Annotated in this window: 39 protein-coding genes; 22 read left to right on the forward strand and 17 right to left on the reverse strand. The window is 70.0% G+C overall.

What is annotated here, in order from left to right; all coding sequences use genetic code 11:
* Positions 1-208 precede the first annotated feature (208 nt).
* Genes AB0N02_RS44310 through AB0N02_RS44325 form a run of 4 tightly spaced genes read right to left on the reverse strand, consistent with a single transcriptional unit; the run spans position 209 to position 1,502 of the window.
* Positions 209-568: a hypothetical protein gene (locus AB0N02_RS44310; RefSeq protein WP_363960613.1), complete on the reverse strand. Its 360-nt coding sequence runs from the start codon at positions 566-568 to the stop codon at positions 209-211.
* Positions 565-885, reverse strand: coding sequence for a hypothetical protein (locus tag AB0N02_RS44315; protein ID WP_363960615.1), 321 nt, complete (start codon positions 883-885; stop codon positions 565-567). The genes AB0N02_RS44310 and AB0N02_RS44315 overlap by 4 nt, the downstream gene beginning before the upstream one ends.
* Positions 886-894: 9 nt before the next feature.
* On the reverse strand, positions 895-1,296 hold the full coding sequence (locus AB0N02_RS44320) for a hypothetical protein (protein WP_363960617.1): 402 nt from the start codon (positions 1,294-1,296) through the stop codon (positions 895-897).
* On the reverse strand, positions 1,293-1,502 hold the full coding sequence (locus AB0N02_RS44325) for a hypothetical protein (RefSeq protein WP_363960619.1): 210 nt from the start codon (positions 1,500-1,502) through the stop codon (positions 1,293-1,295). Before AB0N02_RS44325 ends, AB0N02_RS44320 begins: the two co-directional genes overlap by 4 nt.
* 292 nt (positions 1,503-1,794) lie before the next feature.
* Between AB0N02_RS44325 and AB0N02_RS44330 the strand changes: the two genes are divergently transcribed.
* On the forward strand, positions 1,795-2,400 hold the full coding sequence (locus AB0N02_RS44330) for a hypothetical protein (RefSeq protein ID WP_363960621.1): 606 nt from the start codon (positions 1,795-1,797) through the stop codon (positions 2,398-2,400).
* A 295-nt stretch (positions 2,401-2,695) separates the two neighbouring features.
* Here the strand turns inward: AB0N02_RS44330 and AB0N02_RS44335 are convergent, their stop codons facing one another.
* From AB0N02_RS44335 to AB0N02_RS44350, 4 genes are all read right to left on the reverse strand, one after another.
* On the reverse strand, positions 2,696-3,025 hold the full coding sequence (locus tag AB0N02_RS44335; protein ID WP_363960623.1) for a helix-turn-helix transcriptional regulator: 330 nt from the start codon (positions 3,023-3,025) through the stop codon (positions 2,696-2,698).
* Entirely contained in the window at positions 3,022-3,408 is a 387-nt protein-coding gene (locus tag AB0N02_RS44340) for a type II toxin-antitoxin system RelE/ParE family toxin (protein WP_363960625.1), read from the reverse strand. Before AB0N02_RS44340 ends, AB0N02_RS44335 begins: the two co-directional genes overlap by 4 nt.
* 484 nt (positions 3,409-3,892) lie before the next feature.
* On the reverse strand, positions 3,893-4,213 hold the full coding sequence (locus tag AB0N02_RS44345) for a GYD domain-containing protein (RefSeq protein WP_363960627.1): 321 nt from the start codon (positions 4,211-4,213) through the stop codon (positions 3,893-3,895).
* Between the two features lie 190 nt (positions 4,214-4,403).
* The gene (locus AB0N02_RS44350; protein WP_363960629.1) at positions 4,404-4,685 is read right to left on the reverse strand and encodes a DUF6461 domain-containing protein; all 282 of its coding nucleotides are present in this window, start codon (positions 4,683-4,685) and stop codon (positions 4,404-4,406) included.
* Positions 4,686-5,149: 464 nt separating this feature from the next.
* Between AB0N02_RS44350 and AB0N02_RS44355 the strand changes: the two genes are divergently transcribed.
* From AB0N02_RS44355 to AB0N02_RS44375, 5 genes are all read left to right on the forward strand, one after another.
* Positions 5,150-7,024, forward strand: coding sequence for an MGMT family protein (locus AB0N02_RS44355; RefSeq protein ID WP_363960631.1), 1,875 nt, complete (start codon positions 5,150-5,152; stop codon positions 7,022-7,024).
* Positions 7,025-7,262: 238 nt separating this feature from the next.
* Positions 7,263-8,123, forward strand: a complete 861-nt coding sequence (locus AB0N02_RS44360) for a 3-methyladenine DNA glycosylase (protein WP_363960633.1) — start codon at positions 7,263-7,265, stop codon at positions 8,121-8,123.
* Between the two features lie 82 nt (positions 8,124-8,205).
* Positions 8,206-8,790 carry a hypothetical protein gene (locus AB0N02_RS44365; RefSeq protein WP_363960635.1) on the forward strand — a complete coding sequence of 195 codons (585 nt, stop codon included), beginning with the start codon at positions 8,206-8,208 and terminating at the stop codon, positions 8,788-8,790.
* Between the two features lie 429 nt (positions 8,791-9,219).
* Positions 9,220-9,717 carry a hypothetical protein gene (locus AB0N02_RS44370; protein WP_363960637.1) on the forward strand — a complete coding sequence of 166 codons (498 nt, stop codon included), beginning with the start codon at positions 9,220-9,222 and terminating at the stop codon, positions 9,715-9,717.
* A gap of 525 nt (positions 9,718-10,242) precedes the next feature.
* Complete coding sequence (locus AB0N02_RS44375; RefSeq protein WP_363960639.1) at positions 10,243-11,136, forward strand: slipin family protein; 894 nt, start codon at positions 10,243-10,245, stop codon at positions 11,134-11,136.
* Between the two features lie 128 nt (positions 11,137-11,264).
* Here the strand turns inward: AB0N02_RS44375 and AB0N02_RS44380 are convergent, their stop codons facing one another.
* Positions 11,265-12,770 carry an alpha/beta hydrolase gene (locus AB0N02_RS44380; protein WP_363960641.1) on the reverse strand — a complete coding sequence of 502 codons (1,506 nt, stop codon included), beginning with the start codon at positions 12,768-12,770 and terminating at the stop codon, positions 11,265-11,267.
* A 285-nt stretch (positions 12,771-13,055) separates the two neighbouring features.
* Here AB0N02_RS44380 and vph point away from each other — a divergent pair, with 285 nt between their 5' ends.
* Positions 13,056-14,009, forward strand: a complete 954-nt coding sequence (vph, locus tag AB0N02_RS44385; protein WP_363960643.1) for a viomycin phosphotransferase — start codon at positions 13,056-13,058, stop codon at positions 14,007-14,009.
* Between the two features lie 243 nt (positions 14,010-14,252).
* Here vph and AB0N02_RS44390 read toward each other — a convergent pair whose 3' ends face one another.
* The gene (locus tag AB0N02_RS44390) at positions 14,253-15,194 is read right to left on the reverse strand and encodes an RNA ligase family protein (protein WP_363960645.1); all 942 of its coding nucleotides are present in this window, start codon (positions 15,192-15,194) and stop codon (positions 14,253-14,255) included.
* Positions 15,195-15,321: 127 nt separating this feature from the next.
* Positions 15,322-16,953, reverse strand: coding sequence for a M4 family metallopeptidase (locus AB0N02_RS44395; protein ID WP_363960647.1), 1,632 nt, complete (start codon positions 16,951-16,953; stop codon positions 15,322-15,324).
* A gap of 606 nt (positions 16,954-17,559) precedes the next feature.
* On the opposite strand from AB0N02_RS44395, the gene AB0N02_RS44400 reads away from it, so the two are divergent.
* The 9 genes from AB0N02_RS44400 to fxsT all read left to right on the forward strand — a co-directional run bounded on the left by AB0N02_RS44400 (position 17,560) and on the right by fxsT (position 32,384).
* Positions 17,560-18,462: a hypothetical protein gene (locus AB0N02_RS44400; protein WP_363960649.1), complete on the forward strand. Its 903-nt coding sequence runs from the start codon at positions 17,560-17,562 to the stop codon at positions 18,460-18,462.
* A 292-nt stretch (positions 18,463-18,754) separates the two neighbouring features.
* Positions 18,755-19,381: a DUF1269 domain-containing protein gene (locus tag AB0N02_RS44405; RefSeq protein WP_363960651.1), complete on the forward strand. Its 627-nt coding sequence runs from the start codon at positions 18,755-18,757 to the stop codon at positions 19,379-19,381.
* 110 nt (positions 19,382-19,491) lie between these two features.
* On the forward strand, positions 19,492-20,019 hold the full coding sequence (locus AB0N02_RS44410) for a DinB family protein (RefSeq protein ID WP_363960653.1): 528 nt from the start codon (positions 19,492-19,494) through the stop codon (positions 20,017-20,019).
* A 742-nt stretch (positions 20,020-20,761) separates the two neighbouring features.
* The gene (locus tag AB0N02_RS44415; protein WP_363960655.1) at positions 20,762-22,423 is read left to right on the forward strand and encodes a TROVE domain-containing protein; all 1,662 of its coding nucleotides are present in this window, start codon (positions 20,762-20,764) and stop codon (positions 22,421-22,423) included.
* A 218-nt stretch (positions 22,424-22,641) separates the two neighbouring features.
* The gene (locus AB0N02_RS44420) at positions 22,642-23,262 is read left to right on the forward strand and encodes a hypothetical protein (RefSeq protein ID WP_363960657.1); all 621 of its coding nucleotides are present in this window, start codon (positions 22,642-22,644) and stop codon (positions 23,260-23,262) included.
* Positions 23,263-23,527: 265 nt separating this feature from the next.
* The gene (locus tag AB0N02_RS44425) at positions 23,528-24,529 is read left to right on the forward strand and encodes a DUF4231 domain-containing protein (protein WP_363960659.1); all 1,002 of its coding nucleotides are present in this window, start codon (positions 23,528-23,530) and stop codon (positions 24,527-24,529) included.
* Positions 24,530-24,888: 359 nt separating this feature from the next.
* Entirely contained in the window at positions 24,889-27,186 is a 2,298-nt protein-coding gene (locus tag AB0N02_RS44430; protein WP_363960661.1) for an FxsB family cyclophane-forming radical SAM/SPASM peptide maturase, read from the forward strand.
* A gap of 87 nt (positions 27,187-27,273) precedes the next feature.
* On the forward strand, positions 27,274-28,488 hold the full coding sequence (locus tag AB0N02_RS44435; protein WP_363960663.1) for a TIR-like protein FxsC: 1,215 nt from the start codon (positions 27,274-27,276) through the stop codon (positions 28,486-28,488).
* Positions 28,489-28,493: 5 nt separating this feature from the next.
* Complete coding sequence (fxsT, locus tag AB0N02_RS44440) at positions 28,494-32,384, forward strand: FxSxx-COOH system tetratricopeptide repeat protein (protein ID WP_363960665.1); 3,891 nt, start codon at positions 28,494-28,496, stop codon at positions 32,382-32,384.
* Between the two features lie 2 nt (positions 32,385-32,386).
* On the opposite strand, the gene AB0N02_RS44445 is transcribed toward fxsT, so the two are convergent.
* Complete coding sequence (locus AB0N02_RS44445; protein WP_363960667.1) at positions 32,387-33,253, reverse strand: alpha/beta hydrolase; 867 nt, start codon at positions 33,251-33,253, stop codon at positions 32,387-32,389.
* Between the two features lie 233 nt (positions 33,254-33,486).
* Between AB0N02_RS44445 and AB0N02_RS44450 the strand changes: the two genes are divergently transcribed.
* The 3 genes from AB0N02_RS44450 to recQ all read left to right on the forward strand — a co-directional run bounded on the left by AB0N02_RS44450 (position 33,487) and on the right by recQ (position 37,882).
* The gene (locus tag AB0N02_RS44450) at positions 33,487-34,449 is read left to right on the forward strand and encodes an RNA polymerase subunit sigma-70 (protein ID WP_363960669.1); all 963 of its coding nucleotides are present in this window, start codon (positions 33,487-33,489) and stop codon (positions 34,447-34,449) included.
* Between the two features lie 123 nt (positions 34,450-34,572).
* Positions 34,573-35,679 (forward strand): serine hydrolase domain-containing protein, encoded by a 1,107-nt coding sequence (locus AB0N02_RS44455; RefSeq protein ID WP_363960671.1) that lies wholly within the window; start codon positions 34,573-34,575, stop codon positions 35,677-35,679.
* A 130-nt stretch (positions 35,680-35,809) separates the two neighbouring features.
* Positions 35,810-37,882, forward strand: coding sequence for a DNA helicase RecQ (gene recQ / locus AB0N02_RS44460; protein ID WP_363960673.1), 2,073 nt, complete (start codon positions 35,810-35,812; stop codon positions 37,880-37,882).
* A gap of 53 nt (positions 37,883-37,935) precedes the next feature.
* Here the strand turns inward: recQ and AB0N02_RS44465 are convergent, their stop codons facing one another.
* Positions 37,936-38,682 (reverse strand): hypothetical protein, encoded by a 747-nt coding sequence (locus AB0N02_RS44465; protein ID WP_363960675.1) that lies wholly within the window; start codon positions 38,680-38,682, stop codon positions 37,936-37,938.
* 316 nt (positions 38,683-38,998) lie between these two features.
* Here AB0N02_RS44465 and AB0N02_RS44470 point away from each other — a divergent pair, with 316 nt between their 5' ends.
* Positions 38,999-40,249 carry a hypothetical protein gene (locus tag AB0N02_RS44470; RefSeq protein ID WP_363960677.1) on the forward strand — a complete coding sequence of 417 codons (1,251 nt, stop codon included), beginning with the start codon at positions 38,999-39,001 and terminating at the stop codon, positions 40,247-40,249.
* A gap of 125 nt (positions 40,250-40,374) precedes the next feature.
* On the opposite strand, the gene AB0N02_RS44475 is transcribed toward AB0N02_RS44470, so the two are convergent.
* From AB0N02_RS44475 to AB0N02_RS44490, 4 genes are all read right to left on the reverse strand, one after another.
* Entirely contained in the window at positions 40,375-41,283 is a 909-nt protein-coding gene (locus AB0N02_RS44475) for an NAD(+)/NADH kinase (protein WP_363960679.1), read from the reverse strand.
* Between the two features lie 45 nt (positions 41,284-41,328).
* Positions 41,329-41,754, reverse strand: a complete 426-nt coding sequence (locus tag AB0N02_RS44480) for a hypothetical protein (RefSeq protein WP_363960681.1) — start codon at positions 41,752-41,754, stop codon at positions 41,329-41,331.
* A gap of 98 nt (positions 41,755-41,852) precedes the next feature.
* Positions 41,853-42,515, reverse strand: coding sequence for a response regulator transcription factor (locus AB0N02_RS44485; RefSeq protein ID WP_363960683.1), 663 nt, complete (start codon positions 42,513-42,515; stop codon positions 41,853-41,855).
* On the reverse strand, positions 42,502-44,271 hold the full coding sequence (locus AB0N02_RS44490) for a histidine kinase (protein WP_363960685.1): 1,770 nt from the start codon (positions 44,269-44,271) through the stop codon (positions 42,502-42,504). The genes AB0N02_RS44485 and AB0N02_RS44490 overlap by 14 nt, the downstream gene beginning before the upstream one ends.
* Positions 44,272-44,996: 725 nt before the next feature.
* On the opposite strand from AB0N02_RS44490, the gene AB0N02_RS44495 reads away from it, so the two are divergent.
* Entirely contained in the window at positions 44,997-46,382 is a 1,386-nt protein-coding gene (locus AB0N02_RS44495; RefSeq protein WP_363960687.1) for a family 2B encapsulin nanocompartment shell protein, read from the forward strand.
* 274 nt (positions 46,383-46,656) lie between these two features.
* Positions 46,657-47,718 (forward strand): family 2 encapsulin nanocompartment cargo protein polyprenyl transferase, encoded by a 1,062-nt coding sequence (locus tag AB0N02_RS44500; protein WP_363960689.1) that lies wholly within the window; start codon positions 46,657-46,659, stop codon positions 47,716-47,718.
* The last annotated feature ends 196 nt before the right edge of the window (positions 47,719-47,914 follow it).

Consider the following 47,914-nt stretch of genomic DNA (forward strand, 5'->3'; position numbering starts at 1 on the left):
AGTTCCAGCGGGTACTTCCGCTTCCCCATGATCGAGACCTTTCCCATGATCCGTGGACCATGATCCAAAGCCTCCGGAAAAACGGGGGAAGCTCATTGCGGTACGGGTCGGGTTGCCATCGAATGACACATGGCGATGTGCTCACGGGGTTCTCTGATCAGGTGCGGCGGCACGGGCATGGGGAAGGGCCGCACCGCCGCACCGGCTTTCACGGAGTGAGCCGACCCACCCGACGCGGTCGCATCACCACCAGGGCATCGCTGAGCACGATCGTGGCGATGGAGCCGCCCGCCGCGAACTCGCAGTACAACGCGATGGGGTAGATGGGAGGCCGCCACCAGCGCTGACCGCCCGGCAGTGGTTCCAGATCGGCCACGCGCGCCCACAGCAGATCCGACGACGGCTGTGGTTCCTTCCAGTGTTCCCCTTGGAGTGGGATGAACTGGAAAACGCTGTAGCGAGCTCGCACGAACAGCAGGCCGTAGCCGTTGCCCAACTCCGCCGCAGGCCGTACGACCGCCTCCAGCAGTTCGGAGGAAGTCTCTGCTCCCTGTGCTGTCTCGCTCATGTTCGGGACCGTTGCGGAGGCACCGCAGGTGAATGCCGGGCACGCAGCCGCATGTAGCGCTGGGCGATGCGGTGCGCGGCCCGGTCGGGTTCGCTGGCGCGGTGTGAGGCGTAGCGCGGCTGCTTGAGAGTGGCGTCCCAGTCGTCGCACCACCAGAACCGGTCCCCGTTCGACCAGATCACCAGGCCGTACCACAGCGACACCAGGGCTAACCCGTAACCGGTGGTGACGTGGGAGGCGATCCCGTGATGCGCCAAGGCCCGGTGCAGCCGGTGGGCCGCCTGTTCCGCCCGCGTGCCGTACGGCATGGAGGACACGACTTCCCCTCACGCCGTCGCCGTCGTACCGGCGGCCACGATCAGATCCACGACCTGTCCGGGCTGCTCACGGTCGACCGACAGGGACTCGGAGACGTCGGGCAGGGAGATCACGTAGCAGTCGGCGCCCGGTCCCATGGTCACGGTGACGCCCCGCCGCCCCTCGCCGGTCACGACCAGCACGGGAGGGCAGTGGGTCAGCCACGACCGAAGCGGGGGACCGCCCGGGTGCCGGACGGTGTCCACGCGATTGGCGAACAGTCCCAGGCTGATCGTGTGGTCGCGACGGGCACGAATACCCTGCTTCCGGAGAAGCCGTTGCACGACGATCAGGGCCTTGCCCTGGGCGTCCATGACTGCCTCATCGCCGGAAGGGGACGGGCGTCCCTTGGAGCCGCGCATGGCGCTCATGACTCCAACTCCTCTTGGGCGCGGAGCCGCTGGGCGAGGACGGGAACGGTGTCGGCGTCGACCGTCTGGCAGAGGCCACGTTCCACCTCTTTGTCCGTGAGGTGCCGTCCGTTCCGGGTGGCCCACAGCCGCCCCTCGGAACTCCGCCAGATGCACCAGCCGGGGAACGCCGCCTGGAGGTCTTCCAGAATCACGGGAGTTGACATGGGGTAAGCGTCATTCTCTGAGAGTGACGAACCCAACTCATTCCAGAGACGTCCAGGACGTTTCAAAGTTAGAGTCGAAAACGTCCCTGACGTCCTCGCTTCCCCGAGGTGAATAGTGGCTAATGTCGCCTTACGCCGCGCAATGCTGGACGCAAAAGTAAACGATCAGCGCCTCGCTGACCATTGCGGGGTGGACGTCAAGACCGTGGCACGCTGGTTGCAGGATGAGGCGCGAATCCCGCATATGCGGCACCAGTGGGCCGTCGCTGAGGTTCTAGGAGTTGATTCGGCAGTGCTGTGGCCAGAGGCGATTCGCAACACCGTGAAGACCGGTCCCGACCGGGAGGTCTTGACCGTCTACCCCTACCGGTCGGCCTGCCCCAAGTCCGTCTGGCGTGGCCTGATCACCTCGGCCCGCAACGAGATCGTGTTCGCCGGATACACCAATTACTTCCTGTGGCTGGAACACCCAAACCTCGCCAAGGTCCTCAAGCGCAAGGCCGAGCAGGGCTGCAAGATCCGCTTTCTGATCGGCGACCCGGACAGCGACGTGACCCGGCACCGCGAGGAGGTGGAGAACGTCCCGCTGACGGTCTCCACCCGCATCCGGATCACGCTGTCGGAGATCGAGCAGGTTCGCGGGGTGCCGGGCATCGAGGCCCGGTACGGCGACGAGCACATCGCGATGAGCGTTTTCCGGTTCGACTCCGAGATGCTGGTGACGCCGCACCTGGCCAAGCTGGTCGGGCACGACTCGCCGATGCTGCACCTGCGCCGCTACCAGGACGACGGCCTGTTCGACCGCTTCGCCTACCACGCCTCCGAGCTGTGGAGCAACGGCCGCAACGTCTGGGCCGAGGAACCGAAAGAGCGCGCCGAGAGCGCCAGTTCTGGGTGACCAACTAAGTGACAACCGCCCCGGACGACGCCGGACGACGGTGGACTGTCCTGGACAGTACGCCCAGGTCAGAGGCGGTATAGGCCCTGATCGGGGACCCGCTCGGATCGCCTTACAAGCGAGATGTCACTGGTTCGAACCCAGTAGTGCCCACACGTCACGAAGCCCCATCCGAAGATTTCGGATGGGGCTTCGTGCCATCAACGCGCTGCTGGGCTCCACCGCAGCCGAGGCGGAAGGCCGAGCGCCTCCATGCAGTCGTGGAAGAGGCCGTTTCAGACGGACACGGCTGGTCTCAGGCGACCTTGACGGAGTGCGGGCCGACGCTGATCGTCACATCGACGTGCCCGCCCAGCGCAGCAGCATAGGCGCGGAGGGTTTCCAGCTCCATGGCGTCGAGATCGCCGTTCTCGATCTGGGAGACCCGTGACTGGGAGATGCCGAGTGCGGCGGCTACATCGGCCTGGGTCTTACCCAGTGACTTGCGCAGCTCTTTCAAGTGATACCCGGCCACGTACGCGTCCAGTTCGGCTTCGGCGGCGGCCTGTCGCTCGGGAGCGGCCAACTCGGGATGAAGCCGGTGGGCATCGGCCTTGATCTCCTGCCAGCGGCGAGCAGGGCTCATCGCCTGTCCTCCTTCGTTTTCTCGGCCGTCTTCTCCGCGCGGTATTCCGTGTAGCGGGACTTGGCCAGCGGGATCGCCTCGTCGTACCAGCGCGACCACTTGCCTGCCTTGTCTCCCGCCACGAGGAAGATCGCTTCTCTGTCGGGGTCGAAGATGAAGATGATTCTAATCTCTGACCGTCCTCGCGAGCCTGGGCGGAGCTCTTTGAGGTTGTTCAGGTCGTCGTCCTCCAGCGTGTCCACCAAGGGGCGGCCGAGAGCAGGGCCGACTTCGGCGAGCCGATCGATGGCCTTCTCGACGAGGACCGCCGAGTCTGGGTCACTCGCGCAGAGTTTGAGGAACCAGGAGTCCACGGGCTCCAGTAGAACGATCTCCCAAGCCATCTTCGAAATATAACCTCTGGCTCATATTTTGTCCGAAGGATCGACCGGAGGGTTCGAATGAGCTGGACGATCCTGTGAAGAGGGCTGGTCCTGGGTGACTAACTGAGTGACAACGACCACGGACGGGACTGGACACCGGTGGTTCGCCATGGACCGTACGCCCAGATCAGAACAGGCGTCCGTCTTGGTCAGGGCCTCGTTCGGATTGCCTTACAAGTGAGATGGCACCGGTTCGAACCCAGTGGCCCACCCGGTTCAAGGCGCTCTTCCGGCCTGGCTTGAGGGCTGCTGACCCCTGTTCGGGGGCGAGGCGGGAGCGGAGAGCGTTCCCGGTACGGCTTCGGCAAGCCGTACGGCGGAGGCGCCGACGATCGCCCACCCGTCCCGGAGCTCGTGGCCGAGCCGCTTCTCTGCGGTGACCTCCGGGACGGAGCCTTCGATGAGCCGTCCTTGTGCCTGTGGTGTAGCCGGGCCGTGGTGGCTGTCATGTGCCAGGGGCCCGGTACTCCACCTCCTGCCTCGTGGCCTCGTCGACCTCCTCCGGCGTCAGAAGGACGACCGTCTTCGTCCCCGCTCCACCGGCTGCCGACACCCTGAGACCCACGGCGGCCGAGGCCACATTGCTCGGCAGGTCGGCAATGATGTAGAGGTCGGTCTCGCCGAACGCGTAATACATCTGCTCGACCCGGCCGCCCACGCTCTCCACCATGCGCTCCACCACCTGGCGGCGTGTGGTGCCTCCGTCTCGAAGCACTCCCTTGAGGCCGTCCACGGTGTAATTCACCTTAATGAGGTATTTGGACATGACCAAGCTCCTCTCCCGTGCCGCCACCTCACGCCGGGGCGGCCACTGGGGTCACGGAGTCGAAGTTCTCGGCTTCGGGCGACGGTAATCCCACCCGCTGTACTGATTTCCCCTCGGAGGGTCAACGGATGACCCGCTTCCGCCCCGCCGGCCTGATCACCGCCGTTCTGCAGGGGAGACCGGTCATCGCTCACGGACTGCGGTTCGATCCGGTCCAGAGCTGGATCAGCACGGTCCAGCCGTTCGCCTCCAGCGCGCCCACATGGCTGGTGCGCATGTTGTCCGAGTCGATGTACTCCGTTGTTCGTTCCTGGTGCCCTTCGAAGGTCACCTCTTCAATCCCGGTGCTGTCCGCGCCGAGACGCGTCAACGCTTCGCGGGGTATGAGAGACCGGGCGAAGGTGACGCAGGAAACGTCGTAGAACGGGCCGTGCTTCGCAAGCCAGTTGAATTCCTTGTGCGAGGAGGTCACTGTAGCTCCCTTGATCGGCTATAGGTGATGATGGCGGTCGTCACCGACGGGGCGGCGTTGCTCACCGTGTCCCGGGAGACATGTGCGTGAATGACCAACCGAATGACAACCCCGTTTTCCCCGGAACGAGACCTCCCCGCGGAATTGACGGGTCTTCGGAACCGGACCTTGAGTAAGTTCACTCGGCAACTCATCCGGCACATCGGTTCGGGCCGCGAGCTACGCCTGACCATATAAAGGGACAATCTTCGTGAACCATCAAAGCTTGATCGGAAGTGTCGGAGGTCGGACACCGCAATCATCCTGACAACCGGATCTTCGGCCGGAGCCGGGTGTAGATAGAAGAGGTACCCGAGTCTGATCCGCCGCCTTCCAGGACGTCTCGAAGGCACGGCAAACAGCTGAGACGTAGGAGCCCCCCTTTGTCCTTCGCCGAGCACCTCCCGTCGACTTTCCGGGCGACCTTGGAAACCCTCAGGGAGGCTGATCGCCCGCTGCAGCCCGACGAGGTACGCGCGGCCGTCTCCCGGAGAGTCGCCATCGCTCCGGAACAGCAGAGCCCCAACGCTCATGGTCAGACCCGCTGGTGGGAGCAGGTGGTGCTCCGCACGGGTGAGGCGGCGTCGCTCGGCTGGGTTACCAAGAGGAACGGCTGGTCGATCACTCCCGCCGGGCTTCGGGCCCTGGAGGACTTCCCAGGGGACGAACTCGGCCGCGAGCTGGAACGACAGTACCGCGCCCGGCGGGTTCCCTCCTCGGAGCGGAAGTACACCGACCCCCGATGGAACCTGGTCCTGAAGGCACTGCGACTGCTGAAGCCCGGCACCTGGACGACCTATGGCGATGTGGCCAAGCTGGCCGGCATGTCGGCGCAGTCGATCGGCGCGTTCATGGCCGATGCGCCCGAGGCTGTCAACGCCCACCGGGTTCTCCAGGCCGACGGACGCATCTCCACGGGATTCCGTTGGCTGGACCCCGAACGGGGCGATGAGCCGCAGGCCGTCCTGGAAGAGGAAGGGGTGACCTTCGACCAGAGAGGCCGGGCGAACCTGGCACAGCGCATGACGGCTGATGATCTCCGTAAGGCACTCGGTGACATGGGGTCGGCTCCCGAAACGGCCGGCGAGCAGGCGGCCAGGGCCGACGACACCCCTGCGGCGTTCGAGCAGTTCCAGCAGAACCTCGGCTACGCGCGCCAGCTCGTACACGGGGGCCGGAATCTGGAACGGCTCGGGGTGGGGGCCTTCGACGTCAGCGATCTCTACCGGGCGGCCTGGACCCAGTCCGTCGCCGCCCTGGACCACTGGGTCACCCGGGAGATCGTCGACCGGGCGGTGGCCCTCGCGTTGCGGCCGGGTGTCGCACGCCCCCCGAAGTTCAGCAGGCTCTCGATCCCCGTCGAGCTCTTCGAGAAGGTCCACCATCACGACGAACCCCTCGGTGAGACATTCCGCGCTCATCTGGAGCAGGTCTTCGCGTTCATGACCTTCCAGAACCCGGACAAGATAAAGGAGGGGTTCGCCCACGTCAGCACAGTCAACCTCTGGGTGAGGGTCGCGGAGATCCTCACCGAGCAGGACCCGTCGTCGCCGGTCTCCTCCGACGGCGTCAGGAGCAAGCTGCGGGAGATCGCCTGGCGCCGGAACAACATCGCGCACACCGCCGACCACGACCCGGACCAGCCCGGGCGCAAAGCGGCGATCAGCGCGCGGGAGGCGGAGGAGACCATCTCATGGCTGGAGTCGATCGCCATCGCCATACAGCTGGCTCTCGGTGACCCTCTGCCGGCGGTCGACTACGACACCGCTCCGGCGGACGCGGGCGATCTCGAAGCCGTGCCCGTGACGAATCCGGAACGCCGGACGGGGGTCTCGCGAGGACAGAGCAAATGGGACGAGGAAAGTCTCCTGCGAGCGATCGAACAGTACTGCCCCCCGGAAGTGGCCCGTACTCTGCTGGCCGTCTACCGGCACGCCGAGCGCCATCCGTCGTTCCGGGGCTATGCCTTCGGTGAGGCCGAGTATCCCTCCGCCACGGCCTGGTTCGCTCTCGGCTCCGACGAGGCGGCCGTCTGGGGCATCTACACGGGAGTGAACAAGTCGGTCCTGTCGGTCAACTTCGAATGGATGCGTAACCGTGGGGCGTCTCCCGAGAAGCTTTTGCGTCTTGTCGACGCTCTCGCCGTCCTTCCGGGGTGGGCTCACGTGCGTGGGCAGCTCCTGGCCGCGAACTACGCCAAGCGGCCGTCACTCACTCCGCTCGCGCTCGCGCGACGTGAAGCGTCGGAGACCGTGATCTCCGCTCTCAACGAACTCCTGGCTGTCGAGGACGAAGCCTGAGACGGGGGCGGCCTGTCGGGAATCTGTCCGTGGTCTTCCGGTACCGGTGCGAGACGCCGTGCGCCGTACGGCCCGGCCCGGCTAAGCCGCTCTGCCTCGCCCGCGCCCGACTCTTCGCCCCGATGGGCACGCTGCCTCCGCGATGGCGTCCGTCGCGGAGGCGGCGCCCTTTCCGGCGCGGACCGTCCGGGCTGTCCGCCCAGGCCGGATACCACCGGTTTGCGCGTACGATTCCACGGTGGAGGTTCTGGAGCCGGAGGTGTGGCGGGCCCGGGCGGAGGCCCATCGGCGGCGAGTCGAGGTGTGGACGGTGCCGCACCTGGCGCGCAGGGCGCGAGGCGAGAGCCACCCCGTCGAGGACTTCCTGTTCACCTACTACGGGCATCGGCCGGCGCGGCTGCGGCAGTGGCATCCGGGCGCGGGGGTGGTTCTGAGGGGGGCGCGTGACTTCGGCCGCGACTACCTCGACACCCCGGAGGGAGCCACGCTCGACACCTCGGCGCTGATGGACAGGCGAGGGCCCACCGTCGAGTGGATCGCGCGGCTGCTGACCGCCACCGCGGCACGACCGGCATATCTGGGCTGTTTCGGGCTGCACGAGTGGGCGATGGTCTACAAGACCGCGGAGGTACGGCACGGCACCTGGCCGATGCGGCTCAGTGACGAGGAGATCGCGGAGGTCGTGGAGCAGCGGGGCGTGCGGTGCGGCCACTTTGACGCGTTCCGCTTCTTCACCCCTGAGGCGCGGCCGCTCAACGTGCTGCAGCCGACGCGGCAGCGGCAACACGAGCTGGAGCAGCCGGGCTGCCTGCACGCCAACATGGACCTGTACAAGTGGGCCTACAAGCTGTCGCCGCTGGTGAGCGGTGAGCTGGTCACCGACTGCTTCACGCTGGCCGGTGACATCCGCGCCGTGGACATGCGGGCCAGTCCGTACGACCTGAGCTCGCTCGGCTATCGGGCGATCCGGATCGAGACGGCCGAGGGGCGGGCCGAATACGCGGCCGAGCAGCGGGGGTTCGCCGAGCGGGCGCGACGCCAGCGGCAGCGCCTGATCGACGCCTGCGAACGGCTGCTCGCCGGCGCTCACCGCTCCTGATCCACTGATCCACAGCGGCAGGCATCGACGGCAAAAGGGATTGATCGTCAAGTGCCGGAGGGGTTCCGGCTAGCCTCCCGTGGTGAGCTTCGGCAACTTCGCCCGTAAGGTGCGTGACCCCGCGCTGCCCTATCGGCACCGGGTATCGGCACTCCGCTCCTACGTCCAGCTGTACCGTCCCCTTGGGTTCCTGGAGACGTTGAGTTTTCTCGAACTGAAGGCAGGGAGATTCCAGCGCGACGAGACGGCGTTGCTCCGCGCGCTCGAGGTGATCGAGGAAAGCAGAGCCGCCAGGGAAGCCGCGGTCCTGGCTTACGCGACGATACGCCGGGAGGCCAAACGGCAAGGCCGGAGAATCCCGCGTCGAGAGGATTTCAACCCGAACGCGCAGGATTACGGATACTGGTTCGGCGCTCCCGGAGAGGCCGCGCGGCACGCGTTGCGGTTCTGGCTCCAGCGGCGGTTACCTGGCCTGCGGCCCCTGACGGACCCGGTTCTTCTGGAGCTCAGCCAGTGTGTCAGCCTGTGCCTGGAGTCCGATGGCGAGCTGAGAACGGTTGAGAGGGACACCCTGGCCGCTCGGATGAACGGGCTTGAGCGGTCCGTGCAGTCGTGGGACTTACTGAAAATCGTCCGGCTTATCGGGGTCGCGATCGGTTCGGGGTGAGAAAAGCCATACCCGGACCGAAAGGGGGGTTCCGCTGTTTCCGGTGACTCGAAGTGTGAGCCTTTTGCTCTACAGGTGGGATGTCGCCGATTCGAGCCCGATGTGCTTCCACAGCCGGCTCCCGTGGCCCCGCGGATCGGGATCGCTTTTCAGGCCTGTTGTGAAGACCGGAGGCCGCTCTTCGGAAAAGAGGCGGGAGCGGATCGTGAAAAGCCTCCCCGCGCCCTGCCGATACGGTGCCCGCACGATGATGCCGGTACCTGCACCGGGACCGCCTGTGCCCGGAACGGCTTCCACGGACGTCTCACCCCGAGTATGATCCGCAGCCATGCCCGCCGCGGACATATCCCCGCCAAGGGCGAGACCGAATTCGGCTGCCCCCCACGCCGTGTTGAGAACGTACTGGCGTCAGTCTCGTGAGGAGCCTCGATGATCACCATCGAGCAGGCACAAGCACATCTCCCTGTCGGCACCCGGGTACGACACTGGGCCAACGGCAGGCTCGGCGCGGTCACCACGGGCCGGATCGGCGCCGACGGTGCCGACAGTGCCGACAGCACCGAGAAGCCCTACGACGCCAACCGGGACGGCGTGTGCTGCTCGATCCACGTGCAGTGGGACGAAGGCCGCGCCGAATGGGTCGGCACCGGGTGGCTGGAGAAGGTCACCGACGGTGAGCCCGACAAGGAGGCGGAGGCCGTCAACGCGGCGATGCGAGAGGGGGAACCGGCCCGGGGACCCGAGGAGCAGGACAGGGACGCGGCCAAGATGGCGCTGTGGATGGCCTATGTCGGCGACCGCGAGGACCTGCAGCGCTACCTGGCGAGGTGCACCCCGGAGAACCTGGAGAAGCTCGCGGCGGGAGGACGGCTCCTCACCGAGGAGGCGTGCGCGACCCAGCACGATCCGGCGCCGCTTGACGCCTGATCCGGGCGAACGCCGTCCCGTGGCCGGCTGTGTGTCGGCCTTCGGCCGGGCCGCCTCGATTCCGCCGGCCGGGCCGCCCCCGATGTTCCCGCTGATCGACTTGCGGGGAAAGGCGTCAGTTCACCGGTGGCGGTCGGCGGAGCGCCTCCGGTCTCGTGATCGCGGGTTGGGCGTCAGCCACCGGTGTCGTCGCCGGTGTCACTCGGGCTACGCGTGGGGCGGTCCATCTATCCCAAAAGGCATATATCGGGCATTTTTGGTCGCGCTACGATAGAACTGTTCGAATAGGCGTCATGAAGTCGCGCCCGGCGGGCAGGTACCTCCGGAAGGTGTGCCGTGTCCGGTGAGAGCGAGCGGACGGCGCCGGCCGTCGGTGGCCAGGTCTGTGACAGGCCGGGTACCGCGGTGGTTGTTCCTGTCGCCCTGTGCGCGGTGGGCTCGCCCGCCACGAGCGGGACCGGCGCACGGGCCACCGATCCAGGGGCCTTCGGAGCGGCGGGGCCGAGGGGAGACGGGGGGCGCAAAATGATCAATGTTTTCATCTCCGTGTTGGTCGCGATCCTGGTGCTGGGCATGATGTGGCTGGGAGTCGGAGTTCGGATCGTCAAGCAGTTCGAGCGGGGCGTCGTCTTCCGGTTCGGGCAGGTCAGGCCCGAGGTCCGTGGTCCGGGGCTCGCCCTGATCGTGCCGATCGCCGACCGTCTGCAGAAGGTCAACATGCAGATCGTCACCATGCCGGTGCCCGTTCAGGACGCCATCACCCGTGACAACGTGACGGTCCGCGTGGACGCCGTCATCTACTTCCGGGTCGTCGACCCGGTACGGGTGATCGTCAACGTTCAGGACTACGAGTCCGCCATTCGCCAGGTGGCGCTGGCCTCGCTGCGTTCGATCATCGGCAAGAGCGATCTGGACGACCTGCTGTCCAACCGGGAGCGGCTCAACCAGGGGCTGGAGCTGATGATCGACAGTCCGGCCGTGGGCTGGGGCGTGCACATCGACCGCGTCGAGATCAAGGACGTGGTCCTTCCCGACACGATGAAGCGGTCCATGTCGCGGCAGGCCGAGGCGGAACGCGAACGACGCTCCCGCGTCATCACCGCCGAGGGGGAACTGCAGGCCTCGCAGAAGCTGGCCCAGGCCGCGACGACGATGGCCGTACAGCCCGCCGCGCTGCAACTGCGCCTGCTCCAGACCGTCGTCGAGGTCGCCGCCGAGAAGAACTCCACCCTCGTGCTGCCCTTCCCCGTCGAACTGCTCCGCTTCCTGGAACGCCTGACACCCCCCGAGACCGACCGGTCCGCCGACCAGGCCGCTCCGGCCCTTCCCGGTGGCGTGCCGACATCGGCCGGTCAGCTTCCCCAGGACACCCGCATCCCCGACCAGATCGCACCCAACGGCGCGGAAGCCGGCCGGTAGGTCGTTCCCCCGCCGCCCGGGAGGGGCGGCGCCGGGATGCCGGAACGGGGGAGACGCCGAGGGGCGCCGAGGGGCGCCGGGGAACAGCGGGGACAGCGGGGACAGCGGGGAGATCGGGGGCCAGGTGGTCAGGCGGCCGGGCAGGAGACTCCCCGGGCGGGGACCCTGCCGTCGAACAGGTAGCCCTCGACGGCGCCGGTGACGCACGTGCCGCCGGTCGGGTAGGCGCCGTGCAGGTCGCCCTCGTAGGTGACCAGTACGCCGTTGGTGAGCTGCCCGCTCAGGCTCGCCGCGCCACTGAGCGGCGCGGCCGGGTCCTTCGCGGAGCCGATCACCACGATCGGGGCGGCGCCGGTGTGCCCGACCGTACGGCCCTCGGGGTCGACGGGCACCGGCCAGTGCGCGCAGACGGGGACCAGGTAGGCGGTCGACGGGGTGAACAGGCCGAACAGCGGGGAGATCCGGGTCAGCTCGGCCTGGAGCCGGACCAGGTCCCGCCGGGCGGGCCGCTCCCGGTCGCGACAGTAGACCGCGCTGCTGTACATGGACGGGGCGAGGCCCGCGTAGGGAAGGTAGGTGCCGTTCTGGCGCCCGTTGAGCGCGTCGGCCATCTCCAGCAGGGGGGCGCCGTCGCCCTTGACCGCCTTGGCGACCCTGAGCTCCAGCTCTTCCCAGTACGGCTGGGCGGTAGCGCCCAGCAGAGCGGTGATCGCCAGGTCGGCGGTCAGCCGCCGGTCGCCGACCGTGAGCGGCCCGCGCCTGAGGCGCTCCACCAGCCCCTCGACGGCCCGGTTGGCCGCCTTGACGTCCTTGCCCAGGTCACAACCGTTCTTGACGCACCCCTCCAGGAACCTCTCGTAGGAGAGCTGGAAGGCGGTGGTGAGCCGTTTCTCCAGCTCCATGATCGACTGCCGTGGGTCGAGCCCGGCGTCCAGCACCATCCGGCCGACCCGCCGGGGGTACAGCGTGGCGTAGACGCCGCCGAGGACGCTGCCCAGGGACATCCCGTAGTAGTCGAGCCTGCCCTCGCCCAGCGCCGCGCGCAGCAGGTCCATGTCCCTGGCCACGTCGCCCATGCCCGCGTGCGGCAGGATCCGGCCCGACTCCTTCTGACAGTCGCGGACGAAGGCCGTGATCCCCCGCAGGTACGCCTTGCGGCCGACCGGGTCGTCGATGCCGGGGCCGAGGGTGAACAGGCGGTCGAGCGCGGCGTCCGAGCCGCAGGTCACCCGGGAGGTACCGCCCGAGCCGCGCGGGTCGAAGGAGACCAGGTCGTAACGGCTGCGCAGGGCCGCGTACCTCTCGTGGCCCGTGGCCAGGGCGACGACGCCGTTACCGCCGCCGCCGAAGTTCATCACCAGCGAGCCCAGCCGGTCGCCGGTGGCCTTCGCCCTGATCACCGCGACGTCGACTGTTCCGGCGCCGGGTCTGTCGTGGTCGAGCGGCACGGTCAGCGTGCCGCACTCCAGACCCGGGGCGGGGACCGGCAGCCCGGAGCACGCCCGCCAGGAGATCGAGGGCGGGGCGGCGGCCGTGGCGGCGTTCGAGGCGGTGGCGGGGACGACGGTGGCGGACAGGAGTGTCAGCGCCGCCGCCACCGGCGGCACCCAGGATCCGGGAAATTGGAGAGTCACAGTGATCGCCTTTCGGGGCGGGAGATCCTTACGGCGACCCTCCCAGCGACGCTCCCACGATTCCTCCTCAGCCAGGACGAACCGGTCTCCCGCGCTGTCCTCCTCCTGGCCGACGCCCAAAAGACCGCAGATTCCGCGAGATCAATACCAAAGGCGATCGGGACCCCGCCAAAGGTTCATCATTGCGGGAGACCGCCGGAAAACATCTGCGCCGCACGCTTCCCCTCTGGCAGCCTCGGGGGAGGTTCCGGGGCGAATGCCGAAGAGATGGAAGGCCGGCGTCTCATGGAGATTCTGCGGGCGAACCGCGTTCTGCTGAATCGGCTGCTGCCGGGTGTCGCACTGGAGGATCTCACCGTTCACCGGGGACAGTTCCACCAGGTGGTGGTCGGTCCGGACCGTGTCGTGCGCCTGCCCCGTACCGCGGCCGCGGCCGTCCGGCTGCCCCGGCGCGCGGCTGTGCTGCGCGTCCTCGCCGAACTCGATCTCGGCTTCGGCACGCCCCGGCCGCTGCTCGAAGGCGGCATGCCAGGTGCGGAGGAGCAGCCGTTCCTCGTTCTCAGCCGTGTTCCCGGCGCGCCGCTGGGGGCCGGTGCGCTCAAGGATCCCGATGTGGCCGCGGCCGTGGCGGCGCAGTACGTCACGCTGCTCACGGCACTGGCCGGGGCCGTCTCCGACGAGAGGGCACGGGCCGTCCTGACGACACCGCGCGACCGTTGGCGGCGGTTCGCCGCGGACGTCCGAGCCGAGTTGTTCGGGCTCATGTCCGATCACGGGCGGCAACGGGCCGAGCGGGAACTCGCGGCTCTCGACGACCTTCCCCACCTTGCCGAGGCCGTGGTGCACGGGGATCTCGGCGCCGAGAACGTCCTGTGGGAGGACGAGGACGGGCTGCCACGACTCGGCGGGGTGGTCGACTGGGACGAGGTCGCGATCGGTGATCCAGCCGAGGACCTGGCGGCCGTCGGCGCCGGTCACGGCGAGGACCTCCTGGGCCGGATACTCGCGCTCGGCGGCTGGTCGGACAAGGAGACGGTCGCCCGTGTCGCCGCGATTCGCGGAACCTTCGCCCTGCAACAGGCTCTGTCGGCGTACCGTGACGACGACGAGGAAGAACTGGCGGACGGCCTGTCCGGCTACCGGATTGCGGGCCAGTTCGAGAAATTCCTGGCGCATCCTCCGGGAGGACGGCACAGAAATTCTTCCGATGAAAACGAAACAAAGGAATCGAGCCATTGATTTCGTGTACAAGGGTGGATCAGGTCTCCCGGGAGTGGGAAATATTTCTTTCGCGCCTCCGGGTGAGAATCGGCACAGTTGTTTTGGCCTGCTTTTCGAAAGTGTCGTCCCACCCGTCACCCGGAGCGCTGAAGCCGTACGCCTGGAAGACCTCCCGGCCGGGGGCGGCGATCTCGTTCGCGGGGAGAACCCGCCCGTTCATCTCTTCACCGCTCAGAACCGCTCGAACGGTTTCCTCACCGTTCAGCCCGCCGCCTCGTCCGCCGCGCTCCTGCGGATGGACGCCTGGAGTTCGGCCTCCTCGTCGCCGCCGAGGGCCGTCATGGCCGCGGGAAAGGCCTCGCACAGATCCACCATGACGTCGAGGACCACCTCGTCCAGGAGTTCGCCGAGGACCGACGGTCCCGTTTTGGAGCGCGCGCCGGCCAGCCGTGGCCCGTTGACCATGCTCCGGGCGATCCGCTCCAGTTCCTCCGGGGTAAGGATCACCCGCGGGTCCCAGGGGCGGCTCTGGTCGAAGCGCTGCTCGTCGAACTCCTCGATCTTCAGCTTGAGGGTCGGCCGGCGTTCGGGGGCCAGAGGGGTGTCGGGCCGCAGGACGATCCCCTCGGCCGTGTTGTCCGGCACGTCGGGCAGCCCGAGCGTCCTCGGAACGCGGGTGGGGAAGCGGCGCGGCAGGGCGTCGAGATCCGGCCGGGTTCCTCTGGCGAGCAGCGGCACGACGTCGAGGCCGGCTTCGGCGGCGATCGAGGCGACGTCCGCGTAGGGCAGGAAGACGCCGGAGTCGTCCGGGGCCTCGTGACGCAGCACGTCGAAAAGGGCGAAGCGGATGTCCGGGCTGTACCAGATGCCGGTTTGTACCGGGGTGGCACTCGGCATCGGCGGGACATCGGGGTGTGGGTAGTGGCCGCCGTACAACTCGCCGTAGACACGTACGGCCGCGCCGCCCCGGGACAGGGCGGCCTTCGCGGCCCTGGCGAGGCCGTCGCGCAGAAGCTGCCAGCCGAAGAACGGCTCGTCGTCACGTAGCCACGTCTTGCGCTTGCCCACGGACAGCTTCCGGCCGTCGTAGGCGATCACCATCTGGGCCCCGTGGACTTTCTCGGTCGCCGTCCAGGGGCCGCCGACGACCGTCTCACCGGACCGCTCGGCCGCTGGGATCTTGGGATAGGGCAGGTGCCGCATCGGAGCAGTATGGCCGAGACGCGATCGGCGAGGCATGCCATTATCCCCCCTGATATCGGGTTATCAAGGGGGATAATGGGGCGGCCCCGGTCCCGAACCGGTTCGGGAGGACCGTGATCCTGTTTCCTCAGGGAACCCTTGGGGAGCTCGATACGCAGGTCGGCTCGCCGGGCCGTGCGGGGACGTTGATGGCGTTCCACGCGGCCCTGACCGTTTGGTACAAGGCGCAACTGGTCGGGGAGAGGACTTTGGCGGCCTGGAGGGTGGCCAAGCGTTCCTTGGCGTACGTCCAGGGAGCGGTCTTGAGCAGGAGCGCGCCGTAATAGACCTCCGCGGCCCTGCGGATGCCGACGCCGGTCAGGGACGAGGGACCGGAGCAGACGGGACTGGCGGGCCCGCCCGTCGGGTTGGTTCCCTCGGCGAGCAGGTAGAACCAGTGGTTGTGCGGCCCGCCGCTGGGGGGCGAGGCGGTGTAGCAGTTCGGTTCGCCCAGCAGGGCGGGGTTGTACATGTTGCGGACCGGACCGCTGCCCGCGACGTCCACCTCCTCGCCGATCAGGTAGTCCGGTTCGTCCAGGGCCGGCGGGTGGTTGACGTAGTGCTCGGCCAGCGTGCCGAAGATGTCACCGCCCGACTCACTGAGGGCGATGGCCTCCGGGGCGTTCCCGCCGTTGGAGCCGGAGTACTCGAAGACGGCGTGGCCGTACTCGTGCCCGACCAGGTCGAGCGAGGTGAGCTGCTTGGTGTTGGCCTGGTTGTGGCCGAAGACGACGGCCGTGCCGTTCCAGTAGGCGTTGATGGAGTTCAGGCCGACGCTCGCCGGATAGGAGCGTCCGCTTCCGTCGTGGCCGTTGCGCCCCAGCCAGTTACGCAGCATGTCCCACTGCTTCTGTGCGGCGAACAGGACGTCGACGCAGGCGGTCTCCAGGTTGGTGCCCGACCCGTTGCCCCAGGTGTCGGTCGTCTTGACATAGGGGCCGCTGTTCACGCGGCCGCAGCGGAGGGAGGGACGGGTGGGGTCCGTCATGGAGTACGAACTCCCCGAGGCCGTGGTCTGGATGGTCACCGGGTTGCCGTTGTAGAAGCTGTTGCCGGTGCCGTAGCGGACCTGGTCGTAGGAGTCGAAGACCGTCCCGTCGTGCGCGTCGACGAAGACGCGCAGCGCCTTGGGAGCCTGGTCCGTGCCGCCGGTGACGGCCACCTCCCAGGCCAGCCGGGGCCGCTCGGCCGCGGCGTGGACCACCAGGACGGGCGTGCCGACCTCGCGCACGACCGCGACCTCGGCCCGGGCGACGGCCGCCGCGCGCCGGGCGTCGATCCGGGCCGTGGTGTCGACGCCCTCCAGTACGGCCCGCTGGCCGGTGGTCACGGCGTTCACCACGGATCCGCCGCTGTCGGTGGACACGATCACGTCGCCGCCGTACACCGGCAGCCCGTGATGGGTCCGCCGGTACAACAGGTACTGCAGGCCCCGGACACCCGAGGTGACCTCGGGGCGTTCGAAGGCGTCGCCGGGACCCGCGCGCAGTTCCCGGGCCTGTGCGACGAGGGCTCTGTCGGCGGAGGCGACCGCGCGCTCACGCGCCTGGAGGGTGGGTGGTGCGAACGCGCTGGGTGTGTCCGCGTCGGCCTGCCGGACGGTGGGAACGGTCTCCGCCGCCGCGGCGCCCACAGCCTCCGCGCCGCTCGTCAACATCGATGCGCCCATGGCGACGGCCGTCACGAAAGCGGTCGCCCCAAACTTGATTTTAGGGTTCATTCGCAATGACTCCTTGTTCGCAAGGAGCCGTGGCCGGCCAGGGCTGCCCCAACGGTGACACCGGTATCGGGGGAGGAGAACCCAATGAATTCCCATATCTTTGTCATATGGCCGTTCCCGGGAAAGGGGGAAAGAGCGCCGAACGCCCGGCGGCCATTTCAGGTTAAGGGGTGACGGCCGATCGGATAAACCGTTTCCCGACTGTCGCGCGATCCTCGCCCGTGCGCCCGGCGGGCAGTCCGCCCGTGGCAGAGGGTCTGCCCGGCGCGGAATGCACACGACCGGCACGGTACGGCATCGGCATATCCGCGCGTCAGGGCGGCCGGTGCCCCCGGTACGGGCGGGGCCGATACCGGGCCCGGCCGGCGGAGAGCTGTTTTTCTTATCGCATTTGAATCCGTGAAAACGGTGATGAGCTGCCGAAATCCCCGCCGCCGGAAGTCGATCACTGATTTCGCCCGCATGGGTCCGCGGGAAGGGGGAAGTCTTCCCCGCGCCCCTCGGGGGAGGAGCGCGGGCGACAGGTGTTCCTCGGTCCCGGCGGGGCGGGCAGAAGCACTTCTTCCAACTGCCGATGGTTCCCGACCAAGCCTTATGGAGGACAAGGTGACGCCGACAGAGCGCGACGATTTCCACGAAGTACCGCCGGGCGGATCCGGCAGGTCACGCCGCCGCATTCCACGCCCGCTGGCCCTGGCCGCCGCCGTCCTGGTGGCGTCGGGGGGCGTCGGAGGGGCCGCGGCGGCGGCATCGCCGGCCCCCGCCCCGACGGGGTCCGACACGCCGGCTCCCACCCCGACCGGGTCCGACACGCCCGCTCCCACCCCGACCGGGTCCGACACGCCCACCTCGCCCCCGGCTCCGACCCCGACCGAGGTCCCCGTCCCGATCCCCACCCCGACGCCCACCGCCACCGCGGCGCCTCGCATACCCCCGCTGGCCTTCCCCGGCACCCTGCACGGAGAGTTCGTCATTCCGGCGAGGGACGGCTGTGGCTTCACGGTGTTCACCCAGACAGGGGAGGCGACCGCTCTGGCGCAGGAGTCGATCACGGTGAAGAGCCAGGACGGCTTCGAGAAGGTGTACACGATCAACGACACCACCAAGATCCTGGTGGGCAGGCGGGGCAGCGAGATCAGGCAGGGGGACTGGGTCTCGGTGACAGCCACGACCACGCAGGAGACGGCGACGGCCGCCTACGTCTTCGACCTGACGCGGCCCAGCAGGAGCTTCTGGCGCGGCAACGGCTGGTGGCTCCCCAACCACTGGCGGCCGGGCGGCAAGTGGCGCACCCCCACTCCCTGCCCCACACCGCCCACCCCGACCCCGACCCCGACGCCCACGGAAACCCCGACCCCCACCCCGACCTCCACAGAGACCCCGGCACCCACAGAGACACCCACAGAGACACCCACCGAGACACCCACCGGGACGCCGACGGCCCCCACTTCCGAGCCGACTTCCACGGCGACGGACACCCCGGCCCCCACTCCGACCGCGACCCCCTGAGGCCGTACCTCCGGGAAACTCTCACGACGGTCGCGGCGGGACACCCCGCCGCGGCCGTTCCGGCGCCCGGCGGCGTGAACGTCCGCGTGCGCGGAGCCCGAGCGTCCATGCGGACCGGTCTCGGCGCCCGCGCGGCGGGGAGCATCAAGTCTTTCCCAAAGATGTCTGTGTGGAAGATGACGCGTCAGGTCGCTGCGCCTGGTCGATACCGGGAATGGCTCTCAGACGGTGCCCGTCGGTCGTCGTCCGGCCGGCGTCCGTTCGGCGCGTTCGAAATGTCCGGGGGAAGACCATGAGTGAACTCGTCGCGATCGCCTACCCGCGTGTGGACAGCGCGGTTCAGGCCAGGGACAGGCTGCTGGCGCTCCAACAGGAGAAATCCGTGCAACTGGCGGACCTGGCGCTGGTCGAGCATCGGAGCGACGGCGGGCCCATCGTGCACGCCACCCACCACAAGGTCTCCACCTACGCCACCGAGGGGGCGGTGGCGGGAGCGCTGCTCGGGCTGGTCGCGCTCGGGCCGATCCTCGGCATCGCCCTGGCCGCGGCCGGTTTCGCGGCTGCGGCGGTGGGAGCGGGCGTCCTGGGGACGGGTACGGCGACGCTGGCCGGAGCCGGGATCGGGGCGGCCCTGGGCGAGGAGAACCCCAACAGCCTCGACATCGACTTCGTCAAGGAACTCGGCGAGCACCTGCCCGCCGGTGGCGCCGCCCTGTTCCTGCTGCTGACCACCGACATCGACGAGGTCATCGCCGCGGTCGCCCCGTACGGCGGGCACGTCATCCGCTCAACGCTCAACGCGACCGAGGAGGAGCGCCTCCAGACGGCCATCGCCACGGCCCAGGCGAGGGGGAAGACCCAGGCGCAGGGGGAGTCCCGGTCACCGGAGGAAACGGGCTCGGCGGACTCACCCGGGTGAACGCCGGTCCGTCGGAGGCGGCCGGGAACACTGGGGAACACCAGGGAACACCGGGGAACGCCGGGGGAAATCGCTTGGCCGATCCGGACGGCGCCCTGCACGATGGCCGGATGAGCTGGATCGCTCCGGAGATCACACGCACCGACGAACCGTTCGCCGAAATCGTGGGTGACGAGCGCTCGCTGGCGGACGCCTGGCTGAACTTCCATCGGCAGACGCTGCTGTGGAAGTGCGGGGGGCTGAACGTCGAGCAGCTCAAACTCCGGTGTGCGGAACCGTCGAACCTGTCGCTGCTGGGCCTGGTCCGGCACATGGCCGAGGTGGAGCGTGACTGGTTCCGCACCAGATTCGCCGGGCAGCGGGCCGGCTACCTGTACTGCAGCGACGACGATCTGAACGCCGAGTTCGCCGTGGACGCCGCCGACGCGGAATCCGACTTCGCCGCGTACGCCCGCGAGATCGAACTCGTCCGCCGGACGACGTCGGGCCGTTCCCTGGACGAGACGTTCGTCGATCCACGACGTGGGATCGAGATGAGCCTGCGCTGGGTCTACTCCATCATGATCCAGGAGTACGCCCGCCACAACGGCCACGCCGACCTCCTGCGCGAACGCATCGACGGCGCCGTCGGTCACTGAGCCGGGTCACCGGGCCGGGCGCCGCCCAACGGCGCCGATCCGTTCCGTTCCACCGCCCACCGCACCGGCGTTTCGGGGGCCACGGACACGGTGCGGGTGTGCGGTCACAGTGGTGCGGGGGACGCGGGCGTTCGCGGTACCGGCTCCGCCGAATCGCTCGTCCGTGAACACGACCGCGTTTTCAACGGTGCGCGGTGTGCCGGAAAAGCGGTGTGCCGGAAAAATCAGATGTGACGGGACACGGTGGTCGGTAGCGTTGCACGTGGTTCATCGGACCTGGAGTGAATACGGGTCGAAGGGCGTCGGTTATCTCCTGAAAACAGATTCCGCCGGTGCTCGTCCCCATATCCGTCTTCTCTCCCGGTTCGGTGAACCGATCAGGTCCGGTGCCGGCACGGGTCGAAGCGCGTCGGTTATCGACTCATAATCGGGCGGTCGCGGGGTTCGAATCCCCGCCACGGGGATTACGGCCCCGTGTAGCTCAGCGGCAGAGCACCTCACGGCCGGTGTGCGTCCCCACATCCGTGCCGGCACCGGACCTGATCATGGGGGAGCGGGTCGAAGTCGCATCGGTTATCGATTCAGGACGGAAACGCGGGGTTCGAATCCCCGCCGCGGGCCGATGGTCTGTGTGGTTCAGAGGTAGAACGCCGTAAAGAGCCGGTGCGCGTCCCCACATCCGCTCCCCTTTTCCATATCCGCTCCAGGGCGGGTCGAACGAAGGAGAACAAAGGAGAACGGCATGACGCGTGACCCCCTCGCGAAGGTCTCCACGATCGCGACACCGCAGACGCGGCGTATTCCCGGCAGGAAGGACCAGGTCCGTAACAACGCCGGTGGATACGGTTTCGCCAAGGACACCTGGACCCGGCTGGAGGACTTTCTGGTCCTGGGCACCACCGGCGGCACCTACTACGTGGACCGGGACACGCTGACGGCGCAGAACGCCGATGTGCTGTTCGCCGCGATCGACGAGGACGGGCCACGTGTCGTCTCCCTGATCGTGGACGTCTCCACCGCCCGGCCGCCCCGCGCGCCCAAGCCTCGTCCGGGGATCTTCGCGCTCGCCGCCGCCTTCGCCCACGGCGGTCCCGACACCCGGCAGGCGGTCAAGGAGGCGTTCCCGCTGGTCGTACGGACCACGGACCATCTGGCGGCGTTCGTCGGCTACCTCAAGAACCTCGGTGGCAAGCCGTCCCGCAACGGCTCCGCGCCGGTCGTGGGCCGCGCCCTCCGTACGGCCCTCGCCTCCTGGTTTCTGCGGGACGAGCCCGACGCGGTCGCCTTCCGCGCGTGCAAGGCGATGCGGCGCAGGACGCCTGCCGGGGAGGAGTTCTCCCTGCGGGACGCGCTGCGCATCGCCCACCCGAAGGCCGGTACCGCCGAGCAAAAGGCGCTGTTCGGGTGGATCGCCGGGAACATCGCCGACGACCGGGCCCGTGAGCTGCTGCCCGCCGTGGACCGGTTCCTGATGGCCAGGGCGGTCACCACCCCGGCGGAGGCGGTCCGCGCGGTCACCGACCTGCGGGTGCCGTGGGAGTTCCTGCCCGACGCGATGCTGACCGAGCCCGCCGTGTGGGAGGCCCTGGTGGACACGGTCGGTATGACCGCGCTCATCCGCAACCTGGCGAAGATGACCCGCGTCGGCGCGCTGCGGCCCGGGGGCGACGCGACCCGCCGCGCGGTCGCGCGTCTCACCGATCGCCGGGCGTCGGCCAGGGCGCGTGTCCACCCCATGGACCTGTTCCTGGCGCTGCGGGTCTACGCCTCGGGGCAGAGCCGGCCGAACCCGCGGGCCGACCTCCAGAGGTGGCAGCCCGTGCCCGCGATCTCCGACGCGCTGGAGAAGGCCTACGAGCTGTCGTTCGGCCACGTCCGCCCCTCGGGCAGGCGGCTCCTGGTCGCCGTCGACTCGTCGGGGTCGATGGCGTATGGCGGTGTCCTCGCCGGCGGGTCACCGCTCGGCACGGTCTACGAGGTCGCCTGCGCCATGGCCGTCATCCTCGCGCGCGTCGAGGGCGACAACGTCCATGTCATCGACGTCGACACCTCCGTTCACCCCTCGAAGGTGACGCCGCGTACGAACCTGCGGGAGATCTCCTCCTGGCGGCCGTCCGGCGGCGGCACGGATCTGGCACTGCCGTTCGAGTGGGCGCGGAGCAGGAGGCTGTACGCGGACGGCATCGTGGTGCTAACCGACAACGAGACGTGGGCGGGCCGCTCGCACGCCGTTCAGTCACTGGCCGCCTACAGGAGGTCCGTCAATCCGGAGGCCCGTGTCGTGGTCGCGACGATGACCCCGGCGGGCCACTCGATCGGCGACCCCGGTGATCCGGGCGTGCTCAACGTGGCGGGCGTGGACGCGTCGCTGCCGATGATCGTCAACGGTTTCGTCCGGGGCTGACCGGGGCTGACCGGGGACGGGCGCGGTCCGCGCGAGCCGTACCCACCGGTGGCCCGCCGTGCCGTCCGTACGGCGGGCCACCGCGAAGACCGATTTGCCTCCCGTTGAGGGAACCGATGTGTAACCATGCCTGTCATCGCAGGTCAGGGCGGTAAAAGAGATGACCGGACGGTCATGTGGGCTGTCTCGCCACAGGGGGGCGAGGTTACCCTCCCAGCATGAGCGGCGACACCGACCGGCGAGCGGGTACCCGGGTTCGACGCCTCCGTCATCACCGTCATCACTCGTCGCCGACCCGGATCGCCGTCACGGGCCACCGGGATCTCGCCCTCGAGACGGCGTCGCTCGTCGACGCAGAGGTGAGGGCGGTTCTACGGCCCTACGCTCCCGGGTTCGTCGGGATATCCTGCCTCGCGGACGGCGCCGACCAGATCTTCGCCACCGCGGTTCTCGACCTCGGCGGCACGCTGGAGGTCATCGTCCCCGCTCACGACTACGGTGAGGCGTCCTTCCACACGCTGCTCCGCAGGGCTCGCGAGATCCGCAGGCTGCCCTTCGACACGTCGTCACCCCGCGCCTACGCCGCGGCGAACGAGTTGCTGATCGAGTCGGCGGACCTGCTCGTCGCCGTGTGGGACGGGTGTCCCGCGCGGGGAGAGGGAGGGACGGCCGAGGCGGTCGAGGCCGCCACGCGGCGCCGGGTGCCGGTGCGGGTGATCTGGCCGCCGGGGGCCGTCAGGGGCCACCGGAACGCGGCGCCCGAAAGCCCGGGAACGTCCCCCGGAGACGAGGAGGCGACGCGCGGGGAACCCCCGGAACGGTGGGAGAGGCGGGAGTGACGCCCGAGATCCCGAGGATGCCCCCGGAGAGGTGGGAGTGACACTCGGGAGCCCGGGAACGCCCCCGGAGAGGCGGGAGTGATGCCCGAGGGCCTCGGAATGTCGCCCGGAGGCGCGAAACCGACATCTGGGAGCCACGGAAGGCCCCCAGGAGAGGCGGGGACGACCTCCGGCGGTTCCGGAACCCCGGGTATGGCGGAACCGTAATTCCACCCCTGAGCTGCGGGGTCTTGACATCGTCCGGGAGTTTGGTTCACCTCAAGACGTGGAGGTGCTTCCCGAGTCCGAGTTCCCCGCTCTGTACCGCTCCGCCGACCGCACTGCCATAACCAGCCAGCGCAGGCTGCTGACCGCCACGGGGATTCGCCTTGTGTTGCTGATGCTGGCCGCCTTCTGTGGCTCGTTCAGTTTTCCCCCGAGCGGGCCGAACGTGACGGCCATGATCGCCGCCGCGGCGATGGGGGTGGCCCTGGTCACCGAGGTCTACCTGCTGACGACGCGTCCGGACCGGCGGTGGTACGAGGCGCGTGCCGCCGCGGAGTCGGCCAAGACGCTGGCGTGGCGTTACCTGGTCGGCGGTGAGCCGTTCGGCCTGGACGGCCCGGCGGCGGGACGGCGGGACGGCACGGTGACGGGAAGGCCGGACGGCGCGGCGGGTGGCAGGGACGGCGCGGCGGCGGGCGGTCGGGAAGCCCGCAACGGCGGCGTCCCGCAGCAGGACCACACGCCCGACCGGCTTCTCCTCCGCAGGTTCAGCAAGATCACCTCGGATCTGCGCAGCGTCGCGCCCGTCTCCGTCGTCGACGGGGACGTTCAGGTGACGGCGGGGATGCGCGCGATCAGGGCGCTCTCGCTCGACGAGCGCAAACACCACTACATGGTGGGGCGGCTGGACGACCAGCGGGCGTGGTACGCGGCGAAGGCGAACCTGCACGAGCGGCGCGCGGCCGCGTGGCTGGTCGGGGTGGCCACGGCCGAGGCGCTGGGCCTGGTCACCGCCGCGATCAAGGCCGCCCTCGGCACGAAGGGCGTGGACATCGACCTTCCCGGAGTCTTGGGCGCGGTGGCCGCCGCGGGCGTAGCCTGGCTGCAGACGCGTCAGCACCAGCAGGTCGCCAGCGCCTACGCGATCGCGGCCCTGGAGCTCGGGGACATCGTGGTCCGCGCGGCCTGGCCGTCGACCGAGGCCGAGTGGGCTCACTTCGTGGACGAGGCCGAGGAAGCCATATCGCGCGAACACATGCTTTGGTCTGCATCTCACGCTTAGGGGGATTTCAGCGCAAAAGAGGATTAACGACGCCTTTGGTGGGCTTGGTGAGGTTAGGCATTCCGAACTTATGACCGGGGGTAGAGACCGAGCCGGGGGTCTCGTGCGGTAGCGTTATGCATAACTAATTCTCGGCATTTTCGAATGCCCGTTCGCATAGGTTTGGGGCGCCATGAACCTTACCGAAGACAAGCAGTCCGGGGTCTCATCAAACCTCAAGGACCTGCGAGACGTTCCGTTGTCTCTTGTCCACGAAACCGATGTCGACGGCATCCTTCAGCGAATCCTTCCGGAGTCCGCTCCCATCGAGCGTGTCTCCGTCGCGGCGTTCAATTCGTCGATCTAGCCCGCCGGCCACGATGGACCGCCCCTTCGTGCCATTCCGACAATTCGTACTTAAGGTGCATAGTCGCTGCGATCTGGCATGCGACCACTGCTATGTGTACGAACACGCGGACCAGAGCTGGCGGGGCCGTCCGAAGGTCGTCTCGGACCGGACCGTGACCCAGGCGGTCACCCGCATCGCCGAGCACGTGAGCGCGCACGCGCTCGATCGCGTGCACGTCGTACTGCATGGCGGCGAACCGCTTCTGGCGGGACGGGACCGGCTCGGCCGCATCGCCGCCGAACTGCGGGGGCGGCTCGGCGGGCTGTGCGCGCTCGATCTGCGGGTGCACACCAACGGGGTGCTCCTCGACGAGCGCACCCTCGACGTCTTCGCCGAGCACGACGTCAAGGTCGGCGTCTCACTGGACGGCGACCGCGCGGCCAACGACAGGCACCGGCGTTACGCCGACGGCCGCAGCAGCTACGACCAGGTGATCGCCGCGGTGGGGTTGTTGCGCCGCCGCCCCGAGCTGTACGCCGGGCTGCTGTGCACGATCGACGTCGCCAACGACCCGGTGGCGGTCTACCACGCGCTGGCCGAGCTGGAGCCCCCGCGTGTCGACTTCCTGCTGCCGCACGCCACCTGGGACGCCCCTCCCGCGCGTCCCACGCCGACGGCGTACGCCGACTGGCTCATCGAGATCTTCGAGACCTGGCTCTCCGAGGGCGCCAGGCTCCCGGTGCGGATGTTCGAGTCGATCATCCGTACCAGCCGCGGCGACTCCAGCCTCACCGAGTCGCTCGGGCTCGAGCCGTCCGACCTCGTCGTCATCGAGACCGACGGCGGCTACGAGCAGGCCGACTCGCTCAAGACCGCCTTCGACGGGGCGCCCGCGACCGGGCTCGACGTGTTCGGCCACGAACTCGACGCCGTCGCCGCGCACACCGGCGTCCTCGCCCGTGGACAGGGGCTCGGCGGGCTGTGCGACACCTGCCGCGCCTGCCCGGTCGTCGACAGCTGCGGCGGGGGACTCTACGCCCACCGCTACCGGACCGGATCGGCCTTCGCCAACCCCAGCGTCTACTCGGCGGACCTCCTCAAACTCATCACCCACGTCCGGAGCAGGACCACGATGCCGACGCACGCGGTGCCCTACGGCACGATCGACGCCCTCGCCGGGGGATACGGCGACGACCGGGACGTCGCCTGTCTCGCCGCGTCGCAGCGCACCCTGCGCCGCGGGCTGCTGGCCGGGGTCCACGCCCACCGCCCGGCCGTCACCGGATGGGACCTGCTCACCCGGCTCGACACCGAGCACCGGGAGGTCGTCGACGAGGTGCTGGACCACCCCTACGTGCGGGCCTGGGCGGTCGAGTGCCTGCGGGACGCGGCGCACGCCGGACACCTCGCCAACATCGCCGCCGCGGCGGCGATCAGGGCCGGGGCCAGGGCGGCGATCACCGTCCGGGTGCTGGACGGCATGGTCCACCTGCCGACCCTGGGCGCGCTCGAAGCGGGGCCCGGTGCCACCGCCCGGCTGCTCGTGGACGAGGAGGGTTTCGAGCTGGTGGGAGACCGGGGCGCGGCCTGGCATCCGGTCAGGAGGCTCGTCGCGGGCGACTTCTCGGTCACGCTGGAGGACACCGACCCCTACCGCGCCTGCCACGGCCACCGGGTCGCCGCGCGCCTGTCGCCGGACGAGGTGGCCGCGTGGCAGCGGGCCTTCACGCGGGCGTGGGAGCTGATCGAGTCCGACCATCCCGCCTACGCCCCGGGCCTGCGCGCGGGCCTGTCGACCCTGACGCCGCTGGCCGCCCCCGAGCGGGGCGGGGACGCCAGCTCGACGGCCCGGCACGCCTTCGGCGCCGTGGCGGCCGCGCTCCCCGACGACCCGGCCACGCTCGCGCTGCTGATGATCCACGAGTTCCAGCACGTCAAGCTGGGTGCGGTGCTCGACATCGTCGACCTGTACGACGAGTCGGACACCAGGAGCTACTACGCGCCGTGGCGGCCCGACCCCCGGCCGCTCGAGGGCCTGCTCCAGGGCACCTACGCCCATGTCGCGGTCACCGACTTCTGGCGGGCGCGCCGCCGCTCCGCCCCCGACCTCGGCGACGTGCAGTTCGCCCGCTGGCGGGCACAGACCGCCAAGGCGATCGAGACCCTGGACCACTCGGGCGCCATGACCTCCCTGGGCGCGCGTTTCGTCGCCGGGATGCGCCGCTCGGTCGGCCCCTGGCTGGAGGAGCCCGTTTCCGCGGCGGCGGCCGCGGCGGCGGACCGGCTCTCGCATCGGCACCGTACGGCCTGGGCGAAACAGCAGAGCTGATCTTCTTTCCCCGAAATAATTAGCGGCGCAGGCACTTTTGTGGCAAAGACTGCGTTCCTATAGTTAAATCTCGGGGGAAGGAGGCGGATGACCACTCCAGCCACGCCCGCTCAACCCACAGGGCCATACTTCTTCCTCAGTTATGCGCATGTGCCGCCACATGATCCCGTCGACACCGGTGACCCCAACCAATGGGTGGAAAAGCTGTTCCGGGCGCTATGTGAGCATATTATGCATCTCACCCGGGTTCCCGCCGGGGCGGCGGGATATATGGACAGGGAATTACGGGCAGGGGACAACTGGTCTCAAACCCTCTCGGATCGCCTCTCCACCTGCCGGGTGTTCGTCCCGCTTTACTCCCCGCGATACTTCGAGAGCGATCACTGCGGCAAGGAATGGGCGGCCTTTCTGGAGCGCGCCCCCCGCCACGGCGCCCCCGACGCGATCGTGCCCGCCGTCTGGGCCCCCATGCGGACCATGACCCTTCCGCACGCCGCGCAGGCGATCCAGTTCAACCACGCCGACCTCGGGACGCGATACGCGGAGGAGGGCTTCTACGGGATCATGAAGCTCAACAAGTATCGCAGCCAGTACCAGATGGCGACCCTCGGGCTGGCCCAGCGGATCATCCAGGTGGCCGAGACGACGCCCATGCCGCACGGCAGGATCCGCGACTACACGACCGTGCCGAGCGTCTTCGGCGACCACACGCCCGAACGCCCGGTGACCATGACCGTCGTCGCCCCCGACCTGAAGCACCTCCCCGAGGGACGGGACGCCTACCACTACGGGCGGACGCCGCACGAATGGGATCCCTACCGCAGCCGCGACGGCATGCGGCCCCTGGCCGACTGCGCGGTCGAGGTGGCGCGCTCCCGGGGCTTCCTGCCGCACGTGGGCACGCTCGACGAGCACGCGGAGTCTCTGGCGGCGGAGGTGCCCCAGGCTCCGGGGGTGCTGCTGGTCGACCCCTGGGCGACGGCCGCCGACGACGGCATGGAGTCCCTGCGGCCGGTCAACCAGCCGGGACGGCAGTGGATCAGCGTGATGGTGCCGTGGAACGCCCAGGACTACGAGACCGTCCAGCAGGAGACGAGACTCAGGGGCTGCCTGCGGGAGGCGCTCGGCCACAAACTCACCGAGCCCGCGGCCAACCCCAGCGTCCCCACCCTGGACGCGTTCAAGAACATCCTGCCGGACGCCCTGCACCGGGCGACCCAGCAGTACTTCAAACACGCCCCCGTCTATCCGCCGGGGGGCAAAAAAGTCGACAGACCCAGGCTGATCGGGCCGGAGGAGTAGCGAACATGAGCGAGGGCCGGATCGTTACCTTCTACTCGTACAAGGGCGGTACCGGGCGCACGATGGCGCTGGCCAACACGGCGTGGATCCTCGCGAGCAGCGGCAAACGGGTCCTCGTCGTCGACTGGGACCTGGAGTCGCCGGGCCTGCACAAGTTCTTCCGCCCCTTCCTCGACGGCGGGCTGGTCGCCAACACCTCCGGGGTCATCGACCTGATCACCACCTACCAGTGGGCCGCGATGAAGCGGGAGGCGCGGCCGCGCGACTGGCACCGCCAGTACGCCCGCGTCGAGCCGCACGCGGTCTCCCTGGGATTCGACTTCCCCGAGGACGGGACGCTCGACTTCGTCTCGGCGGGACGGCAGAACCGCGACTACTCGTCCCTGGTCTCCGGCTTCGACTGGGACACCTTCTACGAGCGGCAGGGCGGCGGGCAGTTCTTCGACGCGCTCCGCGCCGACATGAAGGCCTGTTACGACTACACGCTCGTCGACAGCCGCACCGGCCTGAGCGACATCGCGGAGATCTGCACGGTCCAGATGCCGGACATCCTCGTGGCCTGCTTCACCCTGTCGGACCAGGGCATCGACGGGACATCCTCGGTGGCCCGGCACATCGACGAGCGGTACGGCGACCGCAACATCCGCATCCTGCCCGTCCCCATGCGCATCGAGACCGGTGAGAAGGAGAAGTGCGACGCGGGCCGCAGCCTCGCCAAACGCAGGTTCGACAAGTTCCCGCGGGACATGACGCAGCAGGAGATCGACCAGTACTGGGGCGCGGTCGAGATTCCGTACACCCCCTTCTATGCCTTCGAGGAGATCCTCGCAGCCTTCGGCGACGAGCCGAACCGCCCCGGCTCCATACTCTCGGCCTTCGAACGGCTCACGGGCGCGATCACCGAGGGCGAGGTCTCCTCGATCCCCCAGATGGAGGAGACCGTACGGCTGCGCTACCTGGAGTCCTTCGTCCGCCGTCACCCGGCCCACCAGACCGACGTCTACCTCAGCTACGCCTCCGAGGACCGCATGTGGGCGGACTGGATCGCCGCCCTGCTCGACCGGTACGGCTACCACGTGACGCTGCGCGCCGTCGACTCCGAGGAGGCCGCCGACTTCGGCGGGGACGTGCCGAGGGCGATCGTCGTGCTCTCCGGCGCCTACACCCGATCCTCGCGCAGCCACGAGGTGTGGCAGTGGCTCACGAACGCCGAGAGCGCGGTCCGCGCCGAGCTGATCGCGCTGCGCGTCTCCGAGGCCCGCTTCCCCTCCCCGTTCGGCGACCGCGCGCTCGTCGACCTCACCCGGATCCCGGAACAGCCGGCGGCGCGGACGCTGCTGAAGGCGCTAGGCCGGACCGACGACGGCACGGCGCCGGACATGAGCGCGCTCGGCGCGCGTTTTCCCGGCAGCGAGCCCGCCGTGTGGAACGTCTCGGCGCGCAACGCGGCCTTCACCGGGCGCGGCCCCGTGCTCGACAGACTGCGCAAGCAGCTCGTCGGAGGCAGCTCGGCCGTGGTGCTGCCGCAGGCCCTGTACGGCCTCGGCGGTGTCGGCAAGACCCAGGTGGCGCTGGAGTACGCCCACCGTTTCAGGGCCGACTACGACCTGGTCTGGTGGATCTCCTCCGAGGACCGCGAACTGATCAACTCCGACTTCGAGGAGCTCGCCAGGGAGTTGGGCATCCCCGTCACCGACAACATCTCCGAGGTCGTCGCCGCGGTGCGTGAGGCGCTGCGGCTCGGGGAGCCGTACGGCCGCTGGCTGCTGATCTTCGACAACGCCGGCGACCCCGGCGACCTGAGGGACCTCTTCCCCGGCGGGTCGTCGGGGCACATCCTGATCACCTCGCGCAACCAGGCCTGGTCGGCCGTCGCCGAGCCGCTGGAGGTCGACGTCTTCAGCCGGGAGGAGAGCCTGGAGCATCTCGGCCGCCGGGTTCGGGGGCTGGCGGACGAAGACGCGCTGCGGGTGGCGGAGGCGCTGGGCAACCTGCCGCTCGCGGTCGAGCAGGCGGCCGCCTGGCTGGCGGAGACCGGCATGCCGGCCGCGACCTTCCTGGAGCAGCTGGAGACGGAGACGGCCCGGGTGCTGTCCCTGAGGCAGCCCGCCGACTACCCGCATCCCGTCGCGGTCACCTGGAACCTCTCCCTCGGCCAGCTGCAGGAGAGTTCTCCCGCGTCGGTCAGGCTGCTCCAGCTGTGCGCCTTCTTCGCCCCCGAGCCCATCTCGATGCAGCTCCTCTACAGCGACGAGATGATGGACGCGCTTCTCCCCTTCGACGACGCACTGCGCGAGAAGCTCGTCCTCGGCCGGGTCATCCAGCAGATCGGCAGGTTCGCGCTGGCCAAGGTCGACCAGGGCAACAACACCATCCAGGTGCACCGGCTGGTCCAGGCGGTGATCCGCAGCCAGATGTCCGACGAGGAGCAGCAGCTGGCCTGTCACCAGGTGCACCGCATCCTCGTCGGCGCCAGGCCGCGGCAGGGCGACGTGGACGACCCGGAGAACTGGGTCCGCTACGACCTGCTCTGGCAGCACCTGCAGCCGTCGAGGGCGACGGAGTGCACCGAGGAGGAGACCAGGCAACTGCTCACCGACCGGGTGCGCTACCTCTGGAAGCGCGGCGACTTCGCCCAGGCCCTGGCCCTGGGCGACTCCCTGGCCGACTACTGGGAGAACGAGTTCGGGATCCAGGACCGGCAGCGGCTGCACCTGCTGTTCAACGTGGCCAACGTCAAGCGCTCCCAGGGCAAGTACGAGGAGGCCAGGGACCTCGACCTGTGGGTGCGCGACCAGCAGCTCAGGGTGGTCGGCGAACGTCATCCGCACACGCTGCTGACCGCGGGCGGGCTCGCGGGCGATCTGCGCGGCCTCGGCGAGTACGAGAGCTCGCTGGAGATGGACAAGGTGACCTACGACCGGTGGAAGACCCTCTTCGGCGAGGACCACCCGCGCACCCTGGCCTCCGGCAACAACCTCGCGCTCAGTTACCGGCTCGTCGGCGACGGCCTCAGCGCCCGCGACCTCGACCAGGACACCCTGCAGCGCCGCACCCGGGTGCTCGGCGCCAACCACCCCTACACCCTGTACTCGGCCGCGCAGCTCGCCCGCGACCTGCGCGAGATCGGCCAGTACCGCGAGTCGGTCGACCTGCTGCGCAACACGCTGCAGCACTACCGCCAGTCCCTGGGGGAGAGCTTCGTCGACACCCTCCGCGCGGCCAAGAGCCTGGCGGTCTCGCTGCGCAGGGCCGGTGAGCAGCAGGAGGCGCGGGATCTCGCCAAGGTGACCGACGAACGCTACAGGCTGCGCTACGCCGGCACGCCGGACGCGCTGGCGGCGACCCTCGAACTCGCCTGCTGCATGTCCGCGCTGGGCGACGAGGTGGGCGCGCGCGACCTCACCGGTGAGATCACGCGCATCTACCGCGACACCCTCGGCGAGAACCACCCGGGCACGCTCATCGCGCTGAACAACCTGACGATCCACACGCGCGGCACGGGCGAGCCGGCCAGGGCCACCTCACAGGCCAGGGCCGTGCTGGAGGGGCTGAAGGCGCACCTCGGGGAGAACCACCCGTTCACCCTGTCGGCGGCGATCAACCTCGCCAACTGCCTGGGGGAGAACGAGAGCCTCGCGGAGGCGGAGGCGCTGGAACGCCAGACGCTGACCGCCCTGCGCGCCAAGCTCGGCGACACGCATCCCGACACGCTCGTCTGCGAGGCCAACCTGGCGGTGACCCTGTGGTCGGCCGGGCACACCGCCAGGGCCGAGCAGCTGAGAGAGCGGCTGCTGCCGATCATGGGCCGCTCCTTGGGCGAGACCCACCCGATCCTGACCCAGCTCAAGGAGTGGCGGCGCATCAACAGGGATCTCGAACCCCAGCCGTTCTGACGTCAGACGGCGGCCAGCCAGGTCATTATGTCGGGCATCACGTGCAGGGCGCCGAAGTGCGCGGCGCCCTGCTGGATCACCACCCTGGCGCCCGGGATCCGCCGGCCCAGCCAGTGCGCGTGGCCGACGGGGGAGAAGACGTCCTCGTCGCCGTGCCAGAGCAGCGTGGGAACCGTGATGGTGCCCGGGTCGAACCCCCACGGCGCGTTGAACGCGAGCGCGTCGTCGACCCACCCGTCCGCCGAGTGCCGTACGGCCTCCGCGAAGTTCCGTGCCAGCATCGTGCGGATCCCGAAGTCGGCCACGATGTGCCGGTCGGACTCCGGCAGTTCGTGGTCGAACGCGGGAACCAGACGGGTCGGGTCCGCTCTGATCTCCTCGACCGCCGGGGAGAGCAGCGCGGTCACCGCGCTGTGGCCGAGCGCCGCGGCGGTGTACTCGTCGACGTTGGACACCGACATGCCCTTGAACCAGTCGAGTCCCTCGGCGCCGCGCGGAGCGAGCGGAACGAGCGCGGCGACCCTCGTCGTGCGCTCGGGCAGCAGCGCCGCGCAGGCGAGCGCGTGCGGGGCGCCCCCGGAGCGGCCCAGCACGGCGAAGGAGCCGATGCCCAGCGCGTCGGCGATGGCCGCCATGTCCTCGGCGACGTCGGCCACGTTTCTGCCGATCCGCCGGTCGGAGAGCCCGTATCCGGGCCGGTCGTACGTGATCAGCCTGACTCCCAGCCGGTAGAGGACGGTCGCGCGCGGCGACGGCCCCACCCTGCTGCCCGGTGTGCCGTGGAGCAGGAAGACCGGGCTTCCCTCCGGCTCACCTCTTTCGTCGACCGCGAGCGTTCTCCCGTCACGGGTGCGCACGAACGTCGTCAAGGTACCTCCTTGCCGTTTATCAGGATCCTCCCTCCTGCCAGGGAGTTTGTCCCGTAGCGATTGGTTGCCGAAACACCTCACTTACCTGCCCCTGGCGGGAGGTTCCGGGCCTCCGCCGCCCTCGGGAGGAAACGGGCATGCCGTTTATCCGGGAAAAACCGGGCGGGTGGACGGCTAGGATTTCCGGCCGTGACCGGTGTCGGATTCGCGTTGCCCGCCCCTCCGGCGGGGCCATGACGGCCGTGGACGGGTTCAGCCTGAGCGTCGAGGAGCATCGGCGGGAGCTGCACGTGCACTGCTATCGCATGCTCGGCTCCTTCGACGAGGCCGAGGACATGGTGCAGGAGACGTTCCTGCGGGCCTGGCGTGGCCGCCGGGCGCTGCGCGAGGAGACAGGCCTGCGCGCCTGGCTGTACCGGATCGCGACCAACGCCTGCCTGGACCACCTCAGGGCGCACCCCCGGCGGCCCCAGCCGCGCCCCGCGCCGGCCCTGGCCGCCGACCCGGGGATCGACCCCCCTGCCTCGGGGGCGGTCCCGTGGCTGCAGCCCTACCCCGACGAGCTGCTGGACACCGCCGACGTGGTGATCGACCGCGAGACGATCGAGCTGGCCTTCCTGGTCGCGATCCAGCACCTGCCGCCCCGCCAGCGCGCGGTGCTGATCCTGCGCGACGTGCTCGGCTGGTCGGCGCAGGAGACCGCGACGTCGCTGGAGCTGACCGTGGCCGCGGTGAAGAGCGCCCTGCAGCGCGCCAGGCCGACGCTCAGGGAGCACCTGCCCGCCAGGCGGCTGGAGTGGGCCGCCTCCGCCGAGCCCACCGCCGACGAACGCGCCGTCCTGCGCCGCTACATCGACGCCGTCGAGCAGGCCGATCCGGCCGTCCTGGCCGGGGTGCTGCGGGCCGACGTCTGGCAGACGATGCCGCCCGCGCCGATCTGGCTGCTGGGACGGCAGGCGTTCATGGCGTCGTGGACCCCCGCGATGGTCGGCCCGGAGGCCTGGGGCGACTGGCGGCTGCTGCCCACCCGGGCCAACCGGCAGCCCGCCGCGGCCGCCTACCTGCAGCGGCCCGGGGAGCCGGACTTCCGGCCCTCCTGGATGGGGATCCTGCGCGTCGAGGACGGGCTGGTGACCCAGATCACCACCTACGGCGGGGACACCTTCCCCCGATTCGGTCTTCCGCCCTCGCTCTGACCCCGTTCCCGGTACCTCTCGGCGGGCCCGCTTCCGGCGGACCCGCCGAGAGGTACCGGGGGCACCGATTCCTTTTTCGCGCCGCCGTCGTCTTACGGGGGAACTCACGAGAGAGGAATCATCATGACCGACCTTCAGAAGCAGGTGCAGGCCGCCATCGACGAGCTCGTCGAGTCGGGGGCCGAACGCGGCGTGCAGGTCGCCGTCTACCGGCGCGGCGAGCTCCTGGTCGACGCGGTCGGGGGTGTCGCCGACCCGGCGACGGGCCGTCCCCTCACCTCCGCCACCCCGGTCAACAGCACCTCGACGGGCAAGGGCGTGACCGCGGCCGTCGTCCACGTGCTGGCCGAGCGCGGCGTCCTCGGCTACGAGACCCGGATCGCGGACGTGTGGCCGGAGTTCGCCGCCCACGGCAAGGAGAAGGCCACCGTACGGCACGCGCTGACGCACGCGACCGGCGTTCCCGGGGTGCCGGTCGCCACCACGCCCGAGGATCTGTGCGACTGGGACGGCATGTGCGCCGCGATCGCCGGGGCCAGGCCCTGGTGGGAGCCGGGGACCCGGTTCGGCTACCACCCGCAGACCTACGGCCACATCCTCGGCGAGGTCGTGCGCAGGGTGACCGGCAAGCGCATCTCGCAGGTGCTCCACGAGGAGGTGGCGGAACCGCTCGGCCTGACCGGCGAGCTGTTCTTCGGCGTTCCCGAGTCCGAGCTCGGCGGCCTGGCCAGGATCGAGGACGCCGGGCCCCCGATGGAGCTGCCCGCCGAGGTGATGGCCGGGATCCCGTTCTTCAGGGTGGTGGACGGCTACACGGCCGCCCCCGCGGCGGCGATGCCCGACGCCGCGTTCTGCAACCGCGCCGACGTGCTGGGCTCCGACATCCCGGCGGGCGCCACGCTGACCGCCCGCGCGGTGGCCCGCGTGTACGACGCGCTGCTGGGCGGGGAGCTCGTCTCCGCCGACCGGCTGCGCGAGCTGTCCACTCCGGCGATGACGGGCGTTGACGAGGTCACCGGTGCCCCGGGCACCTGGGGGCTGGGCTACACGATCGGCCTGACCCCGGGGCTCGGCTCCCCGGCCCTGTTCGGGATGGCGGGCAGCGGCGGCACCGCCGCCTTCGCCGACGCCGCGACTGGTATCAGCGTCGGCGTGACGAAGAACCGGGCCTCGGCCGGGGACTTCGGCACCGTCGAGCGGATCGGCAGGATCGCGCTCCAGCTGGACTGATCGCGGGCGTCTCCGGGATCGTTCCGGGGCCGTGCCGAAGGTCTCCGGGACGGGGGGCGCCCCCCGTCCCGGCGGGCCCGGTTCTCCGCTCCCACCGGCGCGAACAGCATGATCCTCGTACAATGACGCGATGGCCTCCTCCGAGAACGGTCCCGACGACAACGGGCTCAGCCACCCCGGCCCCGCCGAGAGCGGCCCGGCCGAGAGTGGTCCAGAAACAGCCGGAAACGGCTGGAACGACCCTGATTCGCCCCCGCCGGAGGGCGGTCCGGGCGAGGAGTGGCCGGACGGGGACGGTCCTGACGGGGACGGTCCGGGCGAGGAGTGGCCGGACGAGGAGTGGCCCGGCGGAGACGGGGAGAGCGACGCGTCGCGCGTGCTGCGGCGCGTCTTCGGCTACGCCTCGTTCAGAGAGGGCCAGCAGGAGATCATCGAGCACGTCGTCGGCGGCGGTGACGCCCTCGTGCTCATGCCCACGGGCGGCGGCAAGTCGCTGTGCTACCAGATCCCCGCGCTCGTGCGCGAGGGTGTGGGCGTCGTCGTCTCCCCGCTCATCGCGCTCATGCAGGACCAGGTGGACGCCCTGACGGCCCTCGGGGTGCGGGCCGGGTTCCTCAACTCGACGCAGGACCTCGACGAGCGCAGGCAGGTCGAGTCCGCCTTCCTGGAAGGCGAGCTGGACCTGCTCTACCTGGCGCCCGAGCGGTTGCGGGTCGACTCGGCGCTGCGGCTGCTCGACCGGGGCAAGATCTCCCTGTTCGCCATCGACGAGGCGCACTGCGTGGCCCAGTGGGGACACGACTTCCGGCCCGACTACCTGGCCCTGTCCACGCTGCACGAGCGCTGGCCCGACGTACCCCGCATCGCGCTGACCGCGACCGCGACCCCGGCCACCCACGCCGAGATCGCCTCCCGGCTCAACCTGGAGCAGGCCCGGCACTTCGTGGCGAGCTTCGACCGCCCCAACATCCAGTACCGCGTCGAGCCGAAGAACGAGCCCAAGCGGCAGCTGCTGAGGCTCGTCCGCACCGAACACCCCGGCGACGCGGGCATCGTCTACTGCCTGTCGCGGGCCTCCGTCGACAAGACCGCCGAGTTCCTGGTGGAGAACGGGATCCAGGCGCTGCCGTACCACGCGGGCCTCGACGCGCGCACCCGGGCCGAGAACCAGGCGCGCTTCCTGCGCGAGGACGGCCTCGTCATGGTCGCCACCATCGCCTTCGGGATGGGCATCGACAAGCCGGACGTGCGCTTCGTCGCCCACCTCGACCTGCCCAAGTCCGTCGAGGGCTACTACCAGGAGACCGGCCGCGCCGGCCGCGACGGCCTGCCCTCGACCGCCTGGCTGGCCTACGGCCTCCAGGACGTCGTGCAGCAGCGCAAGCTGATCGACACCTCCGAGGGCGACGACGCGCACCGCAGGCGCCTGGGCACCCACCTGGAGGCCATGCTGGCGCTCTGCGAGACCGTGGAGTGCCGCCGGGTGCGCCTGCTCGACTACTTCGGCCAGCGAGGCATCCCCTGCGGCAACTGCGACACCTGCCTGTCGCCGCCGGAGTCCTGGGACGGCACGGTCGCCGCCCAGAAGGTCCTGTCCACGGTGTTCCGGCTCATGCGGGAGCGGCGCCAGAAGTTCGGCGTGGGGCAGATCGTCGACATCCTGCTGGGCCGGCAGACGCCCAAGGTCGTCCAGCACGGTCACGACTCGCTGACGGTGTTCGGCGTCGGCACGGAGCTGGGCGAGGCCGAGTGGCGCGGCGTGGTGCGGCAGCTGCTGGCCCAGGGACTCCTGACCGTCGAGGGCGACTACGGCACCCTGCTGCTGACCGAGGCGAGCGCCGAGGTGCTCGGGCGCAGGCGGCAGGTCATGCTGCGGCGCCCGCCGCAGCGGGAGCCCCGGAAGGAGACGGCGCGCGAGACCCGGGCCGCCAAGACCCCCAAGGGCCGCCGTCCCGCCCCCGTGGACCTTCCCGAGGAGGCGGTGCCGGTGTTCGAACGGCTCCGCGCCTGGCGGGCGGCCACCGCGAAGGAGCAGGGGGTGCCCGCGTATGTGATCTTCCACGACGCGACCCTGCGCGAGATCGCCGCCGGGGCGCCGTCCTCCCTGGCCGAGCTGTCCACGGTGAACGGCGTCGGGGAGAACAAACTGGCCAAGTACGGGCAGGAGATCCTGGACACCCTCGCGGCCGACCCCGCCCCGTAGGGCGGGGCCGGCCCGGAACCGTCCCCGGTTGGGTCGATCGGTGCGGCCACCGGTCAGAGGACCGCGCAGCCGACGCGGATCGGGAGCTTCGCCGACCAGCGGCCGGAGACCACGTCGTAGGCCTGGGCGTAGCCGTTGGCGGGCTTGCCGGCCGCGGCGCAGTCGAAGGCGCCGGTCTTCTTGCCGAAGCTGCCGCCCGCGTGCCCGGAGTGCGAGGTGGCGTTCACCGAGCCGCTCCAGACCTGCTTGCCGGTGTTGTAGCGGATGTAGAGCCTGACCTGGCCGAAGTTGTAGTGGTCGCCGTTGAGCTGCAGCCGCGGGATGTCGTCGACGGAGGTGCTGGTCGCGGTGCCGTCGCCGTTGTCGGTCGGGGGCACGGTGTAGCGGCTGATCCACAGGCGGGCCAGGACCTTCCGCGCCGAGGCCTGGGCGTTGTCGGCCGCGGCCTGGGAGCGCCGCTGGGGGACCACGCACACGTCGTCGCCGGAGAAGGCCTCACGCCAGACGTATCCCGTGACACAGGTGTGCGCGCCGTACTCGCCGGACGTCCAGCGGCTCGCCCTCGCCGCGTTGTCGGCGGCGGTCTGGTCGCGGACCGACGAGGTCACGCAGACGCGGTCGGAGGGGCGGGCCTCGCGCCAGACGTATCCCTGCAGGCAGGTGTCCGGCCCGTAGTCGCCGGTCGCCGAGGCCGACGTTGAGGCCGACGTTGAGGCCGACGCCGAGGCCGGGCCCGCGGGGACGGCCACGGAGAGGGCGGCGAGAGCGGTGACGGTGAGGCCCAGGAGGGTGCGCTTCATGACTTTCTCCCTGATGAACGATGGTCGCCTCCGGCCGACCGTTGTCGCCGGGCGCACCCCCAGAGATAGCCGTGACCGCCTGCACACGCCTTGCCGACCGCTTTCCGCCCGAACGGAAAGTGTTCTGTAAGTCACTGTAAGGGGCCGGCGCCCGGCGGCCCGGGGAAGCCGCGAGGCCGCCGAGACGCCCAGGAACGACACTTCCGGTGAATCTCGCCACAGATGTGAACACCCGTTTGGCCAACAAGCCGCCGACATTCTGGAATGATCGCGTTAATATCCTGTCGGACATCGAGACTGACGGACAGTGACTGAGATGCCCCCCATCGATCAAATCAGTGCCTTCGCTTCGGATCGCCCGATCGCGACGGTCGTCATCTGCGTGATCGGTCTGGCCCTGCTGGGCCTGGCCTACCTCGCCTTACGCGCCGTCTACCGGGCCGGAACCCAGTTCTTCCACCGCTACGTCGCCCCCAGGCCGGCCGAGGACATCCTCACCATCGTCGCCGCCAGCATCGCCACCGGAGTGTCCGCGCAGGGCATGTGGCGCTTCTCGGGCGACGTCCTCGGGTTCGACGGCCCGCTGAGACTGCTGCTCTTCGCGTTCATCGAAGTCGCGGTGATCACCAGCGCCGTACGGGCCCGCCGCAACATGAGGGAGAACTACTCCGCGGGCATCGACGGCATCGCGGTGTGGACGCTCACCGGCCTGTCCGCGGTGCTGTCGAGCATGGACGCCCGCAGCCTCGCCGAGGCCGTCTTCCGGCTAGCGGCCCCCCTGGTGGCCGCCTGGCTGTGGGAGCGGGGGATGGCGATCGAGCGGCACCGCATCACCGGGCGGCACCGCATCAACTGGCGGCTCACCCCCGAGCGCATGCTGGTCCGCGTCGGGCTCGCCGAGGTCAGCGACCGCACCGCGAGCGAGGTCGACGCCCACCGGCGGCTGACCCGGGTCGCGCTGGCGGCCAAGCGCGCCCGCGCGCTCCGCGAGGCGGGCGCCTCCAACCGGAAGATGCGCGCCGCGCTCACCAAGCTGGACCGGGCGATGGACCGGGCGGTCGAGCACACCGGCCTGGCGGTCGACAGCAACCGCCAGGAGGCGCTGCTGTCCCAGATCGGAGCCCTCTACAACACCTCGGCTCTGATCGACCTGAGCCCGCCGGTGCCGTGGGCGCCCGAGCCCGAGGAGCCCCCGACGCCGGCGCTGCCCGCGGCCGTGCTGGACGACGACGACGACGAGGACGAGGGCGAGGTCGAGATGCTGGACTCCGCCCCGCCCGTGGTCGACACCGCCCAGCGCGCGGCCCTGATGCGTGCCGCGCGGGAGTACTGGGACAAGCAGGTCGAGCGGAAGTTCGTGCCCAGGGCGGCCGACATCGCCCACGAGACCGGCATCTCGCTGACGACCGCCCGGGAGTACCGCGCCCTCTGGAAGCTGGAGCCCCGCGCCCACGCCCTGATAGAGGCCGCCTACAACGAACACGGGATCATCGACACCGGCACCTTCCCCGCCATCGAGACCCAGGTCCAGGAGCGCATCCTGACCGTCAACGGTTCCTCCCACTGAGACGGGAGCGCGGGAGGACGGCTGCGTGGCAGGCGGCCGTCACCCGCGTCCACCGGACCGGCCGGATCACCGGCGCGGTGACGGGGAACGTCCACCGGGCCGGGCGGCTCCGCGTGCCGCCGGTCTCATCGGGGGCGGGACCCCCACACGTCACCGGGCTCGTCGAGGTGCTGGTCGACCTCGGCGCTGCCGTTGACCCTGAGCTTGCGGCGGGCGCGTTCGTAGAAGGTGGTGTCGCCGAGCCGTACGACCCGGGCGGCGGCGCGCAGCGCGGTGACGGTGACCCGGTCTCCCGGCGACAGGTGGGCGGCGACCGCGCCGTCCACCTCGACGGCCAGCGTGCCGCTGGCCGGGAGCAGCTCCAGGGTGACCTCCTCGTCGGCGGACAGCACCATGGCCCGGTTGAACGCCGAGTGGGCGGCCGCGGGCACGACGAGGAACCCCTCGACCGTCGGGGAGACGATGGGGCCGCCCGCGGAGAAGCTGTAGGCGGTCGATCCAGTGGAGGTCGCGACGATGACGGCGTCGGCCGCGTAGCGGACGAAGGGGTGCCCCGCCACGGAGACCGCGATCGCCGACAGCCCGTCGCCGGGGATGCGCACCAGGGCGATGTCGTTGAACGCGGTCACCGCCCCCGCTCCCGGCAGCGACGTGCACACCGCCATACGGGGTTCGACGGTGTAGCGGTGGTCGTCGATCGCCGAAAGCGCCGGGGGCAGGCCGTCGACGTCGATCTCGGCGAGGAATCCCAGCCTGCCCAGGTTCACCCCGAGAATGGGGGTCGGCTGCCCGGCGATGAGCCGCATGGTGCGCAGCATGGTGCCGTCGCCGCCCAGGCTGACGAGCAGGTCGGCACGCCTGACCAGGGTGCCCGGGGCGACCGCGACCGCGCTGCAGTCGATGCGCCCGACCTCCTCCGGCAGGCCGAGCACCGTGACACCGCGGCCGCGCGCCCACTCCACGATGGTGTCGATGGCCACCTTCGAGTCACGTCGCGGGTGCAGAACCAGCCCGACCGTTTCGACCATGCCCATGGCGCCACTGTACGGGGCGAGGTGGAGCGGAGGCCCGCCCGACGCTCAGCTCTGCCGCCGCCGCTTCATCCGCGCCTCGTGGAGATGGCGGCGGCCCGCCGCCAGCTCGTCCCTGATCCGTTTCTCCACGTCGGCGAAGACACGGTAGTAGCCGTCGTCGTACTCCTCGACGATCTGGAAGGTCCACCGGTCGGGAAGCACGTCGCGGCCGAGGAGCTCGTCGGCCACGAGATCGGCCGGCCCGTGGTGGCCGGCGGCGCGCAGCAGCTCGACGACCTCGTCGAGCTGCAGGTCGGCGTGACCGGTGAGCTGGTGGAAGGAGTACAGATGGCCTCGGGCCCGCTCCGTCGTCTCCAGGGCCTCGGAGAGCCTGCCCAGCGCCTCGACGGTGAGGTCGTCGATGCCGGCGGGCTCGCAGGGCCAGGGAGGCGATGGAGGCGACGGCCTGGCCTGCCTTTCGTCGTGGGTCACCGGGCCTCCTCGCGTCCGACCTGCGGGAATCCTTCTGTACCCAGGCGTGGGGGAGTGAAATCGTGCCGGTCGGGTGAAGACGGGCCGCCGCGGGGGCGTCAGGGCCGGAGGTAGGCGAGGACGGCCTGGACGCGGCGATGGTAGTCCGGGGCCGGAGGCAGGTCGAGCCGGACGAACATGTGGCGGATGTGCGCCTCCACGGTGCGCTGGGCCAGGCACAGCCGTTCGCCGATCGCCTGGTTGGACCGGCCCTCGGCCATCAGCGCCAGGACGGCGAGCTCGCGGGGGCTGAGCAGGTCGGCGGGGCCGCGGCGGCCGCCGATCATCTTGGCGACCACGTCGGGGTCGACGACGCAGCCGCCGGAACGGATGCGGTGCAGGGCGTCGACGAAGGCGTCCACCCCGGCGACACGGTCCTTGAGCAGGTAGCCGACGCCGCGGGGTTTCCCGTCGAGCAGGCCGAACAGGTAGCGGGTCTCCAGGTGCGCCGACAGCAGTAGCACGCCCGTGTCCGGGTGCGCGCGGCGCAGCTCCCGGGCGGCGCGCAGTCCCTCGGTCTGGAAGTCCGGCGGCATCCGCACGTCGACGACGACCACGTCCGGTGCGTGCTCCTCCACCGCGGCGTGCAGGTGTTCGACGTCGCCGACCTCCGCGACGACGTCCACGCCCTCGCCGCGCAGTGCCCCGGCGATGGCCTCGCGCAGGAAGACGGAGTCGTCGGCGAGGACGACCCGCAGCGGCGCCGGTTCAGGGGATGTCAACGGGCAGCACCGCCTCGACTGTGGTCCCGGCACCGGCCGGGCCGGTGACGACGAGGGTCCCGCCCAGCGCGGCGACCCGATCGAGCAGCCCCTGGAGCCCGGAGCCGCCGGAGATGTCCGCGCCGCCCCGGCCGTCGTCGCCGACGGACACGGAGAGCAGACCGTCCACGTGCCGGACGCGGACGCGGACGCGTGTGGCGCGGGAGTGTTTGAGCGCGTTGGTCAGTGCCTCGGCCACGACGAAGTACGCGGCCGACTCGATGTTCGGCGCGAACCTCGGCAGGGACGCGACGTCCGTCTCGGTGTCCAGCGGGAGCCGGCCGGCCAGATCCTCGATCGCGACGGAGAGCCCGGCCTCGGTCAGGATCACCGGATGCAGGCCGTGCGCCAGTTCCCTGATCTCGGTCAGCGCCGCGGTCAGCCCGTCGGCGACCCCGGACAGCAGGTCGACCGTCGCGGGGTCGTCGTGCGTGAACCGGCGCCGCGCGAGCTGGACGCCGAGCAGCGCGGTCACCAGCCGTTGCTGCGCCCCGTCGTGCAGGTCGCGCTCGATGCGGCGCCGCTCGGTGTCGGCGGCCTCGACGAGCCTGGCCCGTGACGCCCGCACCTCGGCGAGCTGCCCGGCGACCTGTTCCGACAGCGCCTGGTTCGTCAGGGCGAGCCCGGTCGCCGCGGCGACCGACTCCAGCACGTGCGGGTCTTCGCACAGGAGCGGGTCGTGGACGAGAACGGCGCGACGCCCGTCGTGCTCGATGACGGTGACGGCCCGGGGCGGCCGTTCGGCCGTGACGTCCAGCGCGGCCCCCCGGTCGTCGACGAGGCCCGCGTCGGTCCGGAAGGCCACCCGCAGGGACTCGTCGCGCAGCGAGCGGGCGAGCAGCTCCTGGATCTCGGCCGTCCCCATGGGGGCGCGCAACTGCCGCAACAGCCGGTTGACGGCGCCCCGGCCGAGATAGAAGTAGACCATCCCGGCCAGGAGCGCCAACGGCAGCGCGGCGAACACCACGTCGTAGGCGCGCACGAACGAGTCGTGCAGATCGCCCTGGTAGCGGAAGACCAGTCCCACCGCGGAGACGAGGCCGCCCGCCAGCATCACGGTGATGGCCGGCGCCAGCAGCGAGCGCATCAGGGCGTTGGCCGTGATCCAGCGATGTGCCAGGACGACGATCAGGCCGGCCGCGATGACGGCCGCCAGCAGGCGTGATCCGTCGCGGATGACGAGGTTGGCGAACGGGCTGTCGACGATCAGGAGCAGGCCGACCGGGTTGCCGGGAATGCGGGAGTGCAGATCGACGAACAGCGCGTTGAGCAGGCCCGTGCCGGCGGCGCCGCCGTAGGCCACCGTGATCAGCGCCCGCTGCGGACGCGACCTGAGACGCCCGGTGGGGAAGGCGAGGACCAGGTGGACGAGGAACCCGCCGGAGGCGGCGACGGTCAGCTGGCCGATCGTGTGGATCCACGGCACGGGGGACAGCTGGAGATCCTCGGAGAAGAAACCGACGCCCGCGGCCGCCATGAGCGGGCCGACCCGGTTCGTGGTGCGCCTGTGGTGCGCCAGGAGCCCGGAGGTCAGGAAGAGCATCCCGCCGATCGCGTGGACCGTCACCCGGAAGGGGTCGGCGCCCGGGTCGTTCGCGGCGATGAAGGTGGTGCCCAGCCCCAGCGCCACCCCGCACGCGGTGACCGTCCACATCGCGCCGTGGCCGTGCCACCACCGCCGTGTTCCGGTCTCGTCGCCAGTTTCCCCCGGCTCCACAGGGAGAGTTTCTCCTCGCGCCGGTCCCCTGGTCAACGCGATGACAGGCGCTCGGCGGATCGGTGGGGTCAGTTGTCAAGGACATGAATGAGCAACTCCACCGACAGCGCCCATTTAGGGATGAAACCACGGGTGCCGCAGCGGCCCGGCAGTGGTCCGAAGTCGGCCGCGTCGCGGGCCGAGCAGAGCACGACGCCGATTCCGGGGTCCGCCCGGGGCGGCGCGCGTGTTCCCGTGAGGGGGCGTACGTCGCGTGTATGTCACTGTCGCGCGGCCGGTGGGACACGCGCATCGGTGCAGGCACTCATCGGGAACGGCCGCTGCCCCGCGGCCGCGGTGACCGGGCGCGGGCTTCTGCGGTGCCCGCCGTTCCGATCCGGCCCCGGGCCCGTACGGCCCGCCTCGCGGTACGAAAGATCACCTATGTGCGGACAGGGGATGGCTGACTCGTTTTCAGCCTGGAAATTCCAGAATAAACATTCGGCCCGACTTTTCCGACAATAGCGATATTTGCATTTTGCCGAGCGATGTTTAATGCTTGACAAGCCATTTAATGGGACTCCAAAATTGGACCGTTCCGCGATGCCGATCTGTGTCCGACATCTCGTGTCAGAGGTGGAGACGGTGCCGATAATCCGGCCGCGGCCGACCCCTCGTTCTGTCTTTTTCGATTCAGGCCTTCGGTCTCTTCTTTTCGATCCGAATACGGATGGGTGGTGTGTGTTGTGACGGAGCTCGATGCCGGCAGGCCGCAGTTGAGTCTGGGCACGGACGCGGCGCGCAATCTCGCGACGACGACCAAGACCGTTCCGCAGATGCAGGAGATCTCCTCGCGGTGGCTGCTGCGGATGCTGCCGTGGGTCCAGGTCTCCGGCGGCACCTACCGGGTCAACCGGCGGCTCAGCTACACCCTCGGTGACGGCCGGGTGAGCTTCACCACCGTGGGATCGGAGGTGCGGGTGGTGCCGATAGAGCTGCGCGAGCTGCCCTCCCTGCGTCACTTCGACGAGGCCGACGCCTTGCAGGCGCTGAGCGAGCGCTTCACCCAGCGTGAGTTCGCGGCCGGGGAGGTGCTGGTGCAGGCGGGCAGGCCCGCCGACGAGGTCGTGCTCATCGCGCACGGCAAGGTCAACAAGGTCGGCACCGGCCCGTACGGCGACCAGGTCGTCCTGGCGGTGCTCGCCGGTGGCGACCACTTCGGCGACGAGACGCTGGCCGCCACGCAGGGCGAGTGGGAGTTCACGGTCAAGGCGATCACGGCGGGGACGGCGATGGTCCTGTCCCGCGAGGACTTCCACCAGGTGGCCGACCAGTCCGAGGCGCTGCGCGCGCACCTGCGGCAGGTCCAGGCCGGCCCGAAGGGCCCGCAGAACAAGTACGGCGAGGCCGCCATCGAGCTGGCCGCCGGGCACGTCGGTGAGCCCGACCTGCCGGGCACGTTCGTCGAGTACGACCTCGAACCCCGCGAGTACCAGCTGAGCGTCGCGCAGACGGTGCTGCGCGTGCACACCAGGATCGCCGACCTCTACAACGACCCGATGGACCAGGTCGAGCAGCAGCTGCGGCTGACGATCGAGGCGCTGCGCGAGCGGCAGGAGCACGAGCTGATCAACAACCCCGAGTTCGGCCTCCTGCACAACGCCGACCTCAAGCAGCGGATCCACACCCGGAGCGGGCCGCCGACCCCCGACGACCTCGACGAGCTGCTCAGCCGCCGCAGGAAGACGCAGTTCTTCCTCGCGCACCCCCGCGCCATCGCCGCGTTCGGGCAGGAGTGCAACCGCCGCGGGCTCTACCCCCTCGGCGTCGACATGGGCGGGCACAGCGTGCCGGCCTGGCGCGGCGTCCCGATCTTCTCCTGTAACAAGATCCCCATCACCGGCAGCCGGACCACGTCGATCCTCGCCCTCCGGACCGGTGAGGACGACCAGGGCGTCGTCGGCCTGCACCAGACGGGCATTCCGGACGAGTACCAGCCCAGCCTCTCCGTCCGGTTCATGGGCATCAGCGAGAAGGCGATCATCTCCTACCTGGTCAGCGCCTACTACTCGGCCGCCGTGCTGGTCCCCGACGCCCTGGGGATCCTCGAAAACGTCGAGCTCGGTCACTGAGAGCGGTCATGCACCCCTGCGAACTCCTCGACTTCTCCATGCCGCACCCGGCGGGCCCGGCCCCGCGCGGGGACAAGACGCGCAGCCGTTCCGGGAGACGGCTGCGCGAGACGAGAGCGCCCGGATCCGGGTACGACCGCTCGGGCGAGGCCGGGATACGGGACGAGCGCGCGTTCGGCGCCGCGGATCGCGGACTGCCGCGTGCCTGCGCCCATTCGCACGCGCCGGTTGAGGAGTTCGGCCTCATGACCGACCGATACGAAAGCGGGGGGACATGACGGCGGTCGAGGGGAGCCCGGCGGCCGGTGGAGTGACGGCCGAAGGGCGTTCGGCCCGCGAGGTGCTCCTGTGGAGCCGCGAAACGGTCGAGTCCGCCCTGCGCCCGGCGATTGACGCGCTTCCCCCGTCCATGCGGCGCATCGCCGGTTACCACTTCGGCTGGTGGGACGAGCGCGGTGAGCGGATCGGGGCCGACGGCGGCAAGGCGATCCGTCCGGCGCTGGTCCTGCTGGCGGCCGAGGCCGTGGGCGGCACCGCGGCCGCGGCCCTGCCGGCCGCGGTCGCCGTCGAGCTGGCGCACAACTTCTCCCTTCTGCACGACGACGTGATGGACGGTGACCGGACCCGCCGGCACCGTCCCACGGCCTGGACCGTCTTCGGGGTCAGCCCGGCGATCCTGGCCGGTGACGCCCTGCTGGCGCTGGCCTTCGACGTGCTCTCCGCGGACGGGCATCCGGCCGCTCCCGAGGCGACGCGGATCTTCGGCGCCGCGATCCAGGACCTCCTGGAGGGCCAGCACGCGGACGTGGCCTTCGAGAACCGCCAGGACGTCGAGCTCGCCGAGTGCCTGGTGATGGCGGCGGGCAAGACGGGCGCCCTGCTGGGGGGTGCCTGCGCGCTCGGCGCCCTGTTCGGCGGCGGCAGCCCGGAGCAGGTCGCGCATCTGCGCGCCTTCGGCGGCGACCTCGGGCTGGCGTTCCAGCTCGTCGACGATCTGCTGGGCATCTGGGGGGATCCCGAGGTGACCGGCAAGCCGGTCTACTCGGATCTGCGGAGCCGTAAGAAGTCCCTGCCGGTCGTGGCCGCGCTCACCTCGCCCACCCCGGCGGGACGGGAGCTGGCCGGGCTCTACCACCGGGAACCTCCCCTGACCGACGACGATCTGGTCTACGCCGCCGAACTCGTCGACGCGGTGGGCGGGCGGGCGTGGAGCCAGGCGCAGGCCGACGAGCTGCTGGCGCGGGCGCTGTGCCATCTGCGGGCGGCCTGTTCGGTGCCGCGGCCCGCCGCCGAGCTGGGGACGATCGCCCGTCTCGTGACCCGCCGGGACCGCTGAACCTCACACCGAGCCATATCGCCGGATGATGGTCAAGTGCGGGGTATGCCTTCTTGACTGATCGATGACAGCCTGAGTTCGAATCATTGTTGACGAGCTTGGATTGGATCGTCGTCGTGAGGGTGGCATTCGTCGGTAAGGGCGGCAGCGGCAAGACGACCCTGTCGGGGTTGTTCGCGAGGTATGTCGCGAGTCG

Origin of the sequence: Streptosporangium sp. NPDC051022, assembly GCF_040683035.1 — a bacterium.
In the GTDB taxonomy this organism is placed as follows: Bacteria; Actinomycetota; Actinomycetes; order Streptosporangiales; family Streptosporangiaceae; genus Streptosporangium.

Bases quoted from the DNA above. Each gene is read 5' to 3' on its own strand.
- AB0N02_RS44310 (WP_363960613.1), bottom strand. From the start codon at position 568: ATGAGCGAGACAGCACAGGGAGCAGAGACTTCCTCCGAACTGCTGGAG.
- AB0N02_RS44320 (WP_363960617.1), bottom strand. From the start codon at position 1,296: ATGAGCGCCATGCGCGGCTCCAAGGGACGCCCGTCCCCTTCCGGCGAT.
- AB0N02_RS44325 (WP_363960619.1), bottom strand. From the start codon at position 1,502: ATGTCAACTCCCGTGATTCTGGAAGACCTCCAGGCGGCGTTCCCCGGC.
- AB0N02_RS44335 (WP_363960623.1), bottom strand. From the start codon at position 3,025: ATGAGCCCTGCTCGCCGCTGGCAGGAGATCAAGGCCGATGCCCACCGG.
- AB0N02_RS44340 (WP_363960625.1), bottom strand. From the start codon at position 3,408: ATGGCTTGGGAGATCGTTCTACTGGAGCCCGTGGACTCCTGGTTCCTC.
- AB0N02_RS44345 (WP_363960627.1), bottom strand. From the start codon at position 4,213: ATGTCCAAATACCTCATTAAGGTGAATTACACCGTGGACGGCCTCAAG.
- AB0N02_RS44370 (WP_363960637.1), top strand. From the start codon at position 9,220: ATGATCACCATCGAGCAGGCACAAGCACATCTCCCTGTCGGCACCCGG.
- AB0N02_RS44375 (WP_363960639.1), top strand. From the start codon at position 10,243: ATGATCAATGTTTTCATCTCCGTGTTGGTCGCGATCCTGGTGCTGGGC.
- vph (WP_363960643.1), top strand. From the start codon at position 13,056: ATGGAGATTCTGCGGGCGAACCGCGTTCTGCTGAATCGGCTGCTGCCG.
- AB0N02_RS44390 (WP_363960645.1), bottom strand. From the start codon at position 15,194: ATGCGGCACCTGCCCTATCCCAAGATCCCAGCGGCCGAGCGGTCCGGT.
- AB0N02_RS44395 (WP_363960647.1), bottom strand. From the start codon at position 16,953: ATGAACCCTAAAATCAAGTTTGGGGCGACCGCTTTCGTGACGGCCGTC.
- AB0N02_RS44405 (WP_363960651.1), top strand. From the start codon at position 18,755: ATGAGTGAACTCGTCGCGATCGCCTACCCGCGTGTGGACAGCGCGGTT.
- AB0N02_RS44410 (WP_363960653.1), top strand. From the start codon at position 19,492: ATGAGCTGGATCGCTCCGGAGATCACACGCACCGACGAACCGTTCGCC.
- AB0N02_RS44415 (WP_363960655.1), top strand. From the start codon at position 20,762: ATGACGCGTGACCCCCTCGCGAAGGTCTCCACGATCGCGACACCGCAG.
- AB0N02_RS44420 (WP_363960657.1), top strand. From the start codon at position 22,642: ATGAGCGGCGACACCGACCGGCGAGCGGGTACCCGGGTTCGACGCCTC.
- AB0N02_RS44430 (WP_363960661.1), top strand. From the start codon at position 24,889: ATGGACCGCCCCTTCGTGCCATTCCGACAATTCGTACTTAAGGTGCAT.
- AB0N02_RS44435 (WP_363960663.1), top strand. From the start codon at position 27,274: ATGACCACTCCAGCCACGCCCGCTCAACCCACAGGGCCATACTTCTTC.
- fxsT (WP_363960665.1), top strand. From the start codon at position 28,494: ATGAGCGAGGGCCGGATCGTTACCTTCTACTCGTACAAGGGCGGTACC.
- AB0N02_RS44450 (WP_363960669.1), top strand. From the start codon at position 33,487: ATGACGGCCGTGGACGGGTTCAGCCTGAGCGTCGAGGAGCATCGGCGG.
- AB0N02_RS44455 (WP_363960671.1), top strand. From the start codon at position 34,573: ATGACCGACCTTCAGAAGCAGGTGCAGGCCGCCATCGACGAGCTCGTC.
- recQ (WP_363960673.1), top strand. From the start codon at position 35,810: ATGGCCTCCTCCGAGAACGGTCCCGACGACAACGGGCTCAGCCACCCC.
- AB0N02_RS44465 (WP_363960675.1), bottom strand. From the start codon at position 38,682: ATGAAGCGCACCCTCCTGGGCCTCACCGTCACCGCTCTCGCCGCCCTC.
- AB0N02_RS44470 (WP_363960677.1), top strand. From the start codon at position 38,999: ATGCCCCCCATCGATCAAATCAGTGCCTTCGCTTCGGATCGCCCGATC.
- AB0N02_RS44475 (WP_363960679.1), bottom strand. From the start codon at position 41,283: ATGGGCATGGTCGAAACGGTCGGGCTGGTTCTGCACCCGCGACGTGAC.
- AB0N02_RS44500 (WP_363960689.1), top strand. From the start codon at position 46,657: ATGACGGCGGTCGAGGGGAGCCCGGCGGCCGGTGGAGTGACGGCCGAA.